Below are 54,003 nucleotides of genomic sequence, written 5' to 3' on the forward strand. Positions count from 1 at the left end.
AGCGGACGAGCGGTGGCCGGGCCGTCGGCGACGACGGCGAACCGGGTCTCCGGCGTGATGTCGGCATGCGCCGCGACCAGCACCCCCATCCCCGCCGAGGACAGGAAGTCCACCGCGCCCAGATCGACCACCACCGCGGCCGGTGCGGCCGCCGCGGCGGCCGCGATCGCGGTTTCCAGTTGCGGGGCGGTCAGCGAATCGACCGTGCCCGAGACCGCCACCACCACGACGTCGCCGATCCGGTGTTCCTCGATGGTGCACTGCACGTCGCTAGCCATGTGCACTCCCGGCCCCCCTGCGCATGCTCTGCATCATCGATTCCTCCAGTCCGTTCGATCGTCGTGCGGCGTAGAGCAATTGCTCGTAACCGTCCAGCATGTGCTTGCTGCTCAACCGAGCGCGTGCTGCCGCCCCGACGGCGCACCGGTCGGCACCCTCGACGGTCTCGACCGCCAGTGCCAGTTTTTCGATCTCGTCCACACCCGGGGTGACCAGTACCCCTCCGGGCCGGGCGACGACCTCGGGCAACCCGCCGCGCCGCAACCCCACCACGGGAGTGCCGCACATCTGCGATTCCGCGGCCACCAGGCAGAACGGTTCCTCCCAGCGCGGTGTCACCAATGTCGCCATGCTGTCGCCGTACAGTCCCGCCAGGGCGGAATCACCCAGCGCGCCGACGTATTCGACATCGGGTCCCAGCAGCGGTTCGATCACCGCGGCATACCACTCGGCGTCGCTGATCGGTCCGGCCAGCCGCAGCCGCCGACCGGCTTTGCGCGCCGCGTGCACGGCGATATCGGCACCCTTGTCCGGGGTGAGTCGACCGACCCATGCCAGATCGTCACCGCCGCGCCCGACGGGGAAGCGGCCGGCGTCGATTCCGTTGTGGATCACATGGATTCTGCTCAACGTCTCCCACTGCTTGCGCAGGGCCGCGCTGACGGCCACCAGGTGGCAGGCCGGGCCGGCCAGCGCTGCGCCGACCTCCATCCACGGGAACGGCGGGGTGTGCAGCGTCGTCACCAGCGGCACCCGCAGCGCTGCGCTCAGTGCCAGCGGGAGCTGGTGCAGACTCTGATTGAGCACGATATCGATATCGTTGCGGCACAACAGGTCACGTATCACCGCCAGATAGGCGACCTGATCGCTGAGGAAATCCGGTTCCGGCAGGTTCGGATCGGCCGAGGCGATCGTCGAGAGCGCGGGTGCCTCGACCATGGCATGCAGGCGGTCGGCCAGCATCGGATCGCTGCCGGGCCGTGCCCACAACTCGACATGATGGCCGCGCTTGCGCAAACCGCGGGCCAGCAGGCCGGTGAACCGCTCCTGCCCTCCGGCATAGGGTTCGGCGACCGGCTTGCGGGACGGACCGATGACGGCGATGCGCATCATGACGTGCCTCGGTACTCGCGGTGGACCGAGATCGGCTCGCCCCAGGCCTCGACGACGATGTCGGCATCCTCGTAGCGGGCACGCAGCGGCAGGTCGAGGACTGCTGCGGCCTGCTCGTGAACCGCGCTGCCGTCCAGTGGGGTCGTGCTCGTCAGTTCGCGCCGATGGGCCAGCACGACCTCGCCGTGCGCGCTCAGGTGCCTGCGCGCGAAGCGCAGCGTGGCGGTCAGGTCCGGGCCGTCGAGGTGATATCCGACCTCGGACAGGATGATCGCGTCGAAGGTCTCATCGGGTAGCTCCGCCGGTGCCACACCCTGCACCCATCCCACCGCATCGGTCCGGCGCCGTGCGATCTCGAGAGCGCGCGGGCTGGCATCGAGGGCGACCACCTGATCGGCCCGGCCGGTCAGCTCCTCGGCGAGCTGACCGGTGCCGCAGCCGATTTCCAGGATCCGGTGATAGCGTTCGCGGCCCAGACACGCCAGCACCAAGGCCACCCGTCGCCGGTCGTAGACGAAGTCGTCCAGCCGCCACGGGTCGTCGATGTCACCGAGCAGGGCATCGAACTGTCCGGCGACCTGCCCGCGACGGTCATCGGCGATGATCGCATCGCGAACCCGGGCGGCCAGATCCGCCGCCGTCGGGATCAGCACCGTCTCGAATGTCCGGAGCGGCAGCGCATGACGTTGTATCGCGCGCGCCCTGGCTTGTAGTCCGGCGAGCGATGGCGACAGTGTTCGCAGCCGCGACCAGTCCACATCGGATGGAGTCGCACACTGCCACAGCATGATCGGATACTCCAACAGGACCGCCGATGCGCGGCGCACGGCCTCTTGCGCGGCGAGTGCGACGACCGCGTGCTCGGGCCCGCCGTCGCACTCGGCGGGCGAGAACACCGCGGTGCGCGCGTCGACGATCTGCGACAGATAGGTACCGATATCGTTGCGGGCCTGTTCGGGCGCATCGTCGGGCAGATCGCACCAGAGCGCCGAAACATGTTCACCGAGCGCCGTTGTCGCACCCGTGATCGCGTCACGATCGGCTGCCGCGCGGTCTGCGGCGAGGACGACGGTGATGGTGGTGCCGAGGGCCGCCAGGTCGGCCAGAGTCGCTCCCAGCGCGGCCATTTCGTCCCCGGGGCGGGCCACCACCGCGACGACGCGCGGACAACGTCGAAGGAGGGCGGGCAGGTCCAATTTCGGTACACCGTCCCAGCCCGGAGCCAGCAGCCACGTCGCATCATCGGTCGTGCGCGCACGCGCGATGACGTCCTCGATCAGCCTCCCCACCACCAAGAGTCAACCGTGCCGGGCGGCGCCGCACTACACCCCTAAGGGTGTAACCGTGCGACGTCGGGGCTGAAGTCGTGCGCCATACCCCATGCGACGGCCTGCGAACGCCGTGTCACCCCGAGCTTCCGGTAGGTCGATCGGACGATGGATTTGACGGTGTTGATGGACAGGTAGCAGCGTTCGGCGATCTCGTTGTTCGTCCGGCCCTGGGTGATCAGCGCCAGCACCTCGGCCTCCCGCGCGGACAGACCCGCTTCCTGGCCGGGCCAGGCCATCGGCATCGACATCGACCCGTCACCGCGCTCGACGACGGTCTCACCGGCGTGGATGCGCTCCAAGCAGTCGACCAGCCGGTGCACCGGCAGCGACTTGGCCAGGTAACCGTGGATGCCGCCGGCCAGTGAGCGGTCGATCAACAGCTGATCGATGTTCCACGAATACACCGCCACCCGACCGATGTTGTCCTGGCGGACCAGGTCGCTGACATCGGTACGGTCGCCCTGAGCTGCGGCGAAGGTGTCCCAGATGACGACATCGACGGGTGCCCGCACCGGTGTCCTGGAATCGAGTTCGACGATGCGCACCCGGTCCCGGTAGGCCTCCAGCAGCGCAGCCAGCCCCGCAACGATGAGTTCGTAGTCGTTGACGATGGCCAACGTCACCGGCGAACTGCTCACTCAGCCCGCCTTTCGCTCGGCCTGTCCCTGCCGGGACAACGATAGACCCACAGGTCATCGGTGTCGGCGCAGTAGGCCGGATTCAGAACCGGTGGTCCCCCAGCCACATCGCGTTGACTCCGGTCAGCGCCCGCTCGGCCTGGTCGATGACGCCGACGACGGACTGTCCGAGCAGCGAAGCCACCGCCTGCGGCACCGATGCCGCCGCGGGCTGGGAAGAGGCTTTGGGCCGCAACATGTCCAGCATCGAGGAACCCGGATAGCTGAGCACCCGCACCTGCGCGTCCTCGTCGAGTCCGGCGAGCGCCTTGGCCCGGTTGATCGCGGTCCACAGTCCGCCCAGGGTGTCGACCAGGCCGCGCTCCAACGCGTCGGCGCCGGTCCAGACCCGGCCGCGGGCCACCGCGTCGACGGCTTCGACGGTCATCTTGCGCCCGACGGCAACCCGCTCGATGAAGTCCGCATAGAACAGGTCGGCCTCGGCCTCGACCTGGGCGTGCTGCTGCGGGGTGAACGGCGCATCGGCGGACCAGGCGTCGGCATTGGTGTTGGTGCGCACCGCATCCGAGCCGATCCCCAGTTTGTCCTTCAGCTCGCGCGAGATCAGCTTGCCGGTCACCACGCCGATCGATCCGGTGATGGTCCCGGCGTTGGCGACGATCTCGTCGGCCGCCATGGACACGTAGTAGCCGCCGGAGGCCGCGACCGAACCCATGGACGCCACCACGGGCTTGCCGGCGTCTCGGGCGCGCACCACCTCACGCCAGATCGTCTCCGAACCGACCACCGAGCCGCCCGGACTGTCCACCCGCAGTACGATCGCCGACACCTCGTCGTCGGCGGCGGCCTCGCGCAGCGCGGCGGCGATGGTGTCACCTCCGGCACTGGAGTTGCCGAACGGCAGCATCTGCGGTCCGCCGCGGCCACTGACGATCGGACCGTGCAAGGTGACCACGGCGATGGTCGGCTTCTTGCGGCCCGGAATCGGCGGGCCGGGCTTGGCGGCGGTGGCGCGGGCATACCGCGACAGGTACAGCCGGGGTGCGGCGTCCGGGCCGTCGGCGGTGGGCGCGGCGCCGGCCAGTTCGCTGATGCGGGCGTACGCCTCGTCCCGGAAACCGATGCGGTCCACCAGGCCCGCGTCCACGGCGTCGTCACGCAGCAGCGGGGCGCGGTCGGCGAGCGCGTCGACGGTGGCCGGGTCCAAGCTGCGAGCGGTGGCCACGGCGTCGCGCACCTGACGCTGCAGGCTCTCGATCAGTGCGGTGTCCGCCTCGCGGTGGGCATCGGTGTAGCTGTCCTGGGTGAAAAGGTTTGCCGCGGACTTGTATTCACCACGGGCCACGAACTGCGCCTCGATACCGGCCTTTCCGAGCGCATTGCGCAGAAACAGTGCGCTGGTGGCGAATCCGACCAGCCCCACGGTGCCCGAGGGCTGCATCCACACTTCCCGGAATGCCGAGGCCAGATAGTAGGACAGCGTGCCCGGATAGGTCTCGGCCCAGGCCAGCGTCGGCTTGGCCGTCCCGAAAGCCGCTATCGCGTCCCGCAATTCCTGGATCGGTCCGGGCGGTGCCGCGGGGACCTGGACGCGCCCGATCAGGCCCGCCACCCGATCGTCCTCGGCCGCGCGGTGGACGGCGGCGACGGCCTGCCGCAGCGTCAACGGCTTGCCGCCCAGATTGATCAGCATCAGCGGGTCGAAGCCGACGGTCTCCGGCGGGGCGATCTGCAGGTCGAGTTCGAGCACCACACCACGGGGCACACCGCTGTGGCGCGCGGTGTCGACCTTGCGGATCAGATCGCGCACCTCATCGGGACCGGGCAGGCTGGGCAGGTTGGGCAGCAAACCGAACATGTTTCGAGCCTACCGGCCCACGATTCCACGGTGAGCAGACGCAAAAGTGCCCCTTTTCACGGGGAAAAGGGGCACTTTGTGTCTGCTCGCGAGCAGAACTTGCTACAGCTCGGTGGCCGATCCGCCGGCGGCGGTGATGGCCTCGCGGGCGCTGCCGCTGAACTTGTTGGCGGTGACATCGACCTTGACGGTCAGCTTGCCGTCGCCGAGCACCTTGACCAGGCTGTTCTTGCGAACCAGGCCCTTGGCGACCAGCTCGTCGACACCGATGGTGCCGCCCTCGGGGAAGGCCTTGGCGATCTCGCCGACGTTGACCACCTCATAGGCGACCCGGAAGCGGTTGCGGAAGCCCTTGAGCTTCGGCAGCCGCATGTGGATCGGCATCTGGCCACCCTCGAACGTCGACGGGACGTTCTTGCGGGCCTTGGTGCCCTTGGTACCGCGACCGGCGGTCTTGCCCTTGGAGCCTTCACCGCGGCCGACGCGCGTCTTGGCGGTCTTCTCGCCCGGCGCCGGCTTCAGGTCGTGCAGCTTGATGACACTCATGATTACTGGACCTCCTCGACCGTGACGAGGTGGTGCACGGTCTTGATCAGACCTCGGGTCTGGGCGTTGTCCTCACGGACCACGGACTGACGGATCTTCCGCAGCCCCAGGGTCCGCAGGCTCTCGCGCTGCTTCCAGCGTGCGCCGATGGTTCCGCGCACCTGGGTGATCTTGAGCTCTGCCATGACTATGCGCTTCCTTCACGAGCCGCAGCGACGGCCACGGCTTCGGCCTCGCGGCGTGCCTTCAGCATGCCGGCCGGGGCCACGTCCTCGATGGACAGACCGCGACGGGCCGCCACCTCTTCGGGACGCTGGATCTGCTTCAGCGCGGCAACGGTGGCGTGCACCACGTTGATCGCGTTGTCGCTGCCCAGCGACTTGGCCAGGATGTCGTGCACCCCAGCGCATTCCAGTACGGCACGGGCCGCGCCACCGGCGATCACACCGGTACCGGGGCTGGCCGGACGCAGCATCACGACACCGGCCGCCGCCTCACCCTGCACCGGGTGGACGATGGTCCCGCCGATCAGCGGCACCCGGAAGAAGCCCTTGCGGGCCTCCTCGACGCCCTTGGCGATGGCGGCCGGAACTTCCTTGGCCTTGCCGTAGCCGACACCGACCATGCCGTTGCCGTCGCCGACGATGACCAGCGCGGTGAAGCTGAAGCGCCGACCACCCTTGACCACCTTGGAGACGCGGTTGATGGTGACGACGCGCTCGATGTAGTTGCTCTTCTCGCCGCGGTCGTCGCCGCGACCACGACCACCGCGGTCGTCGCGACGGCCCCGGCCGTCACGATCTCCGCGGCCACCGCGATTGTCCTGCGCCGAAGCGGCGCCAGCCTGCTCGGCCATCATGCAGTCCTCTCGTTAACAGTCATCAGAATTTCAGCCCGCCCTCGCGCGCGGCATCGGCCAGCGCGGCGATCCGTCCGCCGTAGGTGTACCCACCGCGGTCGAACACCACCGTCTCGATGCCGGCAGCCTTGGCGCGCTCGGCGATCAGCTGACCGACGCGCACGCTCTGGGCCTTCTTGTCACCGTCGACGGCACGCACATCGGCCTCGATGGACGACGCTGCGGCGACGGTGACGCCGGCGAGGTCGTCGATGAGCTGCACGTGGATGTGCCGCGACGAACGGTTGACCATCAGGCGCGGGGTCTCGGCAGTGCCTTCGACCTTCTTGCGCAGCCGCGCGTGACGGCGCAGGCGAGCGTTCCGACGGGTCTCGGAGATGTTCTGCCCCACCGGCTTACGGGTGGCGGCGTCAGTCTTCGTGGTAGCCATGGGTTACTTACCTGTCTTTCCGACCTTGCGGCGGATCTGCTCACCCTCGTACCGCACGCCCTTGCCCTTGTAGGGGTCGGGGCGGCGCAGGCGGCGGATGACCGCGGCGATCTGGCCGACCTTCTGCTTGTCGATGCCCGTGATCGAGAACTTGGTGGGGGTCTCGACCGCGAACGTGATGCCCTCGGGAGCCTCGATGAGGACCGGGTGGCTGTAGCCCAGCGCGAACTCCAGATTGGAACCCTTGAGCGCGACGCGGTAACCGACGCCGAAGATCTCCATCTTGGTGGTGTAACCCTCGGTGACACCGGTGACCAGGTTGGCAACCAGGGTCCGCGACAGACCGTGCAGCGAACGGCTGCGCCGCTCGTCGTCCGGACGGGCCACCACGATGGCGCCATCGTCGTTGCGCGACACCTGGATCGGCTCGGCGATGTCGAGGGTCAGGGTGCCCTTGGGGCCCTTCACCGAGACGTTCTGGCCGTTGATGGTGACGTCGACCCCGGCGGGAACCGGGACCGGCTGCTTTCCAATACGCGACATGTTCTCGTCCCCCCTACCAGACGTAAGCGAGGACTTCGCCGCCCACGCCCGATCGAGCTGCCTGGCGGTCGGTGAGCAGACCTGAGGACGTGGAGATGATCGCCACGCCCAGGCCGCCGAGCACCCGCGGCAGATTGGTGGATTTTGCGTAGACCCGCAGGCCGGGCTTGCTGACCCGGCGCAGGCCGGCGATGCTGCGCTCGCGGCTGGGGCCGTACTTCAGCTGCACCACGAGGGACTTGCCCACGCGGGCATCCTCGGTGCGGTAATCCGAGATGTAGCCCTCGGTCTTGAGGATCTCGGCGATGTTCGCCTTGATCTTCGAGTGGGGCAGCGTCACCTCGTCGTGATACGCCGAATTGGCGTTACGCAGACGCGTCAAGAAGTCTGCGATGGGATCGGTCATCGTCATGACAGCCGGTTCACCTTCCTCGCGGCGGTTCCCTGTCCAAAAGCCTTGGGGGGCCTGCCGTGTTAATCAGTAATGAATGCTGGTTACCAGCTGGACTTCTGCACACCGGGCAGTTCGCCCGCGTGCGCCATCTCGCGCAGGCAGATTCGGCACAGGCCGAACTTGCGGAACACCGCGTGCGGCCGGCCGCAGCGGTTGCACCGGGTGTAGGCGCGCACCGCGAACTTCGGCTTCTTGTTGGCCTTGTTGACCAGAGCCTTCTTTGCCATTCTCAGTTCTCCTTGAACGGGAAGCCGAGGGCCCGCAGCAGCACCCGTCCCTCGTCGTCGTTCGTCGCCGAGGTGACGACGGTGATGTCCATGCCGCGGGGCCGATCGATGGAGTCCACGTCGATCTCGTGGAACACCGACTGCTCGGACAGGCCGAAGGTGTAGTTGCCGCTGCCGTCGAACTGCTTGGGGCTCAGGCCACGGAAGTCGCGGATACGCGGGAGGGCGATCGACACGAGACGGTCGAGGAACTCCCACATCCGGTCGCCGCGCAGGGTGACCCGCGCACCGATCGGCATGCCCTCGCGCAGCTTGAACTGGGCGATGGACTTGCGCGCCTTGCGGATTTCGGGCTTCTGTCCGGTGATCAGGGCCAGGTCGTTGACCGCGCCGTTGATCAGCTTGGCGTCGCGGGCGGCGTCACCGACACCCATGTTCACGACGACCTTCACGACACCCGGGATCTGCATCACGTTGTCGTAGTTGAACTCTTTGTTGAGCGCGTCCTTGATTTCCTCGCGGTAACGCTGCTTCAGCCGCGGCTGCACCTTGGCGGTGTTTTCTACAGTGGTCATTCTCAGATGTCCTTGCCGTTGCGCTTGGAGACGCGAACCTTCTTGCCGGACTCCTCGTCGACGCGGTAGCCGATGCGGGTCGGGTTGCCGTCGGAGTCGACGACCATCACGTTGGAGACGTGGATGGGGGCTTCCTGGGTGACGATGCCGCCCGAGGAGGCGCCGCGCTCGTTGCGCGACTCAGCGGTGTGCTTCTTGATGCGGTTGACGCCCTCGACCAGGACGCGCTCACGCGTCGGGTAGGCCTCCAGGACCTTGCCCTTGGCGCCCTTGTCCTTGCCGGAGATGACGAGCACGGTGTCGCCCTTGTGCACCTTCATTACAAAACCTCCGGGGCCAGCGAGACGATCTTCATGAAGCGCTTCTCGCGCAGTTCACGACCGACGGGCCCGAAGATGCGGGTGCCGCGGGGGTCGTTGTCGTTCTTGATGATGACGGCGGCGTTCTCGTCGAACTTGATGTAGCTGCCGTCGGCGCGACGGCGTTCCTTGACGGTGCGCACCACGACGGCCTTGACGACATCGCCACGCTTGACGTTGCCGCCCGGGATGGCGTCCTTGACGGTCGCCACGATGATGTCGCCGATACCGGCATAGCGCCGCGACGAGCCACCGAGAACCCGGATGCACAAGATCTCCTTGGCACCCGTGTTGTCGGCGACCTTCAGCCGCGATTCCTGCTGAATCACTCGATCTCCTGACCTGGTTTTGTGTGCACGGCAGATACCGACCTGACGTGCGCGGTCTTTGTCACCAGAGGGCACGCAGGGCTGAAGAACAGCCGAGGTCTGCCCGAGGCAACCCCTACATACTAGGTGAGCACGTGCTATGCACCAAATCGCTGCCCATCCCTTTGCGATTTCGGTGAGGATCCGTGCGGCACGCGCCGGAATCCTCACCGAAATCACAGGTCAGCGGCGCAGCGGAATCCGATATGGGTGGTCGCGGTGTCCCGGGACTGCGGCGACCGCGCCGCGGGCCGGTACCGGTGGCAGTACTCCGGCGCGCACAGATGCGATCCACCCTTGAGGGCCTGGCTGATGCTCGGGTCGTCGGCGGGCAGACAGCACGGATGGGCCACGCGGCCGGTGAACTCACTGCTGGTCCACTCCCAGACATTGCCGATCATGTCGACCAGCCCGAACGAGTTGGCCGGGAACGTGCCGACCGGTGAGGTGCCGACCCAGCCGGCCGCACCATCGTTGCGGTAGGGGAAGCGGCCCTGCCAGGTGTTGGCCATCAACTCCCCCGCCGGTGCCGGATCGTCTCCCCAGGCGTACGTCGTCTCGGCGCCCGCCCCGGCGGCGTACTCCCACTCCGTCTCGGTCGGCAGCCGACGGCCGGCCCAGCCCGCATAGGCCAGTGCGTCGGCATAGGCGACCTGCACGACCGGATGGTCGTCGACGCACTCACTGCCCGGACCGTGCGGGTGCCGCCAGCTCGCGCCCGGCGCCCAATCCCACCACTGCCGCCAGTCACGCAGGTCGACGGGACCGGCAGTCGGCCGGAACACCATCGCTCCGGGTGACAGATCCGCCGGTGCCACACCGGGATACAGCGCCGGGTCCATCGGGCGCTCGGCGACGGTGAGGTAGCCGGTATCGGCGACGAAGGCGGCGTACTGAGCATTGGTGACGGGGTGGCGCTCGATGGCGAAGGGCGCGACCGTCGCGGTGCGGGCCGGGGCCTCCTCGGGATAGAAACGCGTGGACCCCATCGTGAAGGAGGCGCCGGGCAGCTCGACGAGGTCGGTCACGGAATCCCTACCTCGACGATATCGGTCACCTGCGTTGCGACCGCGTCGAATCCCGCTGTCTGCGCGGGCGCCTCGGTGTGCACCGCGACCAGGTAGTCGCGATCTTCGGTCGGGATGTGCAGGACCCTTTCGACGAACTGGATGTCGCCCTCGGAGGTGCCCGAGAGTCCGCCGAGCAGTTTCTGACCGCTGTAGCCGCACATCGGGGCCGGCAGCGCGACCAGCGAACTGTAAACCGCCGCACTCTCGGTCAGCCGGTCGGCGTGATCGGCGAAAGCCGCCTGCGGATCCAGCGTGGTGGCCATGATGCGTACCGTCGCCGACATCCCGTCCGGCCCGTTGAGTTGCGCGCCGACATCCCCCGATCCGCCCTGCATCGACCACCCGTCCAGGACCGCCACGGTGACCGCGGGAGCCATCGGGTCGTCCACCTTGGCCACCATCGCCACCGGCGGGCGACGGTCGGCCTCGCAGGTGACCGTGTCCGCCGGGATCGGGCTGCCGGTCGTCGGGAGGACACCGGAATCGGGATGCCCGGAGTCTGTGCCCGGGGCGACGGCGACGGGCGTGCCGTCACTGGATCGGCTGCAGCCGGCCGACACGGCGACGGCCAGGCACACCGCGACCAACAGGGCCGCCCTCGCGGAAGTCCTCATTGCGCGATCGTGCGCCGGAACTCAGCGGTCATCGGCCCCTCCTGGGTTCGGCATCGCCCGGAGAGTACATCCGCACCCCGCGCCGATGCCGGGTATTCAGCTTCCGGTCGGCTCGTTCACCCGGTACAACCGCCAATCCGGTTGTCCGTCGCCATCATTGGGAATCTCCAAGGCCAGGGTGGCCACCTCGGCACCGGTCTCGTACAGCGTCGGATAGCGCAGGTTGAGTGCGTCCGAAGTACCCCGGCCGATCGGCGGCACCGCCAGCAGATACTCGATACCGTTGGCGGTCGGATCGTTGAGCAACTCGGTGAAGTCCGGATCGGACGGGATCACGAACATCTTCGGCCGCTCGGCCGCGGCCAGCACGCCGAAACCGTAGACGGTGTCGGTGATCACCGAGCTGTCGGGCAGATCCAACGTATCCAGGTATTCGGCGATGCGCCGTTCGGTGCCGAAGGTTCGCGCGATGCGATGCTCGATGGCCTTGTGTTCGGTGACGTTGTACGGGTCGGGCCGCAGCACCGCACCGAGCCCGTACTCCTGTGTCGCGTAGTCCGACTGTCCCATGCCGATCACGGTGACCGGGATGCCGACCGCCAGGGTCGCGGCGACCGCCACATAGGTGGCCGGTGAACGGCGCCTGGTGTCGACGGCGGCAGGCGCGGCGGCCGGTGGGGCGAACCGACCGCGCCGTTTCGCCGGTGCCAGCACGCCGTCGGGAACGCCCAGCAACGCCAGCGTCGCCGCCATCGGGATCGCGATGATGAAGAACCTCAGGAACGGGAAGGTCGAGCCCTGCGCGTAGCTTGCGGCCTGAAAGGCAAGTACCGCACCGTACATCGCGGCCGGCACGAAGAGCATCTGCCAGTTCGGCCGTCCCCACCGCTGCATCACCGCCCACAGGGCCAGCGGCAGCAGGGTCGGCGCCAGCAGCATGACGCACACCGCGGCGAACCCCAGACCGCCGGCGAAGGTCGGTGCGGTCTGGCCGGACTGTTCCAGGATCGCGGCATTGCCGTACTGGGAGGTGAACTGGGCGAATGCCTCACCGGTGATCAGCCAGCCGGCGGCGGCCCAACCCAGGAATGCCGCCATGCCGGGCCCGCTGACGATCAGCATGTCCATCACCGTGCGGCGCAACCGCGGTGGCGTGCGCGCCCGCAGATATGTGGTGACGCCCACAACCAGACCGGCGGCGCCGATGCAGGCCAGTGCGTCATAGCGGGTCAGGTAGGCCAGCCCCATCGCGACGCCGCCGGCCGTCACCAAATGGTGGATGTCGTCGTCGACCATCCACATGATGAGTCGGCGCACCGCCCAGGTCATGAAGAAGATGAACGGCGCCTCGCTCATCCCGTTGGAGCCGTAGAACACGATCATCGGATTGAGCGCGAACAGCCCGGTGATCGTCAGCGAGTAGGCCCGCGGCAATCCGCGATCGGCGCCCATGCTGAAGATCTGCACCGCCGCGCCGGCCATGAACAGACTGGACATCAGGGTTCCGGAGAACGCGCGGGTCGCGAGGTCGGTCCAGATATCGCTGAACAGGATGGCGGGGATCTGCACCATCGCCGCGACGGGGGTGAAGATGAAGCCGATGGCCGCCAGGTGCGGGTCGCGGCTGAACAGCACCGCCTGGGTGGACGCGACCCGAGACAGGGTGTCGCCCATGATGTATCCGTGTCGGATCTGCAACCACCACCCGACGGCCAGGTAGATCGTCAGCGTGCCGAAGAAGATGACGAACTTGAGTCGACGATTCGTCATGACGTCCCGACCGCCTGCTCGTGTGCGGTCTTCTCGTCCGGCTTCTCGGCCAGACCGTGGAATGTCTTCTCCCAGAACGACGGCTGCCGGATCATCTGATAGCAACCCTTGGCCGCGGCAATGCTCATCATCAGCCAGAACAGCGGCACACTCAGCGCGGCATGCAGCAGATCGGCGCGGTCGTCCTCACGCAGGGCGATCATGTTCATGTACATGACGGTGAAGTTGCCGATGATCATCGCGATGAGGGCCGGGAAGTAGATGTAGGGCGGGAAGATGCTGCCCACCACGGCGGGCTGGCCGAGGAACCACAGCACGGTGATGAACCAGAACAGCAGGTTGAGCACCGCGATGATCGGGGTGCCGGCCAGTACCAGGGTGAATCGGATGAAGCTGCGCGTGCCCAGCGTCCGGTACAGCTTGAACGGGCGCCTGATGTGCACCAGCCAGGTCTGCAGATAGCCCTTGTACCAACGGGATCGCTGCCGCACCCAGTTGATCGGATCGCTGTTGGCCTCCTCCAGCGTGTAGGAATCGATGACCGCGGTGTGTAGGCCATGCGCCGCGATACGCAGGCCGAGGTCGGCATCCTCGGTGACATTGAACGGATCCCATGCCCCGATATCGATCAACATGTCGCGGCGCAGGTGATTGGAGGTGCCGCCCAGCGGGATCGGTGAGGTGCTGACCATCATGCCGGGCAGCAGGAATCCGAACCACAACCCGTACTCGGCGGTGAACCAGCCGGTGAGCAGATTCTGATGTCCGTTGTGGTACACCAGTTTCGCCTGCACGCATGCCACGTCGTCGGGCAGATCGCGGAACGCCGCGACGACCCTGCGCAGCTGCAGCGGTTCGGGCAGGTCCTCGGCGTCGAAGATGGTGACGATATCGCCGGTGGCAAAGTGCAGACCGTAATTGCAGGCCTTGGGTTTGGTCCGCGGTTCGGCCGGTGGCACCAGCAGGATGGTGATGACATCGGATTCGCCGCACTTCTCGGCGGCGTCGATGGTGACCTGATCATCGGCCTCCAGCAGCAGCAGTACCTGCAGCTTGTCGCGCGGATACTCCAGGGCGTCCATCGCGCCGATCAGGTCGGCGACCACCTCGGGTTCGTTGTAGGCGGGCACCAGGATCGTGTAGCGCGGCAGATCGGCATCGGGTATCGCACGCGCCACATCGTCGGGGATGGTGATGGGTCGCGACGCCAGACCGCGACGGAAGATCAGCACCCGGTCGGCCAGGGTCAGCAGATACGCCGCCGTACACACCCCGATCAACAGCACCGCGGTCTGCATCGGCCGCCAGGCGGCCAGCGCGATCACCACGGCCAGCAGCCCCAGCAGCACCGGTTTCTGCCAGCCCACCAAGGGTTTCGACGCCGAGGCCATGGGATCGTCGTCGCGCAGGCCGTTGATCGCCATGTTGAGCGCGTACTCGCGCTCTTCTTCGGTGACGGTGTGCGCATCGAAGATGGCCCGCAACTTCATGACAGCTGCCTAGTCGTCCGCAATGCCGCGGGACCCGCGACCGCGCCGTGCCATGACCGCGGCGCCGACGATCACGAGCACCAGCGCAGCACCGCCGATCGCTACGTACAGCATTGTGCGGTCAGCGCCGGACGCCTCGGCGAGCTGCTCGGCTTCCGGTGTGGTCAGCTGGATGACATCACGGCCCGGCACCGCTATCAGCGCGTTACCGCGCAGACCCGACCACCGGGTCAGGTCGGCGTCCAGCCACTGCAGCAGCCGGTCGAGTTCGCCCGGGGTGTCGGTCGAGGTGGCGACCAGTAGGGTGCGACCACCGGAATAGAAGGTCTGCAGTGATCCGAACCCGATGGCCGGATCGAGTGCGAGTGTGGTGGAAACGCCTGAGCCGTCGACGTTCTCAACGGTGATGACACCATCGGAGTTCACCGCGACGGGCAGTTGCACAGATTCGTCGGTCCAACCGTCGGCGCTGATGACGATCGCGGGATTCATCGATCCGATGGCGTCGGCGACGGGCACCACCGCGGTCTCGAACGGGCGCCCGCTGAGCCGCTGCAGACCGGCCACGATCTGCACGGCGCGACGCAGGTCGGCGAAGGTGGTCGTGCCCCCGTCGCCCATGCCCACCTCGATGCGCGGCATCAGCGCCTGCGGCAGTGACTGGAAGCCCAGCGGCGAGGGCGGGTCGGCCAATGTGCTCTCCACCGGACTCTCACCGTCGATCGTCAAGGTGATGGGCTGGAACTCACCGCACCGTCCGGTGTTGCCCGCCGCGTTCACCGCCACGTCGAGGTTGGTGTAGCGCTCCAGCAGCCGGTCGGGCACGTCGATCCACCGGTCGATGCTGCCGCTGGGCTCGGTGGCCCAGCGATCCAGCACCTCGCCGCCCACGCTCACCACGACCTGGCCGGCGATGGTCGCCGGCAGCGGTGTGTAGGAACCCTGCAGGTGCACCCGCACACCGTGCACGGAACGTCCGAATCGGGTCTGGTCCAGCGGGATGGTGACCCGCGGGTTCACCAGCGCGGTCGCGTTGACCCCGGGCTGACCGAGCTGGCGGATGGTGGTGCGGTCGCTGGGCAGCTGCGGTGCCGAGGACAGCGGACCGACCACCGCCGCGGACTGGACCGCCAACCTGGACAGCTCACTGGTCAGCAGTCTGGTCTGGTTGGTCAGGTCGCCGGCGCCACCGGAAATCACCAGCGCCGGCACCGAGTTGGGCCCCTGTAGCGACAGACCGACCGCACCGCCCTCGCGCACGATGATCTGGCGTTCCAGCGGCTGCGGTGGCGGCACGGTCTGATCGTCGTTCTCGACGACCTCGACCTCGGTGCGCTGGGTGCCGTACCGCGCCACCGTCGCCGTCGCCAGCCGCACGGCCGCGTCCGCCTCCGCCTGGGAGGGTTCCTGCGGTACGAACAACGTCAACTTGCGCAAGACCGGCGGCAGGAAATCGGCGACGGTCGACGGCGGCAATTCCAGTCCGCCGTACCTCACCTCGGTATCGGTGAGCCGCAACGGGTTGTTGCCGTCGAACACGCAATAACCGTCGGGCAACGTCAGATAGCTTCTCAGCAAGACCGTCACGGCATTGTCGACGACACGTGCACCGGCCAACGGGATGGCAAAGCGGCCACCGTCTGGGGGCAGCGGTACCCGGGCGATGACGCGGTCGTCCTGACTGACCTCGATGGTGCCGCCGAGTGCGTTGACCGGTAACAACGCGGTGGCGTCCAGTTCGGTGGGCAGCAGACCCGTCTGCACCGGGATCGATACCGTTTGAACGCCTTCGATGCCGTACAGCGCGATGGTCGGTTCGCCGCCGAGCACGCGCAGGCTCAGGGATGGCGAATTCGCCAGTGAGGTATCGGGTTCGGGTTCGGGTTCGGCCGATGCGACACCGGGCAGTGCAGTCCCCCCGACGACCAACACGGCAGCAAGCAGCGGAATCATGCGTGCAGTCACCTGTCGAAGCCTATGCGGCGCACCGGCCGCACAGTCGGGTTCACCGAAATCGTTATGTGAGCTTTCGCGCTGCGGCCACATGACGGACACTGAAACCTGTTGCAATTTCAGCGGAACTGCGCCGCGACGAGGCCACGACTGAAGGTACGCAGCAGATCCTCGTCCTTGAAGACCGGCGCGCGTTCGGACAGTACGGCATTCCCGCGGAACAACAACGTGATCAATGTGCGGATATTGGATACCACACTGGTCGACGGTGCCGGGAACGGTGCGGTGGCCTCGTGGTTGTCGACGGCGAAGATCGACACGCGCTGCGCGAGTGTGGAATCACCCCAGGCGAACTGGACGGAATTCCAGGTGACCAGCAGGCTGTCGTCGACGACCGATATCAGCCTGCCGTGTACGCCCATGTCGAGGTCGATGTCGTACTGACCGCTGATCCTGGCACTCGTCAGTCCGTAGAACACGCGAGCGGGATAGGTACCGAACGAGAACGGACGCTTGCTGACGAGGCTGTCGACCACGACGGTGCGCGGCCGGGACAGTTTGTCCCACGCCGGATTCCCCGAGTCGGCGAGCATGTACTGGCGCACCAGCACGGCACCGTCGCCGTACAGTCGGCGTGCCTGGGGATACTCGCGTTGTTCGATGACGGTCCAGCCGATCGGGGCAAGCAGCGGCCGGCCCTGGACCAGATCGGCTGGGGCGGGTCGACTTATCGGGGCGGTGGTGGTCTCGGTGGGCAACGGACACAGTGACAAGGCGATGGCGGCGACCACCACCAGCGGAACCGAGGACCAGACTTGCTTGGCAGCAAGGGGTTCCACTTTGCGATCCAGGATGCGCTTGGGAAGCCCGCGACGTGTCAGCAGGTACATCGTGATACCGACCAGGCAGAGTGCCGATATGGCCGGCACCTGTTGATACACCAGCATCGGCGCGTTCGGGAACAGTTGGGCGATGGCGATCAGCACCGCGAAGCCGACCGCCCACGTTGCGAGCGATCCGTAGAACCCCCGGCGATAGGTGCGCCCCACTGCGATACCGGTGCCGATCGCCGGGATCAACAGCGTCGCTGCGCCGGCCGCGAACTTCCCGCCACCGAGCAGCACCACCACCAGGTAGTAGGGCAGCGAGAAGACCATCGTCAGCAGCAGCCACACCCAGGCGAATCTGATGACGGGGCGTAGCCCGAAGAGCATGACCGAACTGCTGACGACGAACAACCAGCAGGCCACCAGGTCCAGTCGCAGGATGTGGAAGTACAGCGCGTACCGGTCCAGCAGTGCGGCCTGGATGAGCAGGGCCATGCCCAGACCTATGGCGCCGACGATGAAGTCGGTCTGGCGATCATGGATGGGCAACTCGGTGCGCTTGCGCCGCGCCACACCGAAGGCCACCAGCGTGGCGACGATCGGGACGGTCCAGACATAACCGCCGATGCCACCCTCGCGGGTGGTGTGCACCAGGCTGGCGAACGTGTCCCAGAAGGCGAACAGCGTGAGACCGGCGATCAGCACCCATCTGATGACCACTCGATAGATCGGATTGATCTCCAGGTACCACGCCAGCGCGGCGGATAGCTTGGACGGGGCCTTGGTGGCCGAGGGGGTCGTCGTCATCGCACCCGAACCGTACGCACGGGCCGCTGCGTCCCCACCGGCATGACCGCGATGGTAGGCCACCGACGCGGGCAGCAAACCCCGAACGTTGACTTCGCAACGTCAATCGTGATCAAACGCACGAACCCCCGGAACCGCTTTCGCGGCCGGGGGTCCGTGTGTCGATTTGCTGAAACCGTGGCTCAGCAACTTTGTTCGACGTTACTTGGCCTTCTCCAGCACCTCGACCAGACGCCAGCGCTTGGTGGCCGACATCGGACGGGTCTCCATCAGCGAGACGCGGTCGCCGATACCGGCGTCGCCGTTCTCGTCGTGCGCCTTCACCTTGGAGGTGGTGCGGATGATCTTGCCGTAGAGCGGGTGGCTCTTACGCGACTCGAGTTCGACCACGATGGTCTTCTCCATCTTGTCGCTCACCACGTAGCCGATGGCGGTCTTGCGACGGCCACGCGGCTTCTCGGTGGCCGGCGTGTGCTTGGCGCCGGCCTCTTTCTTGGTCTCTGCCATGTCTTAAGAATCCTCACCAACAGGTCCGGAAGCCAGACCCAGTTCACGTTCACGCAACACGGTGTAGACCCGTGCGATCTCCTGGCGCACCACACGCAGCCGACGGTTGTTGGTCAGCTGGCCGGTGGCCATCTGGAAGCGCAGGTTGAACAGCTCTTCCTTCGACTCGCGCAGGCGAGTGGTGAGCTCTTCCTCGGTGAGCTCACGCAGTTCGCCAGGCGAAACTCCCACTGCCATCAGAACTGCTCCTCTCGGGTCACGATGCGTGCCTTGATCGGCAGCTTGTGGATCGCGCGGGTCAGCGCGTCCCGGGCGATCTTCTCGTCGGGGTAGCTCAGCTCGAACAGCACGCGGCCGGGCTTGACGTTGGCCACCCACCACTCCGGCGAACCCTTACCCGAACCCATGCGGGTCTCGGCGGGCTTCTTGGTCAGCGGACGGTCCGGGAAGATGTTGATCCACACCTTGCCGCCACGCTTGATGTGCCGGTTGATGGCGATACGAGCAGACTCGATCTGCCGGTTGGTGATGTAGGCGTGCTCCAGAGCCTGGATGCCGTAGTCACCGAAGCTCACCGAGGTACCGCCGCTGGCGGTGCCGCGCTGCTTCGGGTGGTGCTGCTTGCGGTGCTTGACCCTGCGGGGAATCAGCATGACTAGCTCTCCGTGGTTTCTGCGGGTGCCTCGGCTGCTGCCGGGGTTCCCGCGGTGTCATCGGTGGCGGCCCGGCCGGCCTCGGTGCTCGTCGCCGTGGTGCCCGAGGCGCCACTGCGGCGCGGACGGGTGCCCGACGGACGGTCACGACGCGGACGGTCTGCGGCCGGCGCGGCGGCGGCGAGCTCGCGCTTGCCACCGACGATGTCGCCCTTGTAGATCCAGACCTTCACGCCGATGCGGCCGAAGGTGGTCTTCGCCTCGTAGAGGCCGTAGTCGATGTCGGCACGCAGCGTGTGCAGCGGCACCCGACCTTCGCGGTAGAACTCCGAGCGGCTCATCTCCGCACCGCCGAGGCGGCCCGAGCACTGCACCCGGATGCCCTTGACGTTGGGCTGACGCATCGCCGACTGGATGGCCTTGCGCATCGCGCGGCGGAACGCCACACGGTTGCTCAGCTGCTCGGCGACGCCCTGGGCCACCAGCTGGGCGACGGCCTCGGGCTGCTTGACCTCGAGGATGTTCAGCTGGACCTGCTTGCCGGTCAACTTCTCCAGGTCGGAGCGGATGCGGTCGGCCTCGGTGCCACGGCGACCGATGACGATGCCCGGACGCGCGGTGTGGATGTCGACGCGGACCCGGTCACGGGTCCGTTCGATCTCCACGTCGGCGATGCCGGCACGCTCCAGGCCGGTGGCCAGCAGGCGACGGATGGCGACGTCTTCCTTGACGTAGTCCGCGTACTGCTTGTCGGCGTACCAGCGGGACTTCCAGTCGGTGGTGATACCGAGCCGGAAGCCGTGCGGGTTGATCTTCTGGCCCACTACTCCGAGCCTCCCTTCGTCTCGGACTTGGCCGCCGCGGCCTTGCTGCCCTGCGCGCGACGTGAGCGGGTGTTCGACGCCGCGGCGCCCTGCTTCTTGGCAGGACGGCTCTCCACGATGACCGTGATGTGGCTGGTGCGCTTGCGGATCCGGAACGCACGCCCCTGGGCACGCGGACGGATGCGCTTGGCGGTCGGGCCACCGTCGGCGTAGATGGTCGCGACCACGAGGGTCGACGGATCCAGGCCGTCGTTGTTCTGCGCGTTGGCCGCGGCACTGGCGATCACCTTGGCGACGGTGGTGCTGGCGTCCTGCGGTGCCCACCGCAGGATGTCGAGCGCCTCGGCCACGGACTTGCCGCGGACCAGGTCGATGACCCGGCGTGCCTTGGTCGGCGAGAACGGCGCGAACCGGGCGACCGCCTTCGCGGACGGATACTCAATTGCAGTAGTCATTACCGGCGCTTCGCCTTCCGGTCATCCTTGATGTGACCCTTGAACGTGCGGGTGGGGGCGAACTCGCCCAGCTTGTGCCCGACCATCGACTCGGTGACGAACACCGGCACATGCTTGCGGCCGTCGTGGACGGCGAAGGTGTGACCGATGAAGTCCGGGATGATGGTGGACCGGCGCGACCAGGTCTTGATGACCTGCTTGCTGTTCTTCTCGTTCTGGTTGTCGACCTTCTTGAGCAGATGGTCGTCGACGAACGGGCCCTTCTTGAGGCTGCGTGGCATCGCTATTTACTCCTAGCGCTTCTTGCCGGTGCGCCGGCGACGGACGATGAGCTTGTCGCTCGCCTTGTTCGGCTTGCGGGTGCGGCCCTCGGGCTTGCCCCACGGGCTCACCGGGTGGCGACCGCCGGAGGTCTTACCCTCACCACCACCGTGCGGGTGGTCGACCGGGTTCATCACGACACCACGGACGGTGGGGCGCTTGCCCTTCCAGCGCATACGGCCGGCCTTGCCCCAGTTGATGTTGGCCTGCTCGGCGTTGCCGACCTCGCCGACGGTGGCGCGGCAGCGCACGTCGACGCGGCGGATCTCACCGGAAGGCATACGCAGCGAGGCGTAGGCGCCTTCCTTACCGAGCAGCTGGATGCTGACGCCGGCGGAGCGGGCGAGCTTGGCGCCGCCGCCGGGACGCAGTTCCACGGCGTGGATGACGGTACCGGCCGGGATGTTGCGCAGCGGCAGGTTGTTGCCCGGCTTGATATCGGCGTTCGGCCCCTGCTCGATGACGTCGCCCTGCTTCAGACCCTGCGGCGCGATGATGTAGCGCTTCTCGCCGTCCAGGTAGTGCAGCAGCGCGATGTTCGCGGTGCGGTTGGGGTCGTATTCGATGTGCGCGACCTTGGCGTTGACGCCGTCCTTGTCGTGGCGACGGAAGTCGATCAGCCGGTAGGCGCGCTTGTGGCCGCCACCCTTGTGACGAGTGGTGATGCGGCCGTGCGCGTTACGTCCACCCGTGCTGTGCAGCGGGCGGATCAGCGACTTCTCCGGAGTCGAACGAGTGATCTCGGCGAAATCGGAGACGCTCGAACCGCGACGACCCGGGGTCGTCGGCTTGTACTTGCGAATTGCCATTTCTAAGTTCCTGAGTCTCTCTGCCTGCCGTTAGGCGGGCGCTCCGAACAAGTCGATCGGCTTGCTGCCCGGGGCCAGCGTCACGATCGCGCGCTTGGTGGACTTGCGCTGCCCGTAGCCGGTCCGGGTGCGCTTGCGCTTGCCCTGCCGGTTGGCGGTGTTCACCGAATCGACCTTGACGGAGAAGATCTTCTCGATGGCGATCTTGATCTGCGTCTTGTTCGAATCCGGGTGCACCACGAAGGTGTACACGTTGTCCTCGATCAGCCCGTAGGACTTCTCGGAGATGACCGGAGCGAGGATGATGTCGCGAGGGTCAGTGATCGTAGCCATCAGGCCGACACCTCTTCCTTCTTCGTATTCGAGGCGATGTAGGCGTTCAGGGCCTCGACCGAGAACACCACGTCGTCGGCGTGCAGCACGTCGTACGCGTTCAGCTGGTCCGGCGAGATGACATGCACGCCAGGCAGATTCCGCACGCTCTTGGCGCCCACCTCGTCGGTGCGACCGATGACGATCAGCACCTTCTTGTTGGTGGTCAGGCCGGCCAGGAACGACTTCGCCGACTTGGTCGACGGGGTCTGGCCGGCCACCAGCTCGGTGACTGCGTGGATGCGCTCGTTGCGCGCCCGGTCCGAGAGCGCCCCGCGGATGGCGGCGGCGATCATCTTCTTCGGGGTGCGCTGGCTGTAGTCACGCGGCTTGGGTGCGTGCACCGCGCCACCACCGGTGAACTGCGGAGCGCGGGTCGAGCCCTGACGCGCCCGGCCGGTGCCCTTCTGGCGGTACGGCTTCTTGCCACCACCACGGACCTCGCCGCGGGTCTTGGCCGAGTGGGTGCCCTGACGGGCGGCGGCCAGCTGCGCGTTCACCACCTGGTGCAGCAGCGCGATGTTCGGTTCGACGTCGAACAGCGCGGCGGGCAGCTCGACCGAGCCGTCCGTCTTGCCGTCCGGGGTGCGAACGTCAATCTTCAAGGAAGCCATTACTTCTCACCTCGTTTGATCGCGGTGCGAACCACGACGAGTCCGCCGGTGCGTCCGGGGACGGCACCCTTGATCAGCAGGACGCCGTTCTCGGCGTCGACCTTGTGCACCTTCAGGTTCTGGGTGGTGACGCGGTCACTACCCATGCGCCCCGACATCCGGGTGCCCTTGAACACGCGGCCCGGGGTGGCGCAGCCACCGATCGAACCGGGGCGACGGTGCACCGCCTGGGCGCCGTGCGCGGCACCCTGGCCGGCGAAGCCGTGCCGCTTCATGGTGCCGGCGAAGCCCTTGCCCTTGCTGGTGCCGGTGACGTCGACGTACGCGCCGTCGGCGAAGATCTCGGCGGTCAGCTCCTGGCCGACCTCGTAGTCGGCCGCTTCTGCTTCGTCGGCAAGCCGCAGCTCGGCGAGGTGGCGACGCGGGTTGACGCCCGCGGCAGCGTACTGGCCGGTGACCGGCTTGTTGACCTTGCGCGGGCTGATCTCGCCGTAGGCGAGCTGCACGGCGCTGTAGCCGTCGCGCTCGGTGGTGCGGATACGGGTCACCACATTGGGGCCGGCCTTCACGACCGTCACCGGGACGACTTTGTTGTTCTCGTCGAACACCTGCGTCATGCCCAGCTTGGTGCCCAAAATGCCTTTTCTAGCCATTTTTCTCGGGTCTCCTACTGGATGTTGACGTCGACGCTGGCCGGCAGGTCGATGCGCATCAAGGCGTCAACGGTCTTCGGCGTCGGGTCGAGGATGTCGATAAGGCGCTTGTGGGTACGCATCTCGAAATGCTCCCGCGAGTCCTTGTACTTATGGGGAGACCGGATGACGCAGTACACGTTCTTCTCGGTCGGCAGCGGCACCGGGCCAACCACACTGGCGCCCGTCCGGGTGACGGTCTCGACGATCTTGCGCGCCGAGGCGTCGATCGCCTCATGGTCGTAGGCCTTGAGCCTGATGCGGATCTTCTGTCCCGCCACGCTTCTCCTACCTCACTACTAACGGGCCCACGAATGGGCCTTCGGTCTACACACGTGACGCCATGAAGACGCCCCGCTGGCTATGCCGCCGCTGTTTACCTGTCTCTGGTTCACCGACCCCCGCACTCGGGCGTGTCGCCCTCGCGCATACTCGTCCGCGCGTCAAACTTTGTCGCGATCGAGGTTGGGACCGGGTGCGCCCGCCAGGGCGCCGGTCGGATGCCCCGCCCGGGCGAACCCGGCGCAAGGCAACCCGAACAGTATGCCTCAGATCCCGGCGTCAGCCAAATCCCTGATCGAGCAGCTCGCGGGCTCGCGGTGTCCCGCCGAACAGACACAAAACTGCACTTTTTTCGGGCCTACCCGACAGTTTTACGTCTGCTCACCGGCCTCTGCCAACCTTACTCCTGAGTAAGATGCCCGGATGTCCCAGAGTCCCACCTATCGCGCCTGGCAGCAGCTGTCCGACAAACCACTGGGCAGCCGGCTGTTCTCGGTGGCCGCAATGGCCCGGGTGCCCTATTTCGCCTCGGTGCTCCCCCACATCCGCCGGATGGAACCGGGCCTGGCCGAGGTCGACGTCCCCAAGTGGTTCTTCGTCCACAACCACCTGCACACCGTGCACGCCATCGCCTCGTGCAATGCCGCCGAGGTGGCGATGGGCATGGCCATGGAGGCGACGGTGCCGACCAGCCACCGCTGGATTCCGAAGGGCATGCAGGTCCGGTACCTGGCCAAGGCGACCACCTCACTGCGCGCCCGCGCCGAGTTCACTCCGCCGGACTTCGCCGCGCTGACCGCGGGCACCGAGATCGTGGTGGGGGTGAGCATCACCGACCGGGCCTGCACCGAGGTGGTGCATGCCGATATCACCACCTGGGTAACGCCGGCTTGACCCCAGCCCCGGCGAAACTCGCGTACCTGGGGTGCGCGGGCGGACCGGAACCCCGGGTACGCGGGTTTCGGCAGCAGTCAGCCGCGCAAACCCGCCCAGAAATCGCACTGATGCTCGCGGGCGAAATCGGTCACCATCCGCGGGCCGTCCGGGTGTAGCGACATCCACGAACCGTCGCCCCCGACGGCGGGCCAGTCCGGCGCCCCCTCGGCGGTCGGTGCACCGGTCCTGACGAAGCCCGTCCAGTAATCGATCATCTGATTCGACAGCCGCTGCTGAGCGGGATCCAACGGCGGTGCTCCCCCGACATCGAACAGGTAGCGCAATTCCAGCGAGTGACTGGCGCCGACGGGGAACGGCAGGGTGCGCATGGGTTCGGGGGTGGGCGGGTTGGGATCGTTGAACTCGTAGGCGTACACGTCGCCGTCGGCCGACAACTGCCCGGCCATCCGATCGGCGATGCACGCGAACACACCGTCGGTGACCGCGGCCGAATACGCCTGTGCCGCGCTGCCGCCGTAGCGCTCCAGCGGATATCGCGCGCCGACGGCACCGGCGTCGGGACCGAACGTGTCGGCCAGCAGATCGGGATACTCCCCCGCCGCGTACTGCCGCGCCCCGCGCAGGTACTGCAGCGCGACGAACAAGGTGAACTCGTCGCGGTTGCTGCCGATGAGCACCGGCACCTCGGTCGCACGACCCTCGCGGAACACGACCATCGGATCCTCGGGCAACGCGGCGGTCCCGTACACCGGACCGCTCAGCGTGTCCTCACCGATTCGCCCGTACCACACGGGTTTTCGCAGTTTGTGCGACGGCAGCGCGCGCAGGCACGCGGCGGCGGTCGCCGGATCGCCACAGCCGAGGTCCCGAGCGAAGTCCTGGCTGACGCGTTCGGCCTGCGGCAGCGCGATCTGGGCCTGGCACGGCCCGCTCTGGATGATCGCCGCGCGGAACAGTCCCTGGGAATCCGGCGCGACCATGTGATCGCACACCGACATCGCCCCGGCCGACTCGCCGGCGATGGTCACCTGCGCCGGGTCACCGCCGAATGCCGCGATGTTGTCGCGCACCCAACGCAGCGCCGCCTGCTGATCCTGCAATCCGTAGTTGCCCACCGCGCCGGGCGGTCCGAGTGCCGGATGTGCGAGGAAGCCGAGCGCCCCGAGCCGGTAGTTCAGGGTGACGACGATGATGTCGCCGCGGTCGACCAGCCAACGCGAGTCGTACATGCCGCCGTTGCCGTTGATGAACGCACCACCGTGGATCCACACCATCACCGGGCGCAGTTCCTCGGTCGGCGGCGGGGTCCAGACGTTGAGTGTCAGGCAGTCCTCATCGGTCTGCCTGCCGAACTCGATATCGCTGCCCTCGTCCTGCAGGCAGCGCGGGCCCGTCTTGGTCGCGTCCCGCACCCCTTGCCAGGACGGCACGGGCTCCGGGGGCTGCCAGCGCAAGGGCCCGACCGGCGGGGCGGCGTAAGGGATTCCGGCGAAATGTCGCTTGTCGAGCGTGGCCACCCCGCGCACCAGTCCGGCGCTGGTCTGCACGACGGTCGGGTCCGGCGGCAGCGACGCCGGCGTATCGGCGCCGTCGCGGGCACACGCCAGCGGCAGCATCGCGGCCGTCAGCAGTGCCAGTGCGCTACGGACGAATCGCGATGTGGAGGGCACCCGACGAGCCTACTGACGACTATTCCGGCATTCCGGGCGTGCGGGCCGCAGAGGCCCCCTAGACTGCGATTTGACACCCGTCAAGACACCGTAGGGAGCCATTTGATGAGCACTCCGACCAAGGATGACCGGGCCAGCGAATACGCCAAAGTGTTTGTCGAACCGAAGGCATACGCCGACGACGCCCGACTGCACGAGGCCATGGCGTACCTGCGCGCCCACGAGCCCGTCGTCCGGGTCGAGTCCACGTTGTACCGTCCGTTCTGGGCCGTCACCAAGCACGCCGACATCATGGCCATCGAGCGGGACAACAACCTGTTCATCAACGAACCGCGACCGCTGCTGGCCACCGCGGCGGCCGATGATCTGGCCAAGCAGCAGCTGGAATCCGGGATGGGTCTGCGCACGCTGATCCACATGGATGATCCGCATCACCGCAAGGTGCGCGCGATCGGCGCAGATTGGTTCCGCCCCAAGGCGATGCGCGATCTGAAGGTCCGCGTCGACGAATTGGCCAAACGCTATGTCGACAAGATGCGCGATCTCGGCCCGGAATGCGACTTCGTCACCGACATCGCCATCCACTTCCCGCTGTACGTCATCATGTCGCTGCTGGGCCTGCCCGAGGAGGACTACGGCCGCATGCACATGCTGACCCAGGAGATGTTCGGCGGCGATGATGACGAGTACAAGCGCGAAGGCGGCTCGCTGGAGGATCAGCTCCAGGTGCTGCTCGACTTCTTCGCCTACTTCTCGCAGTTGACCGCCTCGCGCCGGGAGAACCCGACCGGCGACCTGGCCTCGGCGATCGCCAACGGCCGCATCGACGGTGAACCGCTGACGGATGTCGACACCGTCTCGTACTACACGATCGTCGCCAGCGCCGGCCATGACACCACCAAGGACGCCATCTCCGGCGGCCTGCTGGCGCTGATCGAGAACCCCGACCAGATGGACCGGCTACGCCGGGATCCCGAGCTGATGGGCACCGCGGTCGAGGAGATGATCCGCTGGTCCACCCCGGTCAAGGAGTTCATGCGCACCGCGACCGCCGATACCGAGGTGCGCGGCGTCCCCATCGCCGAGGGTGAATCCGTCTATCTCGCTTACGTTTCCGGCAACCGGGACGAAGAGGTGTTCGACGAGCCGTTCCGCTTCGACGTGAGCCGCGACCCGAACAAGCACGTCGCATTCGGATACGGCGTGCACTTCTGCCTCGGCGCCGCGCTGGCCCGGATGGAGATGAACAGCCTGTTCACCGAGCTGCTCCCGCGGCTGGAGTCCATCGAGCTGGCGGGCACCCCGGAACTGTCGGCGACGACGTTCGTGGGCGGGCTCAAGCACCTACCGATCCGGTACTCGGTGCGCTGACACCGCCACAGGTCGCCAGGAAGCCGTTGACGGCGGCGCGCGCCACCGTGGCGTAGTCGAAATCGGGCAGCGTACTGAGCTTTCCGAGCACGACCGGCCCCAGCAACAGCGACGCCGCCAGCGTCCGGTCGACCTCACCGAGTTCGGCGACGGCTTCCGGGCTGGTCAGCACCTGCTCCAGCGGGGCGGCATACTGCTGGGCCACCCGTTCGCGCAGCGTCTGGATCTCCGAACTCTCGCCCTCGAACGGCAACGCCGTCATATCGGCGCCCAACGACAGCCAGGACATCGCGGCCACCGTCGCGGGCACCTCGGCGATCAGTTCGGCCTGTGCGATGACCAGCGCTTCCAGCCGTTCCCGCAGGCTGCCATCGGTCGGGGGTGTCGGCGCGGGCGGGATCAGTGCGTGGAAGGCCGCCGCCAACAGATCATTTCCGCTCGGAAAGTGTCGATAGAGCGTGGCGCGCGCCACCTTCGACGCGCGGATCACGGCGTCGACGGTGACCGCACTCGGCCCGCCGTTGCGCAGGAGCGCCGTCGCCGCCTCCAACAGCCGGGCGCGCGACCTCGCCGGCCTCGGGTCGGTCCGCGTCTTCGCCGTCTCCGAAGTCATCGCCAACTCACCTCCACCTCCAGAATAAGACTGCTAGTCTCAAAACAAGACGGATAGTCTCGAAAATGACGCGCTCGTCGAAAGGGAATCCATGGTCGACACGCTCGCCGAGTCCGACCGACCCACCGACCCGGCGCTGGCCGGGCTGTCGACGAGGGCCCGCGCCTGGACACTTCTCATCGCCTGCCTCGGGGTGCTGCTGGTCATCTCGTCCATGGTCGCACTCAATACCGCATTGCCCGATCTCGCCACGGCCACCTCGGCCACCCAGGCCGAACTGACCTGGATCGTCGACAGCTACACCCTGGCCCTGGCCTGCCTGCTGCTGCCGGCGGGCGCGCTCGGGGACCGCTACGGCCGACGCGGCGCGCTGCTGCTCGGTCTGGCCGTCTTCGCCGTTGCGTCGGTGGTACCCACCATCTGGTCGGATCCGATGCACCTCATCGTGGCGCGGGCCGTGGCGGGTGTCGGCGCGGCGTTCGTGATGCCCGCGACGCTGTCGCTGCTCACCGCCGCATACCCGAAGGACCAGCGCAACAAGGCCGTCGGCATCTGGGCCGGCACGGCTGGCTGCGGCGCGGTCGTCGGGATGCTCGGTTCCGGTGGGCTGCTGCACTTCTTTGCCTGGCAGTCCATCTTCTGGGCCTTCGCCGGTGCCGGTGTCGTGCTGTTCGTGTTGACGCTCACCATCGCGACCTCGCGTGAGTCGGTCGCCAAACCACTGGACTGGGTGGGCGCGGTGGTGATCGGCGTGGGCGTGGCGGTCCTGGTCTTCGGCATCCTGGAGGCGCCCAGTCGCGGCTGGGGTGATGCGCTGGTGATCTCCTGCATCGCCGTGGGTGCGCTGATGTGCCTGGCCTTCGGCGCGATCGAGATGCGGCTGCGGTATCCGCTGCTGGATGTGCGGTTGTTCGCCGATCCCACCTTCGCCACCGGCGCCGCCGCGATCACGGTCTTCTTCCTGGCCATGTTCGGCTTCTTCTACGTCGTCATGCAGCACATGCAGCTGATTCTCGGATACAGCCCGATCGGGACGGCGTTCGCGCTCACGCCGCTGATGGGCCCGGTGCTCGTGCTGTCGGCGACGTCGTTCTGGTATCTGCCGAGGCTCGGGCTGCGCCTGGTCGTGTTCACCGGTTTGGCGCTGGTGGCGCTGGGCTTCCTGCTGCTGAGCTTCATCACCGTCGACGACGGCTACGTCGCGGTGTTGTGGCCGCTGGTGGTGATGAGTGTGGGTATCGGATTACTCACGGCGCCAACGACTTCGGCCATCATGAACACCGCACCCGATGACAAGCAGGGCGTGGCCTCGGCCGTCAACGACACCACCCGCGAGGTCGGCGCCGCACTGGGCATCGCGCTGGCCGGCTCGCTGCTGGCCGCGCAGTACACCGACCTGCTCGGGCCGACACTTCCCGCTGAGCTGCCCGAACCGGCCCGCCAGGCCGTGCTCGGCTCCCTGGGCCAGGCGCTCGAGGTCTCGGCGACGCTCGGCCCGTCGGGTGCCCAGATCGCCGAACTCAGCCGGACGGCGTTCGTCGAGGCCATGAGCACCTCATTGACCGGGCTCGCCGTGATCGTCGGTGTCGGCGCCGTCGTCATCGGACTCTGGGCCCCGGGCCGCGACAATCGGCAGTTGCGGTTCATCCGTCGGGCCACACCGACGGGCACTGGCGCCCCAACGCCGGAATCGTAGTCGCGGCGCCGGCTCAGGCCAGCACGAACTCGGCGGCGCGGTGTCCGATCATCGCGATGGTGGCATGCGGACCGCGCGAGGGGATGTTCGGCATGATCGACCCGTCGGCCACCCACAGGTTCTGCACGCCCCGCACCCGGCATTCGGCGTCCAGCACCGACCCCAAAGGCGCGGTGCCGCACAGATGTTGGGTGGTCGACCAGTTGGCCTCGACATCGGCGATGCCGGTGATGTCCCTGGCCAGGTCCGCGCCTGCCCGCAGCGCGGCGATGTCCTCGGCCACCGAATCGTAGTGATGCTCGATCACCGGCGGCGTCGCCGGATCGGGCGACACCACCGTCAGCCGGCCACGCGCACGCGGACGCATCAGGGACACCCCGACATGCACGGGATCGGCGGGTTGCTCGCCCACCATCTCGGCGAAACCCGTTGTGTACAACCGCATCTCGATATCGCCGACGGTCAGCGCCGCCTCCAGCGGCGTCCGTCCCGCGGTACCGGGCCAGGTGGTCGGCAACAACCATTCCGGGTGGTCGACGAACTGTGTACCGACCGGCAGGTCGACCAGCACCGGCACGCCGGCACCGGCCAGCACGTCGGCGGGGCCGCAGCCCGACACCATCAGCAGCTGCGCGGTGGCGATGGCCCCGGCGCACAGCACGATCCGGTCGGCGGTCAGTAGCGACGGTCCGGCCGGTCCGTGGGCGTGCACGCCGACGGCGCGGTGACCGTCGAACCGGATCGCCGATACCCGGGTGCCGGGATGCAGATCGAGGTTCGGCCGTCCCAGCGCCGGGGTCAGCACCGCCGCTCCGGGACCCGCCCGCCTGCCCTCGGCCACATTCAACGGCAGGGCGCCGACCCCGGTATCGACCGGTTCACCGTTGAGATCGTCGATCCAGTCGAACCCGCGGGCCAACACGGCGTCCACGAACAGCTGTGTCCCGGCACTGAATTCGGATACCCGACGCACCGGTATCGGCCCCGACGTGCCGTGCAGCGGGCCGTCGAAGTCGTGATCGGTCTCGATGGCGCGGAAATGCGGCAGCACATCGGCCCAGGCCCAACCCGGTATCCGCCAACCGTCGAAGTCCTGCGGCCTCCCTCGGCAGAAATAGCCGCCGTTGATGGCGCCGGACCCGCCGACCACGGCCCCGCGGACCAGGCTGACCGGACGCGGCGGGTGGTCGGTCAGGGTGGCCGGAAATCGCGCCGCGACCGGGCTGGCGGTACCGATCGGCAGCCGGTGGGCATCGCTCAGTGCCGGATCGGTGGCCGGCGGTCCGGCTTCCAGGACCGTGACCCGGCAGTCGGGATGACGTGAAAGGCTCTCGGCCAGAACCGAACCGGCGCTACCCGCGCCGACAATGAGGATGTGCACGCCGGTCAGGTGCGGATCTGCGGTTTGAGCGCACCGAGGTGACGCTCACGGACCACACCCGTCCACAGCCCCAGCCCGTAGGCGATATCGTCGAGCCGTTTGAGCAGCAGATAGCTGAACAGGCCGACCCGCTGGGTGTCATCGGAGATGCCGTGGCGTCTGGTGGCCCAGTCGACCAACCCGTCCAGCACCGCGGCCGTCAGCACCACCCGACGGCACCGCCGGAACAGCAGACCTGCCAGCAGCGCCACCGGCCAGTAGTGCCGGCAGATGGCCGAGGCGACCTGCAGGGCGGCACCCCACAGGCCGTGGGCGGTCATGGTGGCCACCTCGCGGGGCTCGGTGTCCACCGATTCCAATGAATTCGCGACACGGCGCCCGAACAGGATCGCGATGACCGCCGCGGCGAAGTAGCCGACGCATGATCCCGTCGCGGCCAGCGTCCAGAGCAACAGCATCCAGCGATTGACCACCATGGGCGCCGTCTTGCCGGGATGCCGCACCGACAGCGGTGCGGCGGACTGCCCGTAGAAGGACTTGCGCGCGAACCATTCCTGCAACCGGGTCCGGTGATCATGACCCACCTGCGCGATCGGCTCGTAGCGCAGCCGTGCACCGGCTTCCACGAACCGCCAGCACAGGTCGACGTCCTCACCGGATCTGAGGGTCTCGTCGAAGCCGCCGACCTCGATCAGCGCGGAGCGCCGGCAGATGATGGCGGCGCTGGGCACGTAGGACACCGGGCCGAAGGGCACCACCGGCGCCTCCCGCATCCCGAGGTCCAGTGAGGAGCGCACCGCCTCGTAGCGCGCCACCAGGTTGTCCGGTTCGCGCAGGCTCACGATCCGCGGCGCCACCAGCGCCACCGCAGGATCGCAGAAGTGGCCCAGCAGAGCCTCCAACCAACCACGGCGGGGCACCACGTCGGAATCCAGGAAGGCGACGAAGTCGGTGTCACAGGCGCGCAGTCCGGTGTTGCGGGCCGCGGCGGGTCCCCGGCTGCGCGGGTGCCGTTCCACCCGCACGGCGCAGTGCGCTCCGTCGAAGTCGGTCTCGGTGATCGGGTGCGCAGAACCGTCGTCGACCACCACCACCTGCATGTCGCGCAGCGAGCGCACCAGCCGTGCTACCCCGGAATCGTTGTCGCGCACCGGAATCACCACGGTGACGTCATGGTGGGAGGGTCCGGTGGCCGGGCGCGGATGCGCCACGGTGGCGTCCAGCAGGGTGCGGGCCAGCTGCGCCGACAGCGCGTCGTGCACCTCGAGCCGGCCACCGTCGAGCATGGTCTGCGCCACCGGCGCCAGCCGCAGCAGCCGGGTCGGGGAACCGCCGAGCAAAGCCGAGCCGGCGCCGAGCACCTTGACCCGTCGGTCGACCTGGACGGCGAATCCGTCCGGCAGCCGTGGCCCGGTCATGTCAGCATCCCCCGTCCGTTCGGCACCCACGCCAGCAGTTTGCGGGCGCACTCGTCGACCATAGTGGCAAAGTATTGCGCGCCGTCGGCCTCGGTGGCCGTCGTGGCGTCGCCGAGCACACCGACCGCGCTGACCGCGGCGATCCCGCCGGCCCGCATGGCGGGCATCAGTTCGGTCAGCGGTGCGCTGTTACCGGGGACGACGGCGTCGCGGCGGACATCGTCGGGTGAAATATGTAGCAATACAGAAGTTTCGGTATGGCCGGCGTGCGCGTCGGCGCCGGCGACCGTGCACGAGCACCAGGCGACATCGCGCCCCTCGGTGCGCAGCAGCGCAACCGCACCGGTCAGCGCCTCGACATTGCCGCCGTGACCGTTGACGAACGCCACCCTGCCCGCCCAGTTGCAGGCCGACCGGCCGAACTCGATGAGCATTAGCTGCAACACCGTCGTCCCGATCGAGACGGTGCCGACGAAACCCTCGTGCTCACCGCTGGCGCCGTAACCGATCGCCGGTGCCAGCAGCCAGCCGTCCCCGAACCGGGCGGCCAGTCGGCGTGCGACGGCCGTCGCGATCCGGGTGTCGGTGTCCAACGGCAGGTGTGGTCCGTGTTGTTCGGTGGACCCGACCGGCACGATCAGCGTCGGTTTGTCCTCGGGTGCGCTGCCGAGCAGACCACTCGACGTCGCGCTGCCGAGTTCCGCGGGTGAAGCCACCCGCCGATGGTAGGCCGAATTCACCTGGTGTGCGCCGGTTGTTGGCGCATGCGATGCAATTGATTTCGGCGATGTCGACCGGTCGGCGGACGCCCGGTCACGTCCGTCACGCAGGTCACGCGCGTCTCAACGCGTCAGCCTCTGTCAGACGCCGAGCGTGCGGGTGAATCCCTCCGGTATCAGCACGTCCTCGCGCGTCAGATCGTGGATCGAGGACTTGCCCAGGCCGCGCAGCGCGGAGTCGATACCGCCGGACATGATGTCCAGGACGTTCTCCACACCGGCCTGACCGTTGGCCGCCAGCCCCCACAGGTAGGCCCGGCCGATCAGCACCGCACGGGCGCCGAGGGCCACGGCCTTGACGACATCGCTGCCGCGCCGGATCCCACCGTCCAGCAAAACCTCGACCTGATCGCCGACGGCATCGGCGATGGCGGGCAGGCAGCGGATGGCCGCCGGCGTGCTGTCCAGGTTGTTGCCACCGTGGTTGGACACGGTGATTGCCGAAACACCGGCGTCCACAGCGCGTTTGGCGTCATCGACGCGGACCATGCCCTTGAGCAGGAAGGGTCCGCCCCACTGTTCGCGCAGCCAGGCGACGTCCTCCCAGGTGGGCGGCGGGGTGCCCATCCACTGGCCATAGGCCTCGAAGAAGGTGGGGCCCGGTTCGCCGCGGCGGCCCTGATTGGGCACCCGCAGGTCCGGCGGCCGCAGATGCTTGGCGAAGCTGAAGAACCACCGGGGTTTGGTGATGACCTCCGGGCTCATCTTGATCATGGTCTTCAGATCCATCTGCTCCGGGATCTTGGGGCTACCCCAGTCCCGGCCGTGGCTGAAGCTCCAGTCGGTGGTCAAGATCAGGCCCTTGGCGCCGGCCGCGCGGGCCCGCTCCATCCGCGCCAGGATGTCGTCACGGCTGCCCAGCCAGTAGATCTGGAAGAAGATCTTGTCGTTGACGGCGGTGACTTCCTCCATCGGCTTGCTGGCGAATGACGACAGACCCATCGCGGTGCCACGTGCGGCGGCGGCACGGGCCACCGCGACCTCACCGTCGGGATCGACGGCCTGCACGCCGGTCGGCGAGATGACGACCGGCATCGAAATGTCCTGCCCCATCACGGTCGTCGCCATCTCACGCTTCTCGGTGGCACCGATGACGTGCGGGGCGAAGCCCAGCTCGGAGAAGGCCTCGACGTTGTCGGCGACCGAGACACCCTTCTCGCTCGCCGAGATCAGCGAGGAGTAGGCGGATTTGGGCAGACGCTTCTTCGCACGCTGCTGTGCGATGGCGACGGTTTCGAACCAGGTATCGCGAGCCATGATCTCTACACAGGACTTTCGTTGCAGAACTTCTTGGGTGGGACGGTCAGCAGTTTGAGCGGGATCGGGCCCTTCCTCCCGCCGGCGCGGGAGTGGTCGACGCTCGACTTGGGCTTGTCGCGGTCGAGCGCCAGCGCGGGCTCGCCGTAGCCCTGGACACATTCGGGGTCGGGGCCGTCCATCGGGAGGCCGGTGAAGAACTTGGCCGCCATGCAACCGCCCCGGCAGGCGTCGTAGTGGTTGCAGCTGGCACACGCACCGGCCGACTGTGGTTCGCGCAGCTCACGGAACAACTGCGAGTTCTGCCAGACGTCTTGAAAACCATTGCTGGTCAGTATGTTTCCGGCCAGGAACTTCTCGTGGATGGCGAATGGGCAGGCGTACACGTCCCCGACGGGGTCGATCAGGCAGACCACCCGGCCGGCTCCGCACAGGTTCAGACCGGCCAGTGCACCGGGTTCGCCCAGACCCGACAGGTGGAAGAACGAGTCACCGGTGAGCACCCGCTCGCCGTGGGCCACCAGCCAGTCATACAGCTGAACCTGTTGGGCCGCCGTCGGATGCAACTCATCCCAGACATCGGCGCCGCGACCGGACGGGCGCAGCCGCGTGATCCGCAATGTCGCACCGTAGGTATCGGCCAGCGCCTTGAACTCGTCGAGCTGGTCGACGTTGTGGCGGGTCACCACCACCGAGATCTTGGCGTCCCTGAAGCCGGCCTCGCGCAGGTTCTCCAGCGCGCGGATGGCCATCGCGAACGAACCGGGTCCGCGGACCTCGTCGTTGACCTCGGCGGTCGCGCCGTCCAGCGAGATCTGCACGTCGACGTAATCGCTGGCGGCCAGTTTGGCGGCCACCTTCTTGTCGATCCGCACGCCGTTGGTGGAGAACTTGACTCCCACGTGGTGCTCGGTGGCGTAGTCCACCAACTCCCAGAAGTCCGACCGCACAGTGGGTTCGCCGCCGCCGATGTTCACATAGAACACCTGCATGCGTTCCAGTTCGTCGATGATCGCCTTGCACTGCTCGGTGGAAAGCTCGCGCGGGTCACGCTTGCCCGAGGAGGACAGGCAGTGCACGCACGACAGGTTGCACGCATACGTCAGCTCCCAGGTCAGGCAGATCGGCGCGTCCAGGCCGTGCTCGAACTGCTCGACGAGCTTGGGAACTCTGACGGGTTCTGCTTGCACGGGAACGAGCGCGGGGGGCATGACTTCCGGCGCGGGCGCCGTGTCCAGCACGGTCATGGGGTCTCCTTCGCGACCAGCATGTGGGATTTCACCAGCACGCTCAGCGCATGTAGATACGGGCCTTGGGCGTCGTCGTCGATACCGGCGGCGCGACAAGCGGATCGGACGCACGCGTGCTCGGACAGCGAGTTGACCACCGCGACGATCGTCCGGTTCTTCAGGAAGGACAGCTTGCGGGTACCGAAGTGGTACAGCAGCGCCCCGAACGGCTCCGGCCGCACCGCCACCTGGTGGTGCAGCCGCCAGCCGCGATCGGGGTCGAACGCCACTGCATCAGCAGTGGGTGCGCTCACGATCAGTAAACCCCGCACATACCGTCGATCGAGACCTCTTCGACGAGCGACTCGGTGACGAGCTGGGTCTCGGTCTCAACCTGCTGGTTCTGGTCCATGGAACACACCTTTCTGAGCTGTAATGGTCACGTTCCTCGACTTTTGTGACCTGGGTCGCAAGAATATGGCATCGAGTGCACAAATGGAAGGGTGGATTTCATGGCACGGACCGCGCGGGTCGGCCGACGGCCGTCCACCACCCCGGAACACATCACCGACGTCGCACTCGAACTCTTCGCCACCCACGGATTCGACGAGGTCAGCGTCGACGACGTCGCCAAGGCCGCCGGTATCGCCCGGCGCACGTTGTTCCGCTACTACCCCTCCAAGAACGCCATCCCCTGGGGTGATTTCGACGCGCACCTCAATCTCATGCGCGATCTGCTGGCTCGCGCCGATCCGCGCGCCGGCATCGGCGAGGCCCTGCGCACCGCACTGCTGGCCTTCAACGAGTTCGACGACAAGGACCGACACCGCCGGCGGATGGGACTGATCCTGGGAACCGATGCGCTACAAGCACATTCGATGACCATGTATGCCGGCTGGCGGGCCGTGGTGGCGGAGTACGTGGCGCGCCGCCGCGGCGAGAAGCCCGACTCGCTCGTCCCCCAGACCACCGCCTGGACGTTGCTCGGTGTGGCGTTGACCGCCTACGAACAATGGCTGGCCGACGAGTCGGTGTCACTGCAGCGACTGCTCGGTGACGCCTTCGACGTGGTGGGCCGCGGGCTGACCGACCTGTGATTCGTGGAGCCCTGGTAGGAACCTGTCCGACCAGGACTCCACAAATCGCCGGAAATTGGGGTGTCGGAGTTCGGCCGCCGGCGACGACGATAAGGGTGTGAGCGTCGAAACGGATCACCGCGAGGCGCCTCGTGAGCTCTTGGAGCTCTACGACGAGGCGTTGCCCGTGGTGTACGGGTACTTCACCCGTCGCTGCGGCGACCGGGCGACCGCCGAGGATCTCACCTCCGAGACCTTCCTGGCGGCCATGGACGCCGCACGCAAGGCCGCGCCGCCGCCGATCACGGTGCCGTGGCTGATCGGGGTGGCCCGGCACAAACTCGCCGACCATTACCGCCGCAGGCACGCCCACTTCAGCGTGCCGGTGGCCGAACTACCCGAAACCTCGGACCCGGCCGACCACTGGGACGCCGAACTGGACCGCATCGTCGCCGAGTCGGTGCTGGCCCACCTACCCGAACACCACCGCACCGTGCTGGCCCTGCGCTATCTCGACGACTGTTCGGTCCCCGAGTGCGCGGAGCTCATCGGGCGCACCGTGCACGCCACCGAGGCGCTGCTGGTGCGCGCCCGCCGCGCCTTCAGATCGCACTACCCGACACCGGAAGGAGGGCCGTCGTGAACAACAATCGAGATCCGCTGAACGTGTTGCACGGCAACGAGCTTTCGGTGGCACCCGATCCGGCGTTCGCGGCCCGGCTGCGCGCGCGCCTGGAATCGGCCCTGACCCTGCCCGTCAACACCGAAGGAGTCGTCATGAGTGGCACCGATACCGCCATCGCAGAACTGAACACGCCCACCGCCGCGCCGCCGCGTCCGGCCGCCATTCCCTACCTGGCGGTGCGCAACGCCCGCACCGCCATCGACTGGTACGTCGATGCGCTGGGCGCCACCGTCATCGGCGACCCGATCATGATGGACGACGGTCGCGTCGGGCACGCCGAGCTGTCCGTCGGCGGGGGCGTGCTGTACCTGGCCGACGAGTTCCCCGAGATCGGCATGAAAGCTCCTGCCCCGCAGTCGGTCTCGGTGAGCCTGATGCTGCCGGTGCCGGACACCGATGCGGCGCTGCAGCGCGCCAGGAGCCACGGGGCCACCGTCGAGCGGGAAGCCTATGAGGACCACGGCGCGCGCACCGCGACCATCATCGACCCGTCCGGGCACCGCTGGATGCTGTCCGGGCCGGTCACCGGGGCAGCGCTGGCGATCCGGCACGGCGATGTCGGATACGTCTCGGTGTGGACCCCCGACGCCGAGCGCGCCGCCGCCTTCTACGGACACGTCCTGGGCTGGGTGTACGACCGGGCCACCAATCAGGTCACCAACACCGCCGCACCGATCGGCCTGTACAGCGTCCCCGGTCCGCCGACGATGTTCTGCTGCTACGCCGTCGACGATCTGGCCGGCGCGCGGCAGTCGATCCTCGACGGCGGCGGCACGCCGGGCACCGAGACCGCATTCGACTTCGGCACCGTGCTGGATGCCACCGACCCCTCCGGTCAGGCGTTCGCCGTGTTCAAGGCCGCGCCCGGCACCCCACGCCCGGCACTGAACGGCAACGGACCGGGTGAGCTCTCCTACATCACCTACTTCGCCGAGGATTCGAGCGTGTTCCGGGCGTTCTTCAGCCGAATCCTGTTCTGGACGTTCACGACCGGACGCGTCGAGGACGGCTGGAACATCGAGCCGACCCACCCGATGGCCGGTATGGCCGGCGGCAGTGCGCAGCCGGCGGTGGTGCCGATGTGGACCGTCGAGGACATCGACGCCGCGGTCGAACGCGTTCGCGCGGCCGGTGGCACCGTCATCGAGGAGCCGTCGGTGCAGCCGTACGGCAAGTCGGCGTTGTGCACCGACGACCAGGGCAGCCGGTTCTACCTCGGCGAGTTCTGAGCGATTCCGGTGAGGAAACGTGTGCGCACCGCACGTTTCCTCGCCGAAATCGTCAGGAGATGAGATCGGCGATGGGGGCGCCCGCGGCGATCTTGCCGCGCGCCTTCATCACCTTGGCGGGCCGCCCGCCACCGACCACGGCGGTGACCACGCCGTCGCGCTCGTAGTAGGCCAGGAACTTGCGGCCGTCGTCCTCGACCAGATGCACGGTGTCATCGGCCGCCGGCTCGCCCAGGCACTGGATCTTGACGTCGTACTGGTCGCTCCAGAAGTACGGCACGCTCAGCGCCGCGGCGCCGGGCTCCTGCCCGAGGATCGCCGGCACCAACACCCGCGCCTGCTCGGCGACATTGCTCCAGTGCTCGACGCGTTCCTGGTGTCCGGCTTCCGTGCGCCAGGACGCCACATCGCCGATCGCCCAGACATGCTCGACGTTGGTCCGTCCGGCCGCGTCGCACACGACGCCGTTGTCGACCTCGATACCGCTGCCGTCCAGGAAGCCGGTGACCGGGCGCGAGCCGATACCGACGACGACCAGATCGGCGTCCAGCTCGGTCCCGTCGGAGAGCATCACCTTCTCGACGCTGTCGGTGCCCGACACCGCGTCCACGCCCACGCCGCAGCGCACCTGCACACCCTCGGCCTCATGCAGCCGGGTGACCAGCGCGCCGATCTGTTCCCCGAGCACCGATGCCAGCGGCGTCGGCTGCGGCTCGACGATCACCACGTCGACGCCGAGCTGGCGCAGGCTGGCGGCCACCTCGCAGCCGATGAAGCCGGCGCCGATGATGACTGCCCGCCGCGCGGTCGCGGCGTGCTCGCGCAGTTCGGCGCTCTCCCCCAGCGACCGCAGCACCCGGATACCTGCCAACTCGGGGAATGACGGGATGCGCTTGGGCTCAAGACCGGTCGCGATGATGAGCTCGTCGTATCCGAGCGTCGAGCCATCGGCCAGGGTCACCTCCTTGGCGGCGGTGTCCACCGACTGCACGGCCGATCCCAGGCGCAGGGTGATGTCGGCCTCGTCGTAGAACTCCTGCGGCTTGAGCACCACATCGTGATCCGGGTTGCGCAGCACCTCCTTGGACAGCGGCGGCCGGTCGTACGGCAGATGCTCTTCGTCGCTGACGATGGTGATGGGTCCGGTGTACTCGGCGCGGCGCAACTGTTCGGCGGTGCGAGCTGCAGCCAGACCGCCGCCGACAATTACGATGCCCCCATTGGTTGTCACGTCGTGTTTCTTACACGATCACGCGCCTGTCATGTCCACCACCCCGGCGGTACCGGTCAGGACCTGCGACGTTCGATGATGTTGGACAGCACGACGATGCTCTCGCTGCGCTCGATGTCGGCGCTGGCCCGGATGCGTTCCAGGGCGTCCTCCAGATGGCGCATATCGCGGGCGAGCACGTGCAGGATCGCATCGGCGGTCCCGGTGACCGTCGCCGCGCTGACCACCTCGGGGATGTCCACCCACGCCTGCCGCAACTCACTCGGCGCGATGGTGCCGTGGCAGTAGACCTGCACATAGGCCTCGGTGGTCCAGCCCAACGCCTGCCGGTCCACCACCGCGGTGAACCCGCGGATGACGCCGGTGTCGAGCATCCGGTCCACCCGACGCTTGACCGCGGGTGCGGACAGGTTCACCCGCTCCCCGATCTCGGCGAAGGTGGCTCGGGCGTTGTCGCTGAGTTCGACGAGGATGCGTTCGTCGGTCTCGTCCATATCCGCAACCTCCTGGGCGCAACAGATCCTCGACTCTAGCCGTTCGGTGCAATAGTTCGCTGGTCGATACGCAATGATCGGCGATTGATTGCGTCATGGCGCCTGAATATCGTTTAGATCATGACGGTTTCCGATCTCACCGCCACCGCCCCTGCCCCCGCCGAAGCCCGCGTCGCCCGCACGCGCCGATTCCTGATGACCCCGCCGCGGCATTTCGCCGTCGAGTACGCCATCAATCCGTGGATGGATCCCGACGTCGCCGTCGACGTCGACCGCGCGATGGATCAGTGGGACACCCTGCGGCGCACCTACACCGACCTCGGACACGCCGTCGAGGTGCTCGAGCCGGTGTCCGGCCTGCCGGACATGGTCTACGCCGCCAACGGCGGCCTGGTGGTCGGCGGACACGCGATCGTCGCCAACTTCACCTTCCCGGAGCGGGCGCCCGAGGCCGAGGCCTACGCCGCGTGGATGGATCGGGTGGGCTACGTCGCGCATCGCACCCGCCATCACAACGAGGGTCAGGGCGATCTGCTGGTGGCCGGCTCGATGGTGCTGGCCGGCTACGGTTTTCGCACCGACCGCCGCGCACATGACGAGATTGCCGCCATCACCGGCATGCCGATACTGAGCCTGGAACTCATCGACCCGCGGTTCTACCATCTCGACACCGCGCTCACGGTGCTCACCGACGGGCCCGACCCGGTAATCGCCTACTACCCGCCCGCCTTCAGCGACACCGCGCTCGCCTTGCTGCGCAGACACTTCCCGGCCGCGCTGACCGTCGGCACCGCCGATGCGTTCGTGCTCGGGCTCAATGCCGTCTCCGACGGCCGCAACGTCATGCTGCCCGCGGCCGCCACCGGTTTCGCCGCACAACTGCGGGAGGCCGGTTTCGACCCGGTCGGTATCGATCTGGCCGAACTGCTCAAGGGCGGCGGATCGGTCAAGTGCTGCACATTGGAGGTGCACCCATGACCGTGCTGGCGCATACGAGCCGCACCGAGGCCGCCATCGAGCTCGACAATCGCCATGCCGCGCACAACTACTCACCATTGCCGGTGGTGGCGGCCTCGGCCGAGGGCGCATGGATCACCGACGTGGAGGGTCGCCGTTACCTGGATTGTCTGGCCGCGTACTCGGCGGTGAACTTCGGGCACCGTCATCCGTCGATCACCGCCGCCGCGCACGCGCAACTGGACACCGTGACGCTGGTCAGCCGGGCATTCCATTCCGACCGGCTCGGCCCGTTCTGCGAGGCCCTGGCCCGCCTGTGCGGCAAGGACATGGTGCTGCCGATGAACAGCGGCGCCGAGGCGGTCGAGAGCGCCATCAAGGTCGCCCGCAAATGGGGCACCGATGTCAAGGGCGTCCCGGCCGACAGTGCGAACATCATCGTGGCGCAGAACAATTTTCATGGCCGCACCACCACCATCGTGAGCTTCTCCGATGATCCGGTCGCCCGCGGCGGGTTCGGCCCGTTCACCCCCGGCTTCCGCGCCGTCCCGTTCGGCGATGCCGACGCCGTCGCCGCGGCCATCGACGACCACACGGTCGCGGTCCTGCTGGAGCCGATCCAGGGCGAGGCCGGCATCATCGTGCCGCCCGACGATTTCCTGCCGCGGGTCCGCCGTCTCTGCACCGACCGCGACGTGCTGATGATCGCCGACGAAATCCAGTCCGGTCTGGCCCGCACCGGCCGGACGTTCGCGTGCGAGCACTGGGATGTGGCGCCGGATGTCTATCTGTTGGGAAAGGCATTGGGCGGCGGCGTGATTCCGCTGTCGGCGGTGGTGGCCGACCGGGACATCCTCGGTGTGCTGCACCCCGGCGAGCACGGTTCCACCTTCGGCGGCAACCCATTGGCCGCCGCCGTGGGCGCCACGGTGGTGTCGATCCTGGAAACCGGCGAGTTCCAATCGCGGGCAGCCCAACTCGGCGCGCACCTGCACACCCGCCTGGCCGATCTGCCGGGCATCACCGCGGTACGGGGCAAGGGATTGTGGGCCGGAGTGGACATCGACCCCGCGCTGGGCACCGGTAAGCAGCTGAGCCTACGCCTGGCCGACCGTGGTGTGCTGGTCAAGGACACCCACGGTCAGACCCTGCGGTTCGCACCACCGCTGGTCATCACGCACGACGAGATCGACTGGGCGATGGCGCGATTCACCGAGGTGCTGACTAGTACTTCATGACCCCGCGGTCGACGGCGATCTGGCTGCCCGACAGCGTCGAGGACGCATCACTGGCCAGCCAGGCCACCACGTTGGAGACCTCCTCGGGCGGCATGAAGGCCGCCAGCCCCTCGTTCTTACCGTCGGTCACCCGGTGATAGGGCATCGGGGCGAAGCTGTGCAGGAAGCTCGGGTGCTTGGCGAACATCGCGCCCATCGCCTCCGGTTCGATCATCGGGGTGTCGATCGAGTACGGGTGGATCGAGTTCACCCGGATGCCGAACTCGCCGACCTCCAGGGCCAGTGAGTTGGTCAGCGCGGTCAACCCGTGCTTGGACGCGGCGTAGTGCGCGTTGCCGGGAGTGGCCTTCACCCCGGCCGACGAGCTGACGATGATGATCGATCCGCCGTTGCCGGCCTCGATCATCGCGGGCACGGTGGCCTTGATGGTCCGCCAGGTGCCGTTGAGGTTGACATCGACGACGGTGTCCCACTGCTCCGGGGTCAGCTCCCAGATCCGGCCCCAACTCAGCACGCCGGCATTGGCCACCACGACGTCCAGCCGGCCGAACTGCTCGATGGCGTCGGCCACCAACTGCTGCTGGGCCTCCAGGTCGCGGATGTCGACGGCACGGGCCAGCACCTTGCGACCGGTGGCCTCCACCGCGCGCACGGTCTCGGCGAGATCCTCGGCGGTGGCGGCGGGATAGGTGACCGAACTCGACACGGGCGCGCAGATGTCCGAGGCGACGATATCGGCGCCCTCGGCGGCCAGCCTGATCGCATGGGCACGTCCCTGCCCGCGGGCCGCGCCCGTCACAAAGGCCACCCGTCCTTCGAGTGATTTCTCCGCCGCCGCCATGGCCGGTCCTTTCTCGAACCCCACAAAATCCCACAACCCCGGGTCAGGCTAGCAGCCTAACTGGAACGTGTTCTAGTAATCGCAGGAGCTCCGGCCGTCACAGCTCGGCGATGATCTGTTGTCGTTTGGCGGTGTATTCCTGCTCGGAGATGGCACCGGTGGCCCGCAGCGTCTCGAGCTCCTGCAACCGCTGAGCGGTGCTGACGGTCGGCGCCGGCGCGGGCGCCTCCACGACGGGAGCCGGTGCCGCCGGCGTCGCACGCTGAGCGGCGGCCCGCCGCACGACGGCCTGCACCTGGGCCCGCGCGGCGGGGTTGTTGCGCAGGTCGATCATGTTGTTCATGCCGATCCCGTTGGCCTTGAGGATCTGCAGGATCTCCAGCAACGGTTCCACCTGGCCGGTCAGGTCGTAGGTCTGGTTGTCCTCGGCGATCGAGAACGTGGCGGGCGTGAGGCCGTTGATCAAACTCGACCGGTTCCAGTCGATCTGGAATTTGTTGGTGGTCGGATCGACCAGCACCACGAGCCGGCGGGCATTGAGCATGGCCAACCGGTCCACCCGGGCGATCACCTGGTCATCGGCCGCGAACGGCGCGATGCCGGGTCCCGAGATGTGCAGATTGAGCTTGACCAACGGCCGGTCGTTGATCCGGGTGTTCGTCTCGTGCAACCCCGTGATCTGGGCCAGCGCCAGCACGCCGCCGGCCTCCAGTGCCGCACTGTTGGCTTGCGCGTTGGCCCCATAGGCCGCCAGCGCCAGCGCAGCGAGCACGTCGACCGCGGTGATCACCAGGCCCGCCCAGAACATCCACTTCATCAGATCGCTCTGGCCGGTGGCGAAGTAGACGGCCAGGAAGATGGGACCCACCAGGCCGCCGCACAACAGAACCCAGGCCTGCGCCTTGACGTAACGCCACAACATCGGTAACGCTCCTCATCTCGGGTGGGCACAGATTAACCGCATTCCGGTGTCCCCGGAGGGCAGCCGGACACGGTCTGCGAATCCTCATAAGATCTGGCGATGTCCGCCAAGTGGCTGACTTCGTCATGGACGTTTGGTAAGAAAATGCCTGTGCTCAGGAGCGGCCACAACCCGGCGGTTCACGTCTCCGAGCAGCAGGTCATCAGCCGTGCGCAGGAGATCTCGGTCATCCTGCTCAACAGCGTCACCCTGGTCGCCGCGGGCAGCGCGCTGTTGCTGCCGAACACGCCGGAAACCGACTTCGGGTTGGTGGCGCTCACGCTGCTGGTCGGCTGGGCCATCTTCCGTCTGATGACCCGTTCCCGGGCAGTGCTGTTCCAGCTCTTGGATTTCGGCTACGTCCTGGCCGTCGCGTCCGCCGTGCCGATCTTCGGCACCGATCCACACCTGCTGTACACCAACTCCGTCTCACAGGTCATCGCCGGCGCGGCGGTGATCGCCGTCGCCATCGCCCAGCCGCCGCAGCTCAGCCTGCCCGCGGCGATCGCCATCACCGCGGCCTATGCGGCCGGCTGCGCGCAGGTCGTCGGCTGGGATCAGGTGGCCGGCCTGCCGATGCTCTACTACATGCTGGTCATCGAGTGGGTGATCACGACGGCCCTGCTGGCCACCGCCCGGCTGGTAGCCCGCCGCGTCGACCAGGCACGCGCGGACAATCACGACGCCGAACTACGCGACGCGATCGCCGCCGCCGTCCGCGACCACGAACTCGAACACATGGCACTGGTGCACGACACGGCGGCATCCACCCTGCACCTCGTCGGCGAGGGCGCCGACATATCGCCGGAACGTATTGCGGCCCAAGCACGTCGGGATCTGGCGCTGCTCTCCGGCGAGCGCACCGGCACCGCCCCCGACGAGGCCGGCGACATCGTCGCCGCCATCCGGGTCGAGATCCAGCACGTCACCACCCCGGTGCGGCTGACCGGCCTGAGCAGACTGGTCCTCGAAGGCGCCACCGCCAACGCCGTCGTCGCGGTGGTACGCGAGGCACTCAACAACGCCGAACGCCACGCCCGGGCCACCTCGATCATCATCGACATCTCACCGAAGGCGGTCACTGTCACCGACGACGGCGTCGGTTTCGACCCGGTGCGCACCACCCTGGGGCACGGGGTGGCCGAATCCATCATGGGCCGGATGCGGCGCGCGAAGGGCACCGCGACGGTGCGGTCCACACCCGGTAAGGGCACCGTCGTCACCGTCCACTGGCAGCAGTTGCGCCGCACCGCTCCGGACGGCCCGACCGCCGACGACGTCGACCAGCTGACCGAGCGCATCCTGTTCCGGTTCGGTATCGGCATCGTCGTGTTCGCCCTGCTGCAGTTGACGGTCGCGGTCCCCTACGCAGCGGCGAACACCGACCACCCCGCCGCACAGTTCGGTCTGGGCGGACTGGCCGCGTTGGTGGCGCTGGCCGGCATCCCACGGATCCTGGGCCGTGGACCCGATTTCACCGTGCCCGCGCTGATCCTGATGGCTGCGGTGGTGTTTCTGCAGTCCCAGCTGCTGCCCGACGATATGCACGGCGGCCCGTCGCAATGGCCACTGCTGGCCACCACGCTGTGCATCCTGCCCTACCTGCTGCGGGTGTCGTTGCCGGTGGCAGCGAGCATCATCGTCGGATTCTGGCTGGGCATGTCGGTGATGAATTTCGTCCAGTACCCGACGATGGCCACGGCCTACAACTTGGCGCTCTCCACCGCCGGTGTCACGGTGGTGCAGATGTTCGTCCTGGCGTTCCCGGTGCTGCTGCGCGAGGCCAACGCCACCGCCGCCGAGGAGATCCGGGAGCGCTGGGCCAAGGATGCCCAGCGCCGCATCAGCGATGCCCTGCACGACGATTATGTGCGCCGCACCGCGCGGCTGATCCGGGGCGTGTTCCCGCTGCTGCAGACGTTGAGCACCGGCACCATCGACGCCGACATCCGCTGGCGGGCGCGCATCGAGTCCCGGCGGTTGCGGCTCTACATCTTCCAGGCACGCACCTTCGGCCATCCGCTGGTCGCCGAGCTGCGCCCGGCCATCGAGGACGCCGACCTGCGCGGCGTCGTGGTCTCGCTGAACGCCGACAACAACCTGCCCCGGCTGTGCCCCGATACCCGCAGGCAACTGCTCGAACCCATCGAGGCGACGCTGGCCATGGCCCGCGACAACGCCCGCATCGGCATCAGCGTCGTCCCCGGCGAACTGGTCATCAGCATCATCTGCGATGACGGCGGCGCCGGAGTCGAGCCGCGCGCCGGCGACGAGGAGACCCCCCGAATCGAGGTCACCGAGATCGGCGACACCGTCTGGGTGAGCGTGCACCACCGCGTGGCGGGCTCGGAGATATCCGCCGACGATTGCGCCGATATCGCCTAAAATCTGCTGTGGCGACAATTATGTTAGCCATGGTTGCAACTTGGGCTACAGGACCTCAGGCCGGGTAGTACAGTCCTTGATTACCGAATCGAGGGTCTACCAGCGCAGGGTTCTCTCAACTTCGGGTGAAACACATGATGAAGACGGTCAGTCGCGGGGCGGGGAACATGACGGACGCCGTGTCGGTGGCGTTGATTGACGATCACGACGTGATCCACGCCGGCGTGCGCGCATGGTTTGCCGATCAGGATCCGCCGATCGAACTCGTCGCCGATTACCCGCACCCGTCGGCGTTTCTGGCCGAGCATCCCGAGGGCGGTAAGGACATCGAAGTGGTGATGTTCGACCTGCAGTACGACCGGTTCCAGCCCGAGTTCGACACGCTGCGGCAGGTCTGCGAGGCCGGGCACCGGGTGATCGTCTACTCGCACATGTCCACCGACGAGGTCATCCTGTCCAGCCTCGACGCCGGCGCCACCACCTTCCTGGCCAAGGGTGAGGACAAGCAGCACCTGTTCGAGGCGATCTACGCCGCACGGGCCAACACGCCGTATGTCGGGCCGCGGATGGCCAAGGCGTTGTTCAACGACCGCACCGTCGGCCGTCCCGGGCTGAGCACCCGCGAGCGCGAGGTGTTGATCGCGTGGTTCCAGACCGAGAACAAGGAGTTCGTCGCCAAGCGGCTGTTCATCGAACCCTCCACGGTGCGAACGCATCTGCAGCGCGCCCGGGCCAAGTACGCGGCCGTCGGCCGGCCCGCGCCGACCAAGGCGGCGCTGATCGCCCGCGCCGTGCAGGACGGGATTCTGAGCATCGAGGACCTGTAGGCGCGGCGGCTGTCCCGCCCGCCCTACCCCGCCGAGATTGACGTTTGGTCGGGATCCACTCGCACTTTGGCGCCCGTTTGTTCGATTGGGCGAAAAGAGACGGGCAAACGCAAAGCGGCGCCCACCCTTTCGGGTGAGCGCCGCTCTGATCTAGCTGAAACTACTTGATGATCTTGGTGACACGGCCGGCGCCGACGGTGCGTCCACCCTCACGGATGGCGAACCGCAGGCCCTCGTCCATGGCGACCGGCTGGATCAGCTTGACGGAGATGTCGGTGTTGTCACCGGGCATCACCATCTCGGTGCCCTCGGCGAGGGTCACCACGCCGGTCACGTCCGTGGTACGGAAGTAGAACTGGGGACGGTAGTTGTTGAAGAACGGCGTGTGGCGGCCACCCTCGTCCTTGGACAGGATGTAGACGCTGCCCTCGAACTCGGTGTGCGGGGTGGTGGTGCCGGGCTTCACGACGACCTGGCCACGCTCGACGTCCTCGCGCTTGATGCCACGAACCAGCAGACCGACGTTGTCACCGGCCTGGCCCTGATCCAGCAGCTTGCGGAACATCTCGACACCGGTGACGGTGGTCTTGGTGGTCTCCGGACGGATGCCGACGATCTCGACTTCCTCGTTGACGTTGATCACGCCACGCTCGACGCGACCGGTCACCACGGTGCCACGACCGGTGATGGTGAAGACGTCCTCGACGGGCATCAGGAACGGCTTCTCGGTCTCGCGGACCGGATCCGGGATCGACTCGTCGACAGCGGCCATCAGCTCCTGGACCGACTTGACCCACTTCTCGTCGCCCTCGAGCGCCTTGAGCGCCGAGACGCGGACGACCGGGGCCTCCTCGTCGAAGTCCTGGGCGGCCAGCAGTTCGCGGACCTCCATCTCGACGAGCTCGAGCAGCTCTTCGTCGTCGACCATGTCGGACTTGTTCAGCGCGACCAGGATGTAGGGCACACCGACCTGACGGGCCAGCAGCACGTGCTCGCGGGTCTGCGGCATCGGGCCGTCGGTGGCGGCGACCACGAGGATGGCGCCGTCCATCTGAGCGGCACCGGTGATCATGTTCTTGATGTAGTCAGCGTGACCGGGGGCGTCGACGTGTGCGTAGTGACGCTTCTCGGTCTGGTACTCCACGTGGGAGATGTTGATGGTGATACCGCGCTGACGCTCCTCGGGCGCATTGTCGATCTGGTCGAATGCGCGCGACTCGTTCAAATCGGGGTACTGGTCGTGCAGAACCTTGGTGATTGCTGCAGTCAGCGTCGTCTTGCCGTGGTCAACGTGACCGATGGTCCCGATGTTGACGTGCGGCTTCGTCCGCTCGAACTTCGCCTTCGCCACTTCTGTGTCCTCCTGGACTTGTTGGTGCTCTTACAAAGCAGTGTTGATGGTTTTCAGTTGTGTGGTCCGCGAAGGATGGGTTATTCGCCCGTGGCCTTCGCGATGATCTCCTTCGACACGTTCGCCGGAACTTCAGCGTACGAGTCGAACACCATGGAGTAGTTTGCCCGGCCCTGGGTCTTCGACCGGAGGTCGCCGACGTAGCCGAACATCTCCGACAGCGGCACCTGCGCCTTGACGACGCGCGCACCGCTGCGCTCCTCCATGGCCTGGATCTGACCACGGCGGGAGTTCAGGTCGCCGATCACGTCGCCCATGTAATCCTCGGGCGTGGTGACCTCGACGGCCATGATCGGTTCCAGGATGACCGGCTGCGCCTGACCGGCAGCCTTCTTCAGGGCCTGGGAACCGGCCACCTTGAAGGCCATTTCCGACGAGTCGACGTCATGGTACTGACCGTCGAGCAGCGTGACCTTCACGTTCACCAGCGGGTAGCCGGCGAGCACGCCGTACTGCATGGCGTCCTGCGCACCGGCATCCACCGACGGGATGTACTCGCGCGGGATGCGGCCACCGGTGACCTTGTTCTCGAACTCGTAGGTCGCACCGTCCTCGCCGACGAACGGTTCGAGGTTGATGATGACCTTGGCGAACTGGCCCGAGCCACCCGTCTGCTTCTTGTGGGTGAACTCGACGTTCTGCACGCCGCGCTTGATCGTCTCGCGGTAGGCCACCTGCGGCTTGCCGACGTTGGCCTCGACCTTGAACTCGCGACGCATGCGGTCGACCAGGATGTCCAGGTGCAGCTCGCCCATACCGCCGATGACGGTCTGGCCGGTGTCCTGGTCCAGGTGCACCTTGAAGGTGGGGTCTTCCTCGGCCAGCTTCTGGATGGCCGTGCCCAGCTTCTCCTGGTCGCTCTTGGTCTTGGGCTCGATGGCGACCTCGATGACCGGATCCGGGAACGTCATCGACTCCAGCACGATCTGGTTGTTCGGATCGCTGAGGGTGTCACCGGTGGTGGTGTCCTTCAGGCCGATGACCGCGTAGATGTGACCGGCGGACGCCCGCTCGACGGGGTTCTCCTTGTTGGAGTGCATCTGGAACAGCTTGCCCAGACGCTCCTTCTTGCCCTTGGTCGAGTTGATGACCTGGCTGCCGGATTCCACCGTGCCCGAGTAGACGCGCACATAGGTCAGCTTGCCGAAGAACGGGTGCGTAGCGACCTTGAAGGCCAGGCCCGAGAACGGCTCGTCGGTCGACGGCTTGCGCGAGATGGTCTCGTCCTCGTTACCGGGGACATGACCTTCGGCCGCGGGAACGTCCAGCGGGTTGGGCAGGTAGTCGATGACGGCGTCGAGCATGGGCTGCACGCCCTTGTTCTTGAACGCCGAACCGCACAGCACCGGGTAGGCCTCGCTGGTGATGGTCAGCTTGCGCAGGCCACCCTTGATCTCCTCGATCGTCAGCTCTTCGCCGCCCAGGTACTTCTCCATGAGCTCGTCGTCGGTCTCGGCGACGGCCTCGATCATCGCGGTGCGGTATTCCTCGGCCTTCTCCTGCAGATCGGCCGGGATGTCGACGGTCTCGTACTTCTCGCCGAGCTTGGTCTCACCGCTCCACACCTTGGCCTTCATCTCGACCAGGTCGACGACGCCCTCGAAGTCGCTCTCGGCACCGATCGGCAGCTGGATCGGGATGACGTTCGCGCCGAGGCGGTCCTTCATGGTCTGCACCGAGAAGTAGAAGTCGGCGCCGAGCTTGTCCATCTTGTTGACGAAGCAGATGCGCGGGACGTCGTACTTGTCGGCCTGACGCCAGACCTGCTCGGACTGCGGCTCGACACCTTCCTTGCCGTCGAAGACGGCCACGGCACCGTCGAGCACGCGCAGCGAGCGCTCCACCTCGACGGTGAAGTCGACGTGGCCGGGGGTGTCGATGATGTTGATCTGGTTGTCGTTCCAGAAGCAGGTGGTGGCGGCCGAGGTGATGGTGATACCCCGCTCCTGCTCCTGCTCCATCCAGTCCATCGTGGCGGCGCCGTCGTGCACCTCACCGATCTTGTAGCTGATACCGGTGTAGAAGAGGATGCGCTCGGTCGTCGTGGTCTTGCCGGCGTCGATGTGCGCCATGATGCCGATGTTGCGGACCTTGGTCAGGTCGGTAAGCACGTCCTGTGCCACGGCTAGATTCCCACTCTTTCGCTTGCTCGATTATTTGTGGTGGTGGCCCGTGCAACTTTGCACGGGCCCGGTGTCACCAGCGGTAGTGCGCGAAGGCCCGGTTCGCCTCGGCCATCTTGTGCGTGTCCTCGCGGCGCTTGACCGCGGCACCGAGACCATTGCTGGCGTCCAGGATCTCGTTGGCCAGACGCTCGACCATGGTCTTCTCGCGGCGAGCCTTGGAGAAGCTCACCAGCCAGCGCAGCGCCAGCGTGGTCGAGCGATCCGGACGGACCTCGACCGGCACCTGGTAGGTGGCGCCACCGACGCGGCGGCTGCGCACCTCGAGGGCGGGCTTGACGTTGTCCAGCGCACGCTTGAGGGTGACGACCGGATCGGTGCCGGTCTTGTCGCGTGCCTGCTCCAGGGCGCCGTAGACGATGCGCTCGGCGAGCGACTTCTTACCGTCCAGCAGCACCTTGTTGACCAGCTGGGTGACCAGCTGCGACCCGTAGACCGGATCGTTGACCAACGGGCGCTTCGGCGCGGGACCCTTGCGCGGCATCAGCTCTTCTCCTTCTTGGCGCCGTAACGGCTACGTGCTTGCTTGCGGTTCTTGACACCCTGGGTGTCCAGCGAGCCGCGGATGATCTTGTAGCGCACACCGGGGAGGTCCTTCACACGACCGCCGCGGACCAGCACCATCGAGTGCTCCTGCAGGTTGTGGCCCTCACCGGGGATGTAGGCCGTCACCTCGACCGCGCTGGTCAGGCGGACACGCGCGACCTTGCGAAGTGCCGAGTTCGGCTTCTTCGGGGTGGTGGTGTACACGCGGGTGCACACGCCGCGACGCTGCGGGCTGCCCTTGAGGGCCGCGGTCTTCACCTTGGCGATCTTGTCGCGGCGACCCTTGCGGACCAGCTGGTTGATGGTTGGCATGTACCGGCTTTCTGTGTTGCTACTTCGTCGAACTTCTAAGTCTCTGTACTGCAGTTTTGACCCGCTCGCGTCCCCCGCGTTCGGGCGTGTCGCACGCGCCGAGCACCGTAGCTTCCGCTCGATGCATCTGGAACATACGAAGACACACGAATTCGCCCGACCTGCAGGGATACGGTCCGCGGAGCGGTCGCATGTGCCCCTGACAGCCAGGCACGAGGCTCCACAATACCAGGGGTGGCCGCGCCGAACCAAACCCGTCCGTGACGGACTTCCCGCAGGTCAGACGGTACGCCTACCAGAGGGCCGAAAGCGAGCTACCGGCGTTCCATGCCCGCCGCCAGGCGCAGCACCATATCGGTGAACACCGCATCGGTGTCGACGTCGTCCATGACGCCCGTCATCTCCAACAAGACGAAACCGTGCAACGCCGACCAGAATTCCAGGGCCGCATAGAACGCGTTATCACCGGCCAGTCCGTAGGACGCCAACGCGGCCAGCACCGGGCCGGCCGCCTCGCGTGCGGCGGCGGTGTATTCGGGATCGTCGCCGCCCAGCGGCATCCGGGTGAAGGCCGAGTATCGGCCCGGATGGTGGTGGGCGTAGCTGCGGTAGGCGCTGGCCATGGTGACCACCGCGTCGTCGCGGGTGCGGCCCTCCCCGACCGCCCTCAGCATCCCGATGATGTCCTGGATGACGCGCATCCGCACTGTTCGGCGCAGGTCTTCCAGGCTCTGCACGTGGTTGTACAGCGACGGGCCCTTGGTGCCGAGCTGGGTTGCCAGCGCATTGATGGTGAGCGCGTCCCAGCCCTCGCGGTCCAGGAAGGCCAGTGCGGCGTTCACGATGGCGTCGCGGCTGAGTTTGGTCGCCCGCGCTGCCATGCGCTCCCCCTCCGGTCTGCCCACTGCGTCTGTCGCGAGGGTTAACGAAGGACTCTAGTTCACCCGGTCCTGACTCAGCTCCGCCAGCTGATCGGTGATCGAGCACAGTGGGGGCAACGAGGCCGGGTTCATCGTCTGGATGGACCAGGTGATCACGTCGTCGCCCTTGGCCACATAGATGCTGCAGGCGTTGGCGTCATAGGCCTTGAAACCCTGGTTGCCGTTCACCGACAGCTCGGTGATCGTGCGGCCGGCCTGTTGCTCCAGCGCGCGCTCGACATCGAGTTCACTACCGCGGTACCACCACGTCGAGATGCCCATCCCGGCGCCGAACGTGCCGATCACGGAGTTTTCCTGCCAGAAGCAGCCGACGTCGTTGATGACCGCCGCGGCGAAGTTCGTCGACCCGACGGCGGCGGTGATGTCGGCGCCGGTGATGCCGTTGCAGTCCGCACCGGCGAACCCGGCTCCGGTGGCGGCCGGCGCCGACGGTTCCCGGGTGGTTTCGGCAGCGCAGCCGGCCAGTGCGCAGACAGCGGACAGCGCGGCGATCATCGCAGTGGCACGCATGTCACATGTCCGATCGCAGCGTCGCGGCCAACAACTTCTCGGCGTCCGGGCACGGGTCGGTATCGACCTCGCCGCGCACCTGCACCCACCAGCTCAGCACGCCGCCGCCGGCCGCGGCGGCCGCCGCGCAGCCCGCACCGGTGGTCTCGCGCTCGGCCACGAAGGCGGGGCGGCGTTCGACGACGGTGTCGCGCACCCGCGCGCCCCGCTCGACGGCCACCGCCC

At 67.3% G+C, this 54,003-nt stretch carries 61 protein-coding genes and 1 pseudogene (2 of these 62 cut by a window edge); 10 read left to right on the top strand and 52 right to left on the bottom strand.

Features of this window, described 5'->3' with window-relative positions; genetic code table 11:
- The 32 genes and pseudogenes from ACWDUN_RS17480 to rpsJ form a co-directional block, all read right to left on the bottom strand.
- Window positions 1-278, bottom strand: partial view of an STAS domain-containing protein gene (locus ACWDUN_RS17480; protein WP_449930788.1) — the 5' portion only. 85 nt of this gene lie to the left of the window's left edge; the window shows 278 of its 363 coding nt (coding positions 1-278); the start codon lies at window positions 276-278; the stop codon falls past the left edge of the window.
- Window positions 271-1,392: a glycosyltransferase gene (locus ACWDUN_RS17485; protein ID WP_449930790.1), complete on the bottom strand. Its 1,122-nt coding sequence runs from the start codon at window positions 1,390-1,392 to the stop codon at window positions 271-273. Before ACWDUN_RS17485 ends, ACWDUN_RS17480 begins: the two co-directional genes overlap by 8 nt.
- A complete protein-coding gene (locus ACWDUN_RS17490) occupies window positions 1,389-2,681 on the bottom strand; it encodes a methyltransferase domain-containing protein (RefSeq protein WP_449930792.1) in 1,293 nt (430 codons plus the stop codon). Before ACWDUN_RS17490 ends, ACWDUN_RS17485 begins: the two co-directional genes overlap by 4 nt.
- 41 nt (window positions 2,682-2,722) lie before the next feature.
- A complete protein-coding gene (locus ACWDUN_RS17495; protein WP_449930793.1) occupies window positions 2,723-3,361 on the bottom strand; it encodes a helix-turn-helix transcriptional regulator in 639 nt (212 codons plus the stop codon).
- A gap of 82 nt (window positions 3,362-3,443) precedes the next feature.
- Window positions 3,444-5,219 (bottom strand): signal peptide peptidase SppA, encoded by a 1,776-nt coding sequence (gene sppA / locus ACWDUN_RS17500; RefSeq protein ID WP_449930795.1) that lies wholly within the window; start codon window positions 5,217-5,219, stop codon window positions 3,444-3,446.
- Window positions 5,220-5,321: 102 nt separating this feature from the next.
- The gene (gene rplO, locus ACWDUN_RS17505; RefSeq protein WP_449930797.1) at window positions 5,322-5,765 is read right to left on the bottom strand and encodes a 50S ribosomal protein L15; all 444 of its coding nucleotides are present in this window, start codon (window positions 5,763-5,765) and stop codon (window positions 5,322-5,324) included.
- A gap of 2 nt (window positions 5,766-5,767) precedes the next feature.
- Complete coding sequence (rpmD, locus tag ACWDUN_RS17510; protein WP_449930799.1) at window positions 5,768-5,950, bottom strand: 50S ribosomal protein L30; 183 nt, start codon at window positions 5,948-5,950, stop codon at window positions 5,768-5,770.
- A gap of 2 nt (window positions 5,951-5,952) precedes the next feature.
- Window positions 5,953-6,621, bottom strand: a complete 669-nt coding sequence (gene rpsE / locus ACWDUN_RS17515) for a 30S ribosomal protein S5 (RefSeq protein ID WP_449930801.1) — start codon at window positions 6,619-6,621, stop codon at window positions 5,953-5,955.
- A 25-nt stretch (window positions 6,622-6,646) separates the two neighbouring features.
- On the bottom strand, window positions 6,647-7,054 hold the full coding sequence (rplR, locus tag ACWDUN_RS17520; protein ID WP_449930803.1) for a 50S ribosomal protein L18: 408 nt from the start codon (window positions 7,052-7,054) through the stop codon (window positions 6,647-6,649).
- Between the two features lie 3 nt (window positions 7,055-7,057).
- Complete coding sequence (gene rplF / locus ACWDUN_RS17525; RefSeq protein ID WP_449930805.1) at window positions 7,058-7,597, bottom strand: 50S ribosomal protein L6; 540 nt, start codon at window positions 7,595-7,597, stop codon at window positions 7,058-7,060.
- 13 nt (window positions 7,598-7,610) lie between these two features.
- Entirely contained in the window at window positions 7,611-8,009 is a 399-nt protein-coding gene (rpsH, locus tag ACWDUN_RS17530) for a 30S ribosomal protein S8 (protein ID WP_449930807.1), read from the bottom strand.
- Between the two features lie 83 nt (window positions 8,010-8,092).
- Window positions 8,093-8,278: a type Z 30S ribosomal protein S14 gene (locus ACWDUN_RS17535; protein WP_019510998.1), complete on the bottom strand. Its 186-nt coding sequence runs from the start codon at window positions 8,276-8,278 to the stop codon at window positions 8,093-8,095.
- 2 nt (window positions 8,279-8,280) lie between these two features.
- The gene (rplE, locus tag ACWDUN_RS17540) at window positions 8,281-8,853 is read right to left on the bottom strand and encodes a 50S ribosomal protein L5 (protein WP_449930810.1); all 573 of its coding nucleotides are present in this window, start codon (window positions 8,851-8,853) and stop codon (window positions 8,281-8,283) included.
- Between the two features lie 2 nt (window positions 8,854-8,855).
- Window positions 8,856-9,173 carry a 50S ribosomal protein L24 gene (gene rplX / locus ACWDUN_RS17545; protein ID WP_449930812.1) on the bottom strand — a complete coding sequence of 106 codons (318 nt, stop codon included), beginning with the start codon at window positions 9,171-9,173 and terminating at the stop codon, window positions 8,856-8,858.
- Complete coding sequence (rplN, locus tag ACWDUN_RS17550; protein ID WP_024453885.1) at window positions 9,173-9,541, bottom strand: 50S ribosomal protein L14; 369 nt, start codon at window positions 9,539-9,541, stop codon at window positions 9,173-9,175. Before rplN ends, rplX begins: the two co-directional genes overlap by 1 nt.
- Before the next feature lie 215 nt (window positions 9,542-9,756).
- Entirely contained in the window at window positions 9,757-10,569 is an 813-nt protein-coding gene (locus ACWDUN_RS17555; RefSeq protein ID WP_449931145.1) for a formylglycine-generating enzyme family protein, read from the bottom strand.
- 35 nt (window positions 10,570-10,604) lie between these two features.
- On the bottom strand, window positions 10,605-11,264 hold the full coding sequence (locus ACWDUN_RS17560; RefSeq protein ID WP_449930815.1) for a hypothetical protein: 660 nt from the start codon (window positions 11,262-11,264) through the stop codon (window positions 10,605-10,607).
- A 96-nt stretch (window positions 11,265-11,360) separates the two neighbouring features.
- Window positions 11,361-13,034 (bottom strand): ArnT family glycosyltransferase, encoded by a 1,674-nt coding sequence (locus tag ACWDUN_RS17565; RefSeq protein WP_449930817.1) that lies wholly within the window; start codon window positions 13,032-13,034, stop codon window positions 11,361-11,363.
- Window positions 13,031-14,524: a glycosyltransferase gene (locus ACWDUN_RS17570; RefSeq protein WP_449930819.1), complete on the bottom strand. Its 1,494-nt coding sequence runs from the start codon at window positions 14,522-14,524 to the stop codon at window positions 13,031-13,033. Before ACWDUN_RS17570 ends, ACWDUN_RS17565 begins: the two co-directional genes overlap by 4 nt.
- A 9-nt stretch (window positions 14,525-14,533) precedes the next feature.
- Complete coding sequence (locus tag ACWDUN_RS17575; protein WP_449930821.1) at window positions 14,534-16,489, bottom strand: hypothetical protein; 1,956 nt, start codon at window positions 16,487-16,489, stop codon at window positions 14,534-14,536.
- A gap of 107 nt (window positions 16,490-16,596) precedes the next feature.
- On the bottom strand, window positions 16,597-18,111 hold the full coding sequence (locus tag ACWDUN_RS17580) for a hypothetical protein (protein WP_449930823.1): 1,515 nt from the start codon (window positions 18,109-18,111) through the stop codon (window positions 16,597-16,599).
- 201 nt (window positions 18,112-18,312) lie between these two features.
- Window positions 18,313-18,618, bottom strand: a complete 306-nt coding sequence (rpsQ, locus tag ACWDUN_RS17585; protein ID WP_449930825.1) for a 30S ribosomal protein S17 — start codon at window positions 18,616-18,618, stop codon at window positions 18,313-18,315.
- Window positions 18,619-18,621: 3 nt separating this feature from the next.
- Window positions 18,622-18,855, bottom strand: a complete 234-nt coding sequence (gene rpmC, locus ACWDUN_RS17590) for a 50S ribosomal protein L29 (RefSeq protein WP_023985334.1) — start codon at window positions 18,853-18,855, stop codon at window positions 18,622-18,624.
- The gene (gene rplP, locus ACWDUN_RS17595) at window positions 18,855-19,271 is read right to left on the bottom strand and encodes a 50S ribosomal protein L16 (protein ID WP_019514051.1); all 417 of its coding nucleotides are present in this window, start codon (window positions 19,269-19,271) and stop codon (window positions 18,855-18,857) included. The genes rpmC and rplP overlap by 1 nt, the downstream gene beginning before the upstream one ends.
- A 2-nt stretch (window positions 19,272-19,273) precedes the next feature.
- A complete protein-coding gene (rpsC, locus tag ACWDUN_RS17600) occupies window positions 19,274-20,095 on the bottom strand; it encodes a 30S ribosomal protein S3 (protein ID WP_449930828.1) in 822 nt (273 codons plus the stop codon).
- A gap of 17 nt (window positions 20,096-20,112) precedes the next feature.
- Window positions 20,113-20,550: pseudogene (rplV, locus tag ACWDUN_RS17605) on the bottom strand (50S ribosomal protein L22); the annotation flags it as partial.
- Window positions 20,550-20,831: a 30S ribosomal protein S19 gene (gene rpsS, locus ACWDUN_RS17610; protein WP_449930830.1), complete on the bottom strand. Its 282-nt coding sequence runs from the start codon at window positions 20,829-20,831 to the stop codon at window positions 20,550-20,552. The gene rpsS and the pseudogene rplV, both read right to left, overlap by 1 nt.
- Window positions 20,832-20,843: 12 nt before the next feature.
- Window positions 20,844-21,680, bottom strand: coding sequence for a 50S ribosomal protein L2 (rplB, locus tag ACWDUN_RS17615; protein ID WP_449930831.1), 837 nt, complete (start codon window positions 21,678-21,680; stop codon window positions 20,844-20,846).
- A 30-nt stretch (window positions 21,681-21,710) separates the two neighbouring features.
- Window positions 21,711-22,013, bottom strand: a complete 303-nt coding sequence (gene rplW / locus ACWDUN_RS17620; protein ID WP_083055546.1) for a 50S ribosomal protein L23 — start codon at window positions 22,011-22,013, stop codon at window positions 21,711-21,713.
- Window positions 22,013-22,666, bottom strand: a complete 654-nt coding sequence (rplD, locus tag ACWDUN_RS17625) for a 50S ribosomal protein L4 (RefSeq protein WP_449930834.1) — start codon at window positions 22,664-22,666, stop codon at window positions 22,013-22,015. The genes rplW and rplD overlap by 1 nt, the downstream gene beginning before the upstream one ends.
- Window positions 22,666-23,319 carry a 50S ribosomal protein L3 gene (gene rplC, locus ACWDUN_RS17630; protein WP_449930836.1) on the bottom strand — a complete coding sequence of 218 codons (654 nt, stop codon included), beginning with the start codon at window positions 23,317-23,319 and terminating at the stop codon, window positions 22,666-22,668. The genes rplD and rplC overlap by 1 nt, the downstream gene beginning before the upstream one ends.
- A 14-nt stretch (window positions 23,320-23,333) precedes the next feature.
- Window positions 23,334-23,639 carry a 30S ribosomal protein S10 gene (gene rpsJ, locus ACWDUN_RS17635; protein WP_003883485.1) on the bottom strand — a complete coding sequence of 102 codons (306 nt, stop codon included), beginning with the start codon at window positions 23,637-23,639 and terminating at the stop codon, window positions 23,334-23,336.
- A 424-nt stretch (window positions 23,640-24,063) separates the two neighbouring features.
- On the opposite strand from rpsJ, the gene ACWDUN_RS17640 reads away from it, so the two are divergent.
- On the top strand, window positions 24,064-24,534 hold the full coding sequence (locus ACWDUN_RS17640; RefSeq protein WP_449930838.1) for a hotdog fold domain-containing protein: 471 nt from the start codon (window positions 24,064-24,066) through the stop codon (window positions 24,532-24,534).
- 77 nt (window positions 24,535-24,611) lie between these two features.
- On the opposite strand, the gene ACWDUN_RS17645 is transcribed toward ACWDUN_RS17640, so the two are convergent.
- On the bottom strand, window positions 24,612-26,153 hold the full coding sequence (locus tag ACWDUN_RS17645) for a carboxylesterase/lipase family protein (protein WP_449931147.1): 1,542 nt from the start codon (window positions 26,151-26,153) through the stop codon (window positions 24,612-24,614).
- Window positions 26,154-26,312: 159 nt separating this feature from the next.
- Between ACWDUN_RS17645 and ACWDUN_RS17650 the strand changes: the two genes are divergently transcribed.
- Window positions 26,313-27,578 carry a cytochrome P450 gene (locus ACWDUN_RS17650; protein ID WP_449930840.1) on the top strand — a complete coding sequence of 422 codons (1,266 nt, stop codon included), beginning with the start codon at window positions 26,313-26,315 and terminating at the stop codon, window positions 27,576-27,578.
- Here ACWDUN_RS17650 and ACWDUN_RS17655 read toward each other — a convergent pair.
- Window positions 27,544-28,191 carry a TetR/AcrR family transcriptional regulator gene (locus ACWDUN_RS17655; protein ID WP_449930841.1) on the bottom strand — a complete coding sequence of 216 codons (648 nt, stop codon included), beginning with the start codon at window positions 28,189-28,191 and terminating at the stop codon, window positions 27,544-27,546. The two genes, ACWDUN_RS17650 and ACWDUN_RS17655, sit on opposite strands and share 35 nt — an antisense overlap.
- Before the next feature lie 214 nt (window positions 28,192-28,405).
- Between ACWDUN_RS17655 and ACWDUN_RS17660 the strand changes: the two genes are divergently transcribed.
- Window positions 28,406-29,887 carry an MFS transporter gene (locus ACWDUN_RS17660; RefSeq protein ID WP_449931149.1) on the top strand — a complete coding sequence of 494 codons (1,482 nt, stop codon included), beginning with the start codon at window positions 28,406-28,408 and terminating at the stop codon, window positions 29,885-29,887.
- Window positions 29,888-29,900: 13 nt separating this feature from the next.
- Here ACWDUN_RS17660 and mftG read toward each other — a convergent pair whose 3' ends face one another.
- The 7 genes from mftG to mftA form a co-directional block, all read right to left on the bottom strand.
- Complete coding sequence (gene mftG, locus ACWDUN_RS17665; RefSeq protein WP_449930842.1) at window positions 29,901-31,268, bottom strand: mycofactocin dehydrogenase MftG; 1,368 nt, start codon at window positions 31,266-31,268, stop codon at window positions 29,901-29,903.
- 5 nt (window positions 31,269-31,273) lie between these two features.
- Window positions 31,274-32,686 carry a mycofactocin biosynthesis glycosyltransferase MftF gene (gene mftF / locus ACWDUN_RS17670; RefSeq protein ID WP_449930844.1) on the bottom strand — a complete coding sequence of 471 codons (1,413 nt, stop codon included), beginning with the start codon at window positions 32,684-32,686 and terminating at the stop codon, window positions 31,274-31,276.
- Window positions 32,683-33,426 (bottom strand): mycofactocin biosynthesis peptidyl-dipeptidase MftE, encoded by a 744-nt coding sequence (gene mftE / locus ACWDUN_RS17675; protein ID WP_449930846.1) that lies wholly within the window; start codon window positions 33,424-33,426, stop codon window positions 32,683-32,685. Before mftE ends, mftF begins: the two co-directional genes overlap by 4 nt.
- A 120-nt stretch (window positions 33,427-33,546) precedes the next feature.
- Entirely contained in the window at window positions 33,547-34,722 is a 1,176-nt protein-coding gene (gene mftD, locus ACWDUN_RS17680) for a pre-mycofactocin synthase MftD (protein WP_449930848.1), read from the bottom strand.
- Window positions 34,723-34,727: 5 nt separating this feature from the next.
- A complete protein-coding gene (gene mftC / locus ACWDUN_RS17685) occupies window positions 34,728-35,933 on the bottom strand; it encodes a mycofactocin radical SAM maturase (RefSeq protein ID WP_449931151.1) in 1,206 nt (401 codons plus the stop codon).
- A gap of 32 nt (window positions 35,934-35,965) precedes the next feature.
- Window positions 35,966-36,265, bottom strand: coding sequence for a mycofactocin biosynthesis chaperone MftB (gene mftB / locus ACWDUN_RS17690; protein ID WP_449930849.1), 300 nt, complete (start codon window positions 36,263-36,265; stop codon window positions 35,966-35,968).
- A 2-nt stretch (window positions 36,266-36,267) separates the two neighbouring features.
- A complete protein-coding gene (gene mftA, locus ACWDUN_RS17695; RefSeq protein ID WP_449930851.1) occupies window positions 36,268-36,363 on the bottom strand; it encodes a mycofactocin precursor MftA in 96 nt (31 codons plus the stop codon).
- 100 nt (window positions 36,364-36,463) lie between these two features.
- Between mftA and mftR the strand changes: the two genes are divergently transcribed.
- From mftR to ACWDUN_RS17710, 3 genes are all read left to right on the top strand, one after another.
- The gene (mftR, locus tag ACWDUN_RS17700; protein WP_449930853.1) at window positions 36,464-37,048 is read left to right on the top strand and encodes a mycofactocin system transcriptional regulator; all 585 of its coding nucleotides are present in this window, start codon (window positions 36,464-36,466) and stop codon (window positions 37,046-37,048) included.
- 97 nt (window positions 37,049-37,145) lie between these two features.
- Window positions 37,146-37,670 (top strand): RNA polymerase sigma factor, encoded by a 525-nt coding sequence (locus ACWDUN_RS17705; RefSeq protein ID WP_449930855.1) that lies wholly within the window; start codon window positions 37,146-37,148, stop codon window positions 37,668-37,670.
- On the top strand, window positions 37,667-38,941 hold the full coding sequence (locus tag ACWDUN_RS17710) for a VOC family protein (RefSeq protein WP_449930857.1): 1,275 nt from the start codon (window positions 37,667-37,669) through the stop codon (window positions 38,939-38,941). The genes ACWDUN_RS17705 and ACWDUN_RS17710 overlap by 4 nt, the downstream gene beginning before the upstream one ends.
- Window positions 38,942-38,993: 52 nt before the next feature.
- Here the strand turns inward: ACWDUN_RS17710 and ACWDUN_RS17715 are convergent, their stop codons facing one another.
- Window positions 38,994-40,172: an NAD(P)/FAD-dependent oxidoreductase gene (locus ACWDUN_RS17715; RefSeq protein WP_449930859.1), complete on the bottom strand. Its 1,179-nt coding sequence runs from the start codon at window positions 40,170-40,172 to the stop codon at window positions 38,994-38,996.
- A 56-nt stretch (window positions 40,173-40,228) separates the two neighbouring features.
- Window positions 40,229-40,666 (bottom strand): Lrp/AsnC family transcriptional regulator, encoded by a 438-nt coding sequence (locus ACWDUN_RS17720; protein ID WP_449930861.1) that lies wholly within the window; start codon window positions 40,664-40,666, stop codon window positions 40,229-40,231.
- A 120-nt stretch (window positions 40,667-40,786) separates the two neighbouring features.
- Between ACWDUN_RS17720 and ddaH the strand changes: the two genes are divergently transcribed.
- Window positions 40,787-41,644, top strand: a complete 858-nt coding sequence (gene ddaH, locus ACWDUN_RS17725; protein WP_449930863.1) for a dimethylargininase — start codon at window positions 40,787-40,789, stop codon at window positions 41,642-41,644.
- Entirely contained in the window at window positions 41,641-42,861 is a 1,221-nt protein-coding gene (gene rocD, locus ACWDUN_RS17730; protein WP_449930865.1) for an ornithine--oxo-acid transaminase, read from the top strand. The genes ddaH and rocD overlap by 4 nt, the downstream gene beginning before the upstream one ends.
- Here rocD and ACWDUN_RS17735 read toward each other — a convergent pair.
- Together ACWDUN_RS17735 and ACWDUN_RS17740 are read right to left on the bottom strand one after the other, a co-directional pair.
- A complete protein-coding gene (locus ACWDUN_RS17735; RefSeq protein ID WP_449930867.1) occupies window positions 42,848-43,702 on the bottom strand; it encodes a mycofactocin-coupled SDR family oxidoreductase in 855 nt (284 codons plus the stop codon). The two genes, rocD and ACWDUN_RS17735, sit on opposite strands and share 14 nt — an antisense overlap.
- Window positions 43,703-43,799: 97 nt before the next feature.
- Window positions 43,800-44,624, bottom strand: coding sequence for an SHOCT domain-containing protein (locus ACWDUN_RS17740; RefSeq protein ID WP_449930869.1), 825 nt, complete (start codon window positions 44,622-44,624; stop codon window positions 43,800-43,802).
- 144 nt (window positions 44,625-44,768) lie between these two features.
- Here ACWDUN_RS17740 and ACWDUN_RS17745 point away from each other — a divergent pair, with 144 nt between their 5' ends.
- Both ACWDUN_RS17745 and ACWDUN_RS17750 read left to right on the top strand, forming a co-directional pair.
- Window positions 44,769-47,048: a sensor histidine kinase gene (locus tag ACWDUN_RS17745; protein ID WP_449930871.1), complete on the top strand. Its 2,280-nt coding sequence runs from the start codon at window positions 44,769-44,771 to the stop codon at window positions 47,046-47,048.
- Between the two features lie 167 nt (window positions 47,049-47,215).
- Window positions 47,216-47,875: a LuxR C-terminal-related transcriptional regulator gene (locus tag ACWDUN_RS17750; RefSeq protein ID WP_449930873.1), complete on the top strand. Its 660-nt coding sequence runs from the start codon at window positions 47,216-47,218 to the stop codon at window positions 47,873-47,875.
- Window positions 47,876-48,035: 160 nt separating this feature from the next.
- On the opposite strand, the gene tuf is transcribed toward ACWDUN_RS17750, so the two are convergent.
- From tuf to ACWDUN_RS17785, 7 genes are all read right to left on the bottom strand, one after another.
- Entirely contained in the window at window positions 48,036-49,226 is a 1,191-nt protein-coding gene (tuf, locus tag ACWDUN_RS17755) for an elongation factor Tu (protein WP_019514020.1), read from the bottom strand.
- An 80-nt stretch (window positions 49,227-49,306) separates the two neighbouring features.
- Window positions 49,307-51,409: an elongation factor G gene (fusA, locus tag ACWDUN_RS17760; protein WP_449930876.1), complete on the bottom strand. Its 2,103-nt coding sequence runs from the start codon at window positions 51,407-51,409 to the stop codon at window positions 49,307-49,309.
- Between the two features lie 73 nt (window positions 51,410-51,482).
- Entirely contained in the window at window positions 51,483-51,953 is a 471-nt protein-coding gene (gene rpsG, locus ACWDUN_RS17765) for a 30S ribosomal protein S7 (RefSeq protein WP_018601866.1), read from the bottom strand.
- Window positions 51,953-52,327, bottom strand: coding sequence for a 30S ribosomal protein S12 (rpsL, locus tag ACWDUN_RS17770; protein WP_003929602.1), 375 nt, complete (start codon window positions 52,325-52,327; stop codon window positions 51,953-51,955). Before rpsL ends, rpsG begins: the two co-directional genes overlap by 1 nt.
- 314 nt (window positions 52,328-52,641) lie before the next feature.
- Window positions 52,642-53,208 (bottom strand): TetR/AcrR family transcriptional regulator, encoded by a 567-nt coding sequence (locus tag ACWDUN_RS17775; protein ID WP_449930879.1) that lies wholly within the window; start codon window positions 53,206-53,208, stop codon window positions 52,642-52,644.
- 54 nt (window positions 53,209-53,262) lie between these two features.
- Window positions 53,263-53,778: a DUF3558 domain-containing protein gene (locus ACWDUN_RS17780; RefSeq protein WP_449930881.1), complete on the bottom strand. Its 516-nt coding sequence runs from the start codon at window positions 53,776-53,778 to the stop codon at window positions 53,263-53,265.
- A gap of 1 nt (window position 53,779) precedes the next feature.
- Window positions 53,780-54,003, bottom strand: partial view of a DUF3558 domain-containing protein gene (locus tag ACWDUN_RS17785; protein WP_449930883.1) — the 3' end only. 298 nt of this gene lie beyond the right edge of the window; only the last 224 of its 522 coding nucleotides appear in the window; its start codon lies off the right edge, out of view; the stop codon is at window positions 53,780-53,782.

It is taken from the genome of Mycobacterium sp. NPDC003323, assembly GCF_053589535.1.

What these genes read in the sequence shown, in the direction of transcription:
- ACWDUN_RS17485 (WP_449930790.1), bottom strand. Translation starts at nt 1,392, where the DNA reads ATGATGCGCATCGCCGTCATCGGTCCGTCCCGCAAGCCGGTCGCCGAA.
- sppA (WP_449930795.1), bottom strand. Translation starts at nt 5,219, where the DNA reads ATGTTCGGTTTGCTGCCCAACCTGCCCAGCCTGCCCGGTCCCGATGAG.
- rplO (WP_449930797.1), bottom strand. Translation starts at nt 5,765, where the DNA reads ATGAGTGTCATCAAGCTGCACGACCTGAAGCCGGCGCCGGGCGAGAAG.
- rpmD (WP_449930799.1), bottom strand. Translation starts at nt 5,950, where the DNA reads ATGGCAGAGCTCAAGATCACCCAGGTGCGCGGAACCATCGGCGCACGC.
- rpsE (WP_449930801.1), bottom strand. Translation starts at nt 6,621, where the DNA reads ATGGCCGAGCAGGCTGGCGCCGCTTCGGCGCAGGACAATCGCGGTGGC.
- rplR (WP_449930803.1), bottom strand. Translation starts at nt 7,054, where the DNA reads ATGGCTACCACGAAGACTGACGCCGCCACCCGTAAGCCGGTGGGGCAG.
- rplF (WP_449930805.1), bottom strand. Translation starts at nt 7,597, where the DNA reads ATGTCGCGTATTGGAAAGCAGCCGGTCCCGGTTCCCGCCGGGGTCGAC.
- rpsH (WP_449930807.1), bottom strand. Translation starts at nt 8,009, where the DNA reads ATGACGATGACCGATCCCATCGCAGACTTCTTGACGCGTCTGCGTAAC.
- ACWDUN_RS17535 (WP_019510998.1), bottom strand. Translation starts at nt 8,278, where the DNA reads ATGGCAAAGAAGGCTCTGGTCAACAAGGCCAACAAGAAGCCGAAGTTC.
- rplE (WP_449930810.1), bottom strand. Translation starts at nt 8,853, where the DNA reads ATGACCACTGTAGAAAACACCGCCAAGGTGCAGCCGCGGCTGAAGCAG.
- rplX (WP_449930812.1), bottom strand. Translation starts at nt 9,173, where the DNA reads ATGAAGGTGCACAAGGGCGACACCGTGCTCGTCATCTCCGGCAAGGAC.
- ACWDUN_RS17555 (WP_449931145.1), bottom strand. Translation starts at nt 10,569, where the DNA reads ATGGGGTCCACGCGTTTCTATCCCGAGGAGGCCCCGGCCCGCACCGCG.
- ACWDUN_RS17560 (WP_449930815.1), bottom strand. Translation starts at nt 11,264, where the DNA reads ATGAGGACTTCCGCGAGGGCGGCCCTGTTGGTCGCGGTGTGCCTGGCC.
- ACWDUN_RS17565 (WP_449930817.1), bottom strand. Translation starts at nt 13,034, where the DNA reads ATGACGAATCGTCGACTCAAGTTCGTCATCTTCTTCGGCACGCTGACG.
- ACWDUN_RS17570 (WP_449930819.1), bottom strand. Translation starts at nt 14,524, where the DNA reads ATGAAGTTGCGGGCCATCTTCGATGCGCACACCGTCACCGAAGAAGAG.
- ACWDUN_RS17580 (WP_449930823.1), bottom strand. Translation starts at nt 18,111, where the DNA reads ATGACGACGACCCCCTCGGCCACCAAGGCCCCGTCCAAGCTATCCGCC.
- rpsQ (WP_449930825.1), bottom strand. Translation starts at nt 18,618, where the DNA reads ATGGCAGAGACCAAGAAAGAGGCCGGCGCCAAGCACACGCCGGCCACC.
- rpmC (WP_023985334.1), bottom strand. Translation starts at nt 18,855, where the DNA reads ATGGCAGTGGGAGTTTCGCCTGGCGAACTGCGTGAGCTCACCGAGGAA.
- rplP (WP_019514051.1), bottom strand. Translation starts at nt 19,271, where the DNA reads ATGCTGATTCCCCGCAGGGTCAAGCACCGCAAGCAGCACCACCCGAAG.
- rpsS (WP_449930830.1), bottom strand. Translation starts at nt 20,831, where the DNA reads ATGCCACGCAGCCTCAAGAAGGGCCCGTTCGTCGACGACCATCTGCTC.
- rplB (WP_449930831.1), bottom strand. Translation starts at nt 21,680, where the DNA reads ATGGCAATTCGCAAGTACAAGCCGACGACCCCGGGTCGTCGCGGTTCG.
- rplW (WP_083055546.1), bottom strand. Translation starts at nt 22,013, where the DNA reads ATGGCTACGATCACTGACCCTCGCGACATCATCCTCGCTCCGGTCATC.
- rplD (WP_449930834.1), bottom strand. Translation starts at nt 22,666, where the DNA reads ATGGCTTCCTTGAAGATTGACGTTCGCACCCCGGACGGCAAGACGGAC.
- rplC (WP_449930836.1), bottom strand. Translation starts at nt 23,319, where the DNA reads ATGGCTAGAAAAGGCATTTTGGGCACCAAGCTGGGCATGACGCAGGTG.
- ACWDUN_RS17640 (WP_449930838.1), top strand. Translation starts at nt 24,064, where the DNA reads ATGTCCCAGAGTCCCACCTATCGCGCCTGGCAGCAGCTGTCCGACAAA.
- ACWDUN_RS17645 (WP_449931147.1), bottom strand. Translation starts at nt 26,153, where the DNA reads ATGCTGCCGCTGGCGTGTGCCCGCGACGGCGCCGATACGCCGGCGTCG.
- ACWDUN_RS17650 (WP_449930840.1), top strand. Translation starts at nt 26,313, where the DNA reads ATGAGCACTCCGACCAAGGATGACCGGGCCAGCGAATACGCCAAAGTG.
- ACWDUN_RS17655 (WP_449930841.1), bottom strand. Translation starts at nt 28,191, where the DNA reads ATGACTTCGGAGACGGCGAAGACGCGGACCGACCCGAGGCCGGCGAGG.
- ACWDUN_RS17660 (WP_449931149.1), top strand. Translation starts at nt 28,406, where the DNA reads ATGGTCGCACTCAATACCGCATTGCCCGATCTCGCCACGGCCACCTCG.
- mftF (WP_449930844.1), bottom strand. Translation starts at nt 32,686, where the DNA reads ATGACCGGGCCACGGCTGCCGGACGGATTCGCCGTCCAGGTCGACCGA.
- mftD (WP_449930848.1), bottom strand. Translation starts at nt 34,722, where the DNA reads ATGGCTCGCGATACCTGGTTCGAAACCGTCGCCATCGCACAGCAGCGT.
- mftC (WP_449931151.1), bottom strand. Translation starts at nt 35,933, where the DNA reads ATGCCCCCCGCGCTCGTTCCCGTGCAAGCAGAACCCGTCAGAGTTCCC.
- mftA (WP_449930851.1), bottom strand. Translation starts at nt 36,363, where the DNA reads ATGGACCAGAACCAGCAGGTTGAGACCGAGACCCAGCTCGTCACCGAG.
- mftR (WP_449930853.1), top strand. Translation starts at nt 36,464, where the DNA reads ATGGCACGGACCGCGCGGGTCGGCCGACGGCCGTCCACCACCCCGGAA.
- ACWDUN_RS17720 (WP_449930861.1), bottom strand. Translation starts at nt 40,666, where the DNA reads ATGGACGAGACCGACGAACGCATCCTCGTCGAACTCAGCGACAACGCC.
- ddaH (WP_449930863.1), top strand. Translation starts at nt 40,787, where the DNA reads ATGACGGTTTCCGATCTCACCGCCACCGCCCCTGCCCCCGCCGAAGCC.
- rocD (WP_449930865.1), top strand. Translation starts at nt 41,641, where the DNA reads ATGACCGTGCTGGCGCATACGAGCCGCACCGAGGCCGCCATCGAGCTC.
- ACWDUN_RS17735 (WP_449930867.1), bottom strand. Translation starts at nt 43,702, where the DNA reads ATGGCGGCGGCGGAGAAATCACTCGAAGGACGGGTGGCCTTTGTGACG.
- ACWDUN_RS17740 (WP_449930869.1), bottom strand. Translation starts at nt 44,624, where the DNA reads ATGTTGTGGCGTTACGTCAAGGCGCAGGCCTGGGTTCTGTTGTGCGGC.
- ACWDUN_RS17745 (WP_449930871.1), top strand. Translation starts at nt 44,769, where the DNA reads ATGCCTGTGCTCAGGAGCGGCCACAACCCGGCGGTTCACGTCTCCGAG.
- ACWDUN_RS17750 (WP_449930873.1), top strand. Translation starts at nt 47,216, where the DNA reads ATGACGGACGCCGTGTCGGTGGCGTTGATTGACGATCACGACGTGATC.
- rpsG (WP_018601866.1), bottom strand. Translation starts at nt 51,953, where the DNA reads ATGCCGCGCAAGGGTCCCGCGCCGAAGCGCCCGTTGGTCAACGATCCG.
- rpsL (WP_003929602.1), bottom strand. Translation starts at nt 52,327, where the DNA reads ATGCCAACCATCAACCAGCTGGTCCGCAAGGGTCGCCGCGACAAGATC.
- ACWDUN_RS17775 (WP_449930879.1), bottom strand. Translation starts at nt 53,208, where the DNA reads ATGGCAGCGCGGGCGACCAAACTCAGCCGCGACGCCATCGTGAACGCC.
- ACWDUN_RS17780 (WP_449930881.1), bottom strand. Translation starts at nt 53,778, where the DNA reads ATGCGTGCCACTGCGATGATCGCCGCGCTGTCCGCTGTCTGCGCACTG.